The sequence below is a fragment of the Pseudomonas lactucae genome (assembly GCF_036688725.1).
GTDB classification, from domain to species: Bacteria; Pseudomonadota; Gammaproteobacteria; order Pseudomonadales; family Pseudomonadaceae; genus Aquipseudomonas; species Aquipseudomonas lactucae.
Map to the genome: position 1 here is coordinate 1 of NZ_JAQQPT010000025.1, position 56,816 is coordinate 56,816.

At 61.4% G+C, this 56,816-nt stretch carries 52 protein-coding genes and 1 pseudogene (1 of these 53 running past the window's edge); 33 read left to right on the top strand and 20 right to left on the bottom strand.

Going from position 1 to position 56,816, the window contains the following annotated elements; genetic code table 11:
- Positions 1-147 precede the first annotated feature (147 nt).
- The 6 genes from recC to V6M90_RS24950 all read left to right on the top strand — a co-directional run bounded on the left by recC (position 148) and on the right by V6M90_RS24950 (position 11,793).
- Complete coding sequence (recC, locus tag V6M90_RS24925) at positions 148-3,597, top strand: exodeoxyribonuclease V subunit gamma (protein ID WP_141064775.1); 3,450 nt, start codon at positions 148-150, stop codon at positions 3,595-3,597.
- Positions 3,594-7,268, top strand: coding sequence for an exodeoxyribonuclease V subunit beta (recB, locus tag V6M90_RS24930; RefSeq protein WP_332847287.1), 3,675 nt, complete (start codon positions 3,594-3,596; stop codon positions 7,266-7,268). The genes recC and recB overlap by 4 nt, the downstream gene beginning before the upstream one ends.
- Positions 7,265-9,334 (top strand): exodeoxyribonuclease V subunit alpha, encoded by a 2,070-nt coding sequence (gene recD, locus V6M90_RS24935; protein WP_332847288.1) that lies wholly within the window; start codon positions 7,265-7,267, stop codon positions 9,332-9,334. The genes recB and recD overlap by 4 nt, the downstream gene beginning before the upstream one ends.
- A gap of 137 nt (positions 9,335-9,471) precedes the next feature.
- Entirely contained in the window at positions 9,472-10,038 is a 567-nt protein-coding gene (locus V6M90_RS24940) for a YfiR family protein (protein WP_003176091.1), read from the top strand.
- Complete coding sequence (locus V6M90_RS24945; protein WP_141064778.1) at positions 10,035-11,297, top strand: diguanylate cyclase domain-containing protein; 1,263 nt, start codon at positions 10,035-10,037, stop codon at positions 11,295-11,297. Before V6M90_RS24940 ends, V6M90_RS24945 begins: the two co-directional genes overlap by 4 nt.
- 4 nt (positions 11,298-11,301) lie before the next feature.
- Positions 11,302-11,793, top strand: coding sequence for an OmpA family protein (locus V6M90_RS24950; RefSeq protein WP_003176089.1), 492 nt, complete (start codon positions 11,302-11,304; stop codon positions 11,791-11,793).
- A 99-nt stretch (positions 11,794-11,892) separates the two neighbouring features.
- On the opposite strand, the gene V6M90_RS24955 is transcribed toward V6M90_RS24950, so the two are convergent.
- On the bottom strand, positions 11,893-12,840 hold the full coding sequence (locus V6M90_RS24955; protein ID WP_305427796.1) for a LysR family transcriptional regulator: 948 nt from the start codon (positions 12,838-12,840) through the stop codon (positions 11,893-11,895).
- A 124-nt stretch (positions 12,841-12,964) separates the two neighbouring features.
- Between V6M90_RS24955 and V6M90_RS24960 the strand changes: the two genes are divergently transcribed.
- Positions 12,965-14,482 carry a CoA-acylating methylmalonate-semialdehyde dehydrogenase gene (locus V6M90_RS24960; RefSeq protein WP_332847289.1) on the top strand — a complete coding sequence of 506 codons (1,518 nt, stop codon included), beginning with the start codon at positions 12,965-12,967 and terminating at the stop codon, positions 14,480-14,482.
- Positions 14,483-14,497: 15 nt separating this feature from the next.
- Positions 14,498-15,385 (top strand): 3-hydroxyisobutyrate dehydrogenase, encoded by an 888-nt coding sequence (gene mmsB, locus V6M90_RS24965; protein ID WP_003176085.1) that lies wholly within the window; start codon positions 14,498-14,500, stop codon positions 15,383-15,385.
- A gap of 53 nt (positions 15,386-15,438) precedes the next feature.
- Here mmsB and V6M90_RS24970 read toward each other — a convergent pair whose 3' ends face one another.
- Entirely contained in the window at positions 15,439-15,783 is a 345-nt protein-coding gene (locus V6M90_RS24970; protein ID WP_003176084.1) for a cupin domain-containing protein, read from the bottom strand.
- 266 nt (positions 15,784-16,049) lie between these two features.
- Here V6M90_RS24970 and kynB point away from each other — a divergent pair, with 266 nt between their 5' ends.
- A complete protein-coding gene (kynB, locus tag V6M90_RS24975) occupies positions 16,050-16,700 on the top strand; it encodes an arylformamidase (RefSeq protein ID WP_042945284.1) in 651 nt (216 codons plus the stop codon).
- Positions 16,697-17,554, top strand: a complete 858-nt coding sequence (kynA, locus tag V6M90_RS24980; RefSeq protein WP_003176082.1) for a tryptophan 2,3-dioxygenase — start codon at positions 16,697-16,699, stop codon at positions 17,552-17,554. The genes kynB and kynA overlap by 4 nt, the downstream gene beginning before the upstream one ends.
- A 54-nt stretch (positions 17,555-17,608) precedes the next feature.
- Here the strand turns inward: kynA and V6M90_RS24985 are convergent, their stop codons facing one another.
- From V6M90_RS24985 to antA, 4 genes are all read right to left on the bottom strand, one after another.
- A complete protein-coding gene (locus tag V6M90_RS24985) occupies positions 17,609-19,009 on the bottom strand; it encodes an amino acid permease (RefSeq protein WP_141064780.1) in 1,401 nt (466 codons plus the stop codon).
- Between the two features lie 71 nt (positions 19,010-19,080).
- Entirely contained in the window at positions 19,081-20,088 is a 1,008-nt protein-coding gene (gene antC, locus V6M90_RS24990) for an anthranilate 1,2-dioxygenase electron transfer component AntC (protein WP_332847290.1), read from the bottom strand.
- A gap of 153 nt (positions 20,089-20,241) precedes the next feature.
- Positions 20,242-20,733, bottom strand: coding sequence for an anthranilate 1,2-dioxygenase small subunit (gene antB, locus V6M90_RS24995; protein ID WP_332847305.1), 492 nt, complete (start codon positions 20,731-20,733; stop codon positions 20,242-20,244).
- Complete coding sequence (gene antA, locus V6M90_RS25000) at positions 20,733-22,124, bottom strand: anthranilate 1,2-dioxygenase large subunit (RefSeq protein WP_332847291.1); 1,392 nt, start codon at positions 22,122-22,124, stop codon at positions 20,733-20,735. Before antA ends, antB begins: the two co-directional genes overlap by 1 nt.
- A gap of 314 nt (positions 22,125-22,438) precedes the next feature.
- Here antA and V6M90_RS25005 point away from each other — a divergent pair, with 314 nt between their 5' ends.
- Entirely contained in the window at positions 22,439-23,431 is a 993-nt protein-coding gene (locus V6M90_RS25005; protein ID WP_003176077.1) for an AraC family transcriptional regulator, read from the top strand.
- Positions 23,432-23,579: 148 nt separating this feature from the next.
- Here V6M90_RS25005 and V6M90_RS25010 read toward each other — a convergent pair whose 3' ends face one another.
- Positions 23,580-24,455 carry a LysR family transcriptional regulator gene (locus tag V6M90_RS25010; RefSeq protein WP_003176076.1) on the bottom strand — a complete coding sequence of 292 codons (876 nt, stop codon included), beginning with the start codon at positions 24,453-24,455 and terminating at the stop codon, positions 23,580-23,582.
- 114 nt (positions 24,456-24,569) lie between these two features.
- On the opposite strand from V6M90_RS25010, the gene V6M90_RS25015 reads away from it, so the two are divergent.
- From V6M90_RS25015 to catA, 3 genes are read left to right on the top strand one after another with little or no spacing between them, the layout of a single operon-like run.
- Entirely contained in the window at positions 24,570-25,697 is a 1,128-nt protein-coding gene (locus tag V6M90_RS25015) for a muconate cycloisomerase family protein (RefSeq protein ID WP_078826032.1), read from the top strand.
- Positions 25,698-25,709: 12 nt separating this feature from the next.
- The gene (catC, locus tag V6M90_RS25020) at positions 25,710-26,000 is read left to right on the top strand and encodes a muconolactone Delta-isomerase (protein ID WP_003176074.1); all 291 of its coding nucleotides are present in this window, start codon (positions 25,710-25,712) and stop codon (positions 25,998-26,000) included.
- Between the two features lie 41 nt (positions 26,001-26,041).
- Positions 26,042-26,971, top strand: coding sequence for a catechol 1,2-dioxygenase (gene catA / locus V6M90_RS25025; protein WP_003176073.1), 930 nt, complete (start codon positions 26,042-26,044; stop codon positions 26,969-26,971).
- Between the two features lie 62 nt (positions 26,972-27,033).
- Here the strand turns inward: catA and V6M90_RS25030 are convergent, their stop codons facing one another.
- A complete protein-coding gene (locus V6M90_RS25030) occupies positions 27,034-27,507 on the bottom strand; it encodes an Lrp/AsnC family transcriptional regulator (protein WP_003176072.1) in 474 nt (157 codons plus the stop codon).
- Positions 27,508-27,651: 144 nt separating this feature from the next.
- On the opposite strand from V6M90_RS25030, the gene kynU reads away from it, so the two are divergent.
- Together kynU and V6M90_RS25040 are read left to right on the top strand one after the other, a co-directional pair.
- On the top strand, positions 27,652-28,902 hold the full coding sequence (gene kynU, locus V6M90_RS25035; protein WP_003176070.1) for a kynureninase: 1,251 nt from the start codon (positions 27,652-27,654) through the stop codon (positions 28,900-28,902).
- Positions 28,903-28,984: 82 nt separating this feature from the next.
- A complete protein-coding gene (locus tag V6M90_RS25040) occupies positions 28,985-30,391 on the top strand; it encodes an amino acid permease (protein WP_003176068.1) in 1,407 nt (468 codons plus the stop codon).
- On the opposite strand, the gene V6M90_RS25045 is transcribed toward V6M90_RS25040, so the two are convergent.
- Positions 30,337-31,233, bottom strand: coding sequence for a LysR family transcriptional regulator (locus V6M90_RS25045; protein ID WP_332847292.1), 897 nt, complete (start codon positions 31,231-31,233; stop codon positions 30,337-30,339). The genes V6M90_RS25040 and V6M90_RS25045 overlap by 55 nt on opposite strands.
- Before the next feature lie 121 nt (positions 31,234-31,354).
- On the opposite strand from V6M90_RS25045, the gene V6M90_RS25050 reads away from it, so the two are divergent.
- From V6M90_RS25050 to V6M90_RS25065, 4 genes are all read left to right on the top strand, one after another.
- The gene (locus tag V6M90_RS25050; protein WP_332847293.1) at positions 31,355-32,119 is read left to right on the top strand and encodes a sulfite exporter TauE/SafE family protein; all 765 of its coding nucleotides are present in this window, start codon (positions 31,355-31,357) and stop codon (positions 32,117-32,119) included.
- 118 nt (positions 32,120-32,237) lie between these two features.
- Positions 32,238-32,828 carry an NAD(P)H-dependent oxidoreductase gene (locus tag V6M90_RS25055; protein ID WP_003176065.1) on the top strand — a complete coding sequence of 197 codons (591 nt, stop codon included), beginning with the start codon at positions 32,238-32,240 and terminating at the stop codon, positions 32,826-32,828.
- A gap of 30 nt (positions 32,829-32,858) precedes the next feature.
- Positions 32,859-33,755 (top strand): LysR family transcriptional regulator, encoded by an 897-nt coding sequence (locus V6M90_RS25060; protein ID WP_332847294.1) that lies wholly within the window; start codon positions 32,859-32,861, stop codon positions 33,753-33,755.
- Positions 33,756-33,872: 117 nt separating this feature from the next.
- The gene (locus V6M90_RS25065) at positions 33,873-35,318 is read left to right on the top strand and encodes a SulP family inorganic anion transporter (RefSeq protein WP_003176063.1); all 1,446 of its coding nucleotides are present in this window, start codon (positions 33,873-33,875) and stop codon (positions 35,316-35,318) included.
- 4 nt (positions 35,319-35,322) lie between these two features.
- On the opposite strand, the gene V6M90_RS25070 is transcribed toward V6M90_RS25065, so the two are convergent.
- Positions 35,323-35,703 carry a lysozyme inhibitor LprI family protein gene (locus V6M90_RS25070; RefSeq protein ID WP_003176062.1) on the bottom strand — a complete coding sequence of 127 codons (381 nt, stop codon included), beginning with the start codon at positions 35,701-35,703 and terminating at the stop codon, positions 35,323-35,325.
- 249 nt (positions 35,704-35,952) lie between these two features.
- On the opposite strand from V6M90_RS25070, the gene V6M90_RS25075 reads away from it, so the two are divergent.
- The 4 genes from V6M90_RS25075 to V6M90_RS25090 are packed head-to-tail and all read left to right on the top strand — an operon-like array spanning position 35,953 to position 40,038.
- Positions 35,953-37,302 (top strand): GntT/GntP/DsdX family permease, encoded by a 1,350-nt coding sequence (locus tag V6M90_RS25075; protein WP_078734633.1) that lies wholly within the window; start codon positions 35,953-35,955, stop codon positions 37,300-37,302.
- A gap of 12 nt (positions 37,303-37,314) precedes the next feature.
- The gene (locus tag V6M90_RS25080; protein ID WP_003176059.1) at positions 37,315-38,175 is read left to right on the top strand and encodes a MurR/RpiR family transcriptional regulator; all 861 of its coding nucleotides are present in this window, start codon (positions 37,315-37,317) and stop codon (positions 38,173-38,175) included.
- A gap of 1 nt (position 38,176) precedes the next feature.
- Entirely contained in the window at positions 38,177-39,640 is a 1,464-nt protein-coding gene (locus V6M90_RS25085) for an N-acyl-D-amino-acid deacylase family protein (protein ID WP_332847295.1), read from the top strand.
- 29 nt (positions 39,641-39,669) lie between these two features.
- Positions 39,670-40,038, top strand: coding sequence for a glyoxalase superfamily protein (locus V6M90_RS25090; protein ID WP_042945279.1), 369 nt, complete (start codon positions 39,670-39,672; stop codon positions 40,036-40,038).
- Between the two features lie 192 nt (positions 40,039-40,230).
- Here V6M90_RS25090 and V6M90_RS30275 read toward each other — a convergent pair whose 3' ends face one another.
- Both V6M90_RS30275 and V6M90_RS30280 read right to left on the bottom strand, forming a co-directional pair.
- Positions 40,231-41,094 (bottom strand): methyl-accepting chemotaxis protein, encoded by an 864-nt coding sequence (locus tag V6M90_RS30275; protein WP_408637336.1) that lies wholly within the window; start codon positions 41,092-41,094, stop codon positions 40,231-40,233.
- Positions 41,086-42,150: pseudogene (locus V6M90_RS30280) on the bottom strand (methyl-accepting chemotaxis protein); the annotation flags it as partial. The pseudogene V6M90_RS30280 and the gene V6M90_RS30275, both read right to left, overlap by 9 nt.
- Positions 42,151-42,421: 271 nt before the next feature.
- Here V6M90_RS30280 and V6M90_RS25100 point away from each other — a divergent pair.
- On the top strand, positions 42,422-43,039 hold the full coding sequence (locus tag V6M90_RS25100) for an FKBP-type peptidyl-prolyl cis-trans isomerase (protein ID WP_003176055.1): 618 nt from the start codon (positions 42,422-42,424) through the stop codon (positions 43,037-43,039).
- 59 nt (positions 43,040-43,098) lie between these two features.
- Here the strand turns inward: V6M90_RS25100 and V6M90_RS25105 are convergent, their stop codons facing one another.
- The 3 genes from V6M90_RS25105 to V6M90_RS25115 form a co-directional block, all read right to left on the bottom strand.
- The gene (locus tag V6M90_RS25105; protein ID WP_003176054.1) at positions 43,099-43,356 is read right to left on the bottom strand and encodes a PA4570 family protein; all 258 of its coding nucleotides are present in this window, start codon (positions 43,354-43,356) and stop codon (positions 43,099-43,101) included.
- Between the two features lie 159 nt (positions 43,357-43,515).
- Positions 43,516-43,857: a zinc ribbon domain-containing protein YjdM gene (locus tag V6M90_RS25110; protein ID WP_042945274.1), complete on the bottom strand. Its 342-nt coding sequence runs from the start codon at positions 43,855-43,857 to the stop codon at positions 43,516-43,518.
- Between the two features lie 129 nt (positions 43,858-43,986).
- Positions 43,987-44,955, bottom strand: coding sequence for a polyprenyl synthetase family protein (locus tag V6M90_RS25115; RefSeq protein ID WP_003176052.1), 969 nt, complete (start codon positions 44,953-44,955; stop codon positions 43,987-43,989).
- Between the two features lie 239 nt (positions 44,956-45,194).
- Between V6M90_RS25115 and rplU the strand changes: the two genes are divergently transcribed.
- From rplU to V6M90_RS25150, 7 genes are all read left to right on the top strand, one after another.
- Positions 45,195-45,509 (top strand): 50S ribosomal protein L21, encoded by a 315-nt coding sequence (gene rplU / locus V6M90_RS25120; RefSeq protein ID WP_003176051.1) that lies wholly within the window; start codon positions 45,195-45,197, stop codon positions 45,507-45,509.
- Between the two features lie 34 nt (positions 45,510-45,543).
- Positions 45,544-45,801, top strand: a complete 258-nt coding sequence (gene rpmA, locus V6M90_RS25125) for a 50S ribosomal protein L27 (protein WP_003176049.1) — start codon at positions 45,544-45,546, stop codon at positions 45,799-45,801.
- A gap of 193 nt (positions 45,802-45,994) precedes the next feature.
- The gene (gene cgtA, locus V6M90_RS25130; protein ID WP_003176048.1) at positions 45,995-47,218 is read left to right on the top strand and encodes an Obg family GTPase CgtA; all 1,224 of its coding nucleotides are present in this window, start codon (positions 45,995-45,997) and stop codon (positions 47,216-47,218) included.
- Positions 47,219-47,327: 109 nt separating this feature from the next.
- Entirely contained in the window at positions 47,328-48,446 is a 1,119-nt protein-coding gene (proB, locus tag V6M90_RS25135) for a glutamate 5-kinase (protein ID WP_003176047.1), read from the top strand.
- Between the two features lie 16 nt (positions 48,447-48,462).
- Positions 48,463-48,927, top strand: a complete 465-nt coding sequence (locus V6M90_RS25140) for a CreA family protein (protein ID WP_003176046.1) — start codon at positions 48,463-48,465, stop codon at positions 48,925-48,927.
- Between the two features lie 101 nt (positions 48,928-49,028).
- The gene (locus V6M90_RS25145) at positions 49,029-49,511 is read left to right on the top strand and encodes a glutathione peroxidase (RefSeq protein WP_003176045.1); all 483 of its coding nucleotides are present in this window, start codon (positions 49,029-49,031) and stop codon (positions 49,509-49,511) included.
- A 170-nt stretch (positions 49,512-49,681) separates the two neighbouring features.
- A complete protein-coding gene (locus V6M90_RS25150; RefSeq protein ID WP_003176044.1) occupies positions 49,682-50,785 on the top strand; it encodes an NADH:flavin oxidoreductase in 1,104 nt (367 codons plus the stop codon).
- Between the two features lie 42 nt (positions 50,786-50,827).
- Here V6M90_RS25150 and V6M90_RS25155 read toward each other — a convergent pair whose 3' ends face one another.
- Positions 50,828-52,006, bottom strand: a complete 1,179-nt coding sequence (locus V6M90_RS25155; protein ID WP_003176043.1) for a glycosyltransferase family 4 protein — start codon at positions 52,004-52,006, stop codon at positions 50,828-50,830.
- A gap of 54 nt (positions 52,007-52,060) precedes the next feature.
- On the bottom strand, positions 52,061-52,825 hold the full coding sequence (gene cysZ, locus V6M90_RS25160; protein ID WP_003176042.1) for a sulfate transporter CysZ: 765 nt from the start codon (positions 52,823-52,825) through the stop codon (positions 52,061-52,063).
- A gap of 281 nt (positions 52,826-53,106) precedes the next feature.
- On the opposite strand from cysZ, the gene trxB reads away from it, so the two are divergent.
- Positions 53,107-54,069: a thioredoxin-disulfide reductase gene (trxB, locus tag V6M90_RS25165; protein ID WP_332847296.1), complete on the top strand. Its 963-nt coding sequence runs from the start codon at positions 53,107-53,109 to the stop codon at positions 54,067-54,069.
- Positions 54,070-54,234: 165 nt separating this feature from the next.
- Here trxB and V6M90_RS25170 read toward each other — a convergent pair whose 3' ends face one another.
- The 3 genes from V6M90_RS25170 to V6M90_RS25180 all read right to left on the bottom strand — a co-directional run.
- Positions 54,235-54,576 carry a HopJ type III effector protein gene (locus V6M90_RS25170; RefSeq protein WP_332847297.1) on the bottom strand — a complete coding sequence of 114 codons (342 nt, stop codon included), beginning with the start codon at positions 54,574-54,576 and terminating at the stop codon, positions 54,235-54,237.
- A gap of 97 nt (positions 54,577-54,673) precedes the next feature.
- On the bottom strand, positions 54,674-55,924 hold the full coding sequence (locus tag V6M90_RS25175) for a TIGR02270 family protein (RefSeq protein WP_003176039.1): 1,251 nt from the start codon (positions 55,922-55,924) through the stop codon (positions 54,674-54,676).
- A 42-nt stretch (positions 55,925-55,966) separates the two neighbouring features.
- Positions 55,967-56,816, bottom strand: partial view of a beta propeller repeat protein gene (locus V6M90_RS25180; RefSeq protein ID WP_332847298.1) — the 3' portion only. The gene runs 77 nt beyond the window's last position; only the last 850 of its 927 coding nucleotides appear in the window; the start codon falls outside the window, past its right edge; the stop codon is at positions 55,967-55,969.

A 56,816-nucleotide genomic window follows, 5' to 3' on the forward strand; every position in this document is an offset into this window, starting at 1 on the left:
TCATCGTCAAGATTAAATTCCGAAACCCCATTTGCGAAAGCAGGTGGGGTTTTGTTTTGGGCGCTCGGAAAGTGTCGGCACGCTCATCGCAGGCGCCTTCAGTGCTAAAGTCCATGCCTCGATTTTGCTTTTCCCAAGGAAGCCGTTATGCCGGATGCGACGTCTCTCAGTCCTGGATTCATGGTGGTTCACGGCAACCGCCTGGACGAACTGCGCAGCCTGGTGGTGAGCTGGATGCGTCGTTACCCACTGGCGCCCCTGGAAAACGAAATTGCTCTGGTGCAAAGCAATGGCATTGCCCAATGGCTCAAACTGGCGTTGGCCGAAGATCCGCAGGACGACGACATGGGTGGCTGCGGCATCGCCGCAGCCATCGACGTGCAACTTCCCGGCAGCTTCATGTGGCAGCTCTATCGCATGGTCCTGGGCCGTGATGAGATCCCCCCCAAGTCCCTGCTCGACAAAGCCCCGCTCACCTGGCGTCTGATGCGCCTGCTGCCGGAACTCATCAATCAGCCGCACTTCGAGCCGCTGCAACGTTTCCTCACCAGCGACACGGACCTGCGTAAGCGCTATCAACTCGCCGAGCGCCTGGCGGATCTATTCGACCAATACCAAGTCTATCGCGCCGACTGGTTGGAAGATTGGGCGGCCGGGCGGCACCAATTGCGCAGTGGCCGAGGCGAATCCAAGCCCCTGGACCCAGCCAACTGCTGGCAGGCCGAATTGTGGCGTGCGCTCCTGCTGGATGTCGGTGAAGAGGGCATGGCCGAAAGCCGTGCCGGCGTTCACCAACGCTTTATCGAACGCATCAATACCCTTGAGGACGCTCCTCGTGGTCTGCCTTCTCGCGTGATCGTTTTCGGGATTTCGTCGCTACCCGCCCAAGCCCTGGAAGCCCTGGCCGGCCTGGCCCGTTTCAGCCAAGTGCTGCTGTGCGTGCACAACCCTTGTCGCCACCACTGGTCCGACATCGTTGCCGACAAAGACCTGCTGCGTAACGAATATAAACGCCAGGCGCGCAAGGCCGGCATGCCGGTCACCCTCGACCCCCAAACCCTGCACCAGCATGCTCATCCGCTGCTGGCCGCCTGGGGCAAACAAGGTCGTGACTACATCAGCCTGTTGGACAGCTACGATGACCCCAACAGCTATCGCGCCGCCTTTCGCGATGGGCGCATCGACTTGTTCAGTGAAAGCGAACCCACCTCACTGCTCAATCAACTCCAGGACGATATCCTCGAGTTGCGCCCACTCAATGAGACACGTGAACGCTGGCCTGCTGTTGAGCTGGAACATGACACATCAGTGCGCTTCCACATCGCCCACAGCGCCCAACGCGAAGTGGAGATTCTCCACGACCAACTGCTCCAGCGTTTCAGCGCCGACCCTGCGCTACGCCCGCGGGACATCATCGTCATGGTCCCTGATGTGGACAGCTACGCGCCGCACATTCGCGCAGTGTTCGGCCAGTTGGACAGAAGCGATCCGCGCTTCATTCCCTTCACCCTGACCGACCAGGGCCAACGCGGTCGCGATCCCTTGCTGATCGCTGTCGAACACTTGCTCAAACTCCCCGATAGCCGCTTCCCGGTCAGTGAAATTCTTGACCTGCTCGACGTTCCCGCGCTGCGTGAGCGTTTTGCCATCAAGGAGCGCGACCTGCCCACGCTGCACCGCTGGATCGAAGGCGCCGGCATTCGTTGGGGGCTCAACGCCGAACAACGCGCCGGCCTCGGTCTGCCTGGAGACTTGGAGCAAAACAGCTGGCGATTTGGCCTACGCCGCATGCTTCTCGGGTATGCCGTCGGTACCGGCGTCGCCTGCAACGGCATTGAGCCTTACGATGAAATCGGCGGCCTCGACGCGGCGCTGATCGGCCCCCTGGTGGCCTTGCTCGACGCCTTGCATGACGCGCATCAAGCCCTCTCACAACCGGCCGCCCCGCAGGAATGGGGCGAACGTCTGCAACGCCTGATGCAACTGTTCTTTCTGCCCAGCAGCGAACACGACGACTACTTGCTGGGCCAACTCGAACAACTCCGGGAAACCTGGCTGGAAACCTGCGAATCCGTTGGCTTGCAGGACGAGCTACCGCTCACCGTCGTCCGCGAAGCCTGGCTGGCCGGGCTGGACCAGGGCCGTTTGTCTCAACGCTTCCTGGCCGGTGCTGTCAATTTCTGCACGCTGATGCCCATGCGCGCCATCCCCTTCAAGCTCGTTTGCCTGCTCGGCATGAACGACGGCGACTACCCACGCGCGCAACCGCCGCTGGATTTCGACCTGATGGGCAGCGACTACCGCCCCGGTGACCGTTCCCGCCGTGAGGACGACCGCTATCTGCTGCTCGAAGCCCTGTTGTCCGCCCGCGATCAGCTTTATATCAGCTGGGTCGGTCGCAGCATCCGCGATAACAGCGAACGTCCGGCATCGGTACTGATTGGTCAACTGCGCGACCATCTCGCCAGCGGCTGGCATAACGCCCAAGAACAGCCGCTGCTGGAAGCAATGACCCAGGAACACCCGCTCCAACCTTTCAGTGCCCGTTACTTCCACGAAGGCGACGCATTATTCAGTTACGCCCGCGAGTGGCAGCTACTCCACGAGGCGGTGGATGCCGTCCCGACAGAAGATGAATTGCCGCCGCATCAACAGGAAGAGCCCCTGAGCCTGGGCCAGCTACAAGACTTCCTGCGCAACCCGGTCAAACACTTCTTCAGCCAGCGCCTGAAAGTATTTTTCGAGGCGGCCGACGTGCCCCTGGCCGATGAAGAACCTTTCGTTCTCGATGCTCTGCAACGCTATAGCCTGAGCGACAGCCTATTGAGCGCCGCACTGTCCCAGCCGGCTGATCTCGACCAGGCCCTTAACGCCCAAGCCCTGCGTTTGCAAGGCAGTGGCCTGCTGCCGATGGTCGGTTTCGGCGAGTGCCTGCGTCACGAACTGATTGAGCCCTTGCCCGATCTGCTGCAACGTTACCAACAACTGCTGGCCCTTTGGCCAACCCCGCATACGGGTGCCGAACCCATCAGTTTCGAGCATCAAGGCATCGCATTGGAAGGCTGGGTCAGTGGCCTGCATCGACGCGGTGATGGCGCATTGCTAAGCGTCACCACCATTCCCAACAGCATCGGTTCGATCAAGACCCGCAAATGGCACCGCCTGATTCGCCCGTGGGTCAATCATGTGGTGGCCTGCGCCTGCGGCCTGCCGCTGAGCACCGGCCTGGTCGCCAGCGACGACACCTTGCTGTTGGCCCCGCTGGATCAATCCGCCGCCCAGGAAACCCTTGGTAACCTGCTACTGGCCTGGCAACACGGCATGCAAAAACCGCTGCCGGTAGCCGTCAAAACCGCTTTCGCCTGGCTCAGCCAAACCGACCCGGCTAAAGCTCACGCCGCCGCGAGCAAAGCCTACGAAGGCGATGGCCTGACCACCGATGGCGAGCGGCGTGAATCTGCGGCGCTCACCCGCCAATTTCCCGATTACGCAGCCCTGGTCGCCAGCGAAGAATTCGAAGGCTGGTGCGAAACCCTGTATCGCCCACTGATCAACGCCCCTTGGCGATCACTCACAGGCGAGGAGGCCGGCGCATGAGCAGCAAACCCTTGGCCCTGGCGTTCCCGCTAAAAGGTAGCCAGCTGATTGAAGCCAGCGCCGGTACTGGCAAGACCTTTACCATTTCTGCGTTGTACCTGCGCCTGGTGCTTGGCCACGGCGGTGAAGTGTCCGGTTTTGGTCGCGAATTGCTACCTCCGCAAATCCTGGTGGTGACCTTCACAGATGCCGCCACCAAGGAGCTGCGTGAACGTATCCGCATTCGCCTGGCCGAAGCAGCGCGGTTTTTCCGCGACGAAATTGATCAACCGGATGCGCTGATCGCGGATCTGCGCGAGGAATATCCTGCCGAACAATGGCCCGCCTGCGCCAACCGCCTGGACATCGCTGCACAATGGATGGACGAAGCCGCCGTCTCGACCATCCACAGTTGGTGTCAGCGCATGCTGCGCGAGCACGCGTTCGACAGTGGCAGCCTGTTTACCCAGACCCTCGAAACCGACCACAGTGACCTGCTGGGCGAAGTGCTGCGCGACTACTGGCGACTGTTCTGCTACCCGATGCACGACGACGCGCTCAACTGGGTGCGCAATAACTGGGGCGGCCCGGCCACGCTGATGCCGAAGGTGCGCGCATTGTTCGGCAGCGAGCGGCCCACGGATGAAACCCGTGAGCCCGCCGAGCTGATCAACGCCTGCCTGCAAGAGCGTCGCGAAGCGCTGATCAACATCAAGGCGCCCTGGCAGCAATGGGCCGCCGAACTGCGCGACATCTGTCTGCAGGCCGTGGCCGCCAAAGCAGTGGACGGGCGCAAGATGCAAGCTCGTTACTTCGAACCCTGGTTCGAAAAGATCAGCCTCTGGGCCGCGGACGAAACCCTGGAACACCTCGACATCGGCACCGGCTTCAGTCGCCTCACCCCCGACGGCATGGCCGAAGCCTGGAAGGGCGACCCGCCGCAGCACCCCGGCATCGACGCCATGGCCCGCCTTAAAGCCAGTCTCGACGCCCTGCCGACCCCCGATGCCGCCGTGCTGCAACACGCCGCCGGCTGGGTGGGCAAGCGCTTCGAAGAAGAAAAGCGCCGTCGCGCCGAAATGGGCTTCGACGACATGCTGACCCGCCTTAACGCCGCCCTGCAAGCCGACGGCGGCGAGCGTCTGGCCAGCGTGATCCGCGAGCAGTTCCCGGTGGCTCTGATCGATGAATTCCAGGACACCGACCCGGTGCAATACAGCATCTTCGACAGCATCTACCGCATCGACGAAAACCACCTCGACAGCGGCCTGTTCCTGATCGGTGATCCCAAGCAGGCGATCTACGCCTTCCGTGGCGCCGACATCTACACTTACTTGCGCGCTCGTAAATCCACGCTCGGCCGCCACCACACCCTGGGCACCAACTTCCGTTCCAGCCACGCCATGGTCGAGGCGGTAAACCATGTGTTCCAGCGCGCCGAAACCGGCCGCGGTGCGTTCCTCTTCCGCGAACCCAATGGCGATAACCCGGTGCCGTTCCAGCCGGTGCTGTCCCAAGGACGCAAGGAACAACTCCAGGTCGACGGCCAAACGCTGCCGGCGATGAACCTCTGGCACCTGCCCACCGACCAACCTGTGTCCAACGCGGTGTACCGACAACAACTGGCCTCGGCCTGCGCCACGCAGATTGTCGAGTTGCTCAACGGCGGCCAACAGGGCAAGGCCGGTTTCCGGCAACCGGACAACAGCTTCAGAGGCGTACTGCCATCGGACATCGCCATCCTCGTACGCGACGGCAAGGAAGCCCAAGCCGTGCGCGCTGAATTGGCCGCCCGTGGCGTGCGCAGTGTGTACCTGTCCGACAAGGATTCGGTGTTCGCCGCCCAGGAAGCCCACGACCTGCTGGCCTGGCTCAAGGCCTGCGCCGAACCGGATGTCGAACGCCCCCTGCGTGCCGCCCTGGCCTGCGTCACCCTGGATTTGTCAATGCCGGAACTGGAGCGTCTGAACCAGGACGAACTGGCGTGGGAATCGCGCGTGATGCAGTTCCGCGGCTACCGCGTCATCTGGCGGACCCAAGGCGTGCTACCGATGCTGCGTCGCCTGCTTCACGACTTCAAGTTGCCGCAAACCCTGATCGCCCGCAGTGACGGCGAGCGCGTGTTGACCAACCTGTTGCACCTCAGCGAATTGTTGCAACAAGCTGCCTCGGAGCTGGACGGCGAACAGGCGCTGATCCGCCATCTCGCTGAGCACTTGGCGTTGTCGGGCCAGGCCGGCGAAGAACAGATCCTGCGCCTGGAAAGCGATGAGCAACTGGTCAAAGTGGTGACCATCCACAAGTCCAAGGGCCTGGAGTACGACCTGGTCTTCCTGCCGTTCATCTGTTCGGCCAAGCCGGTAGACGGCAGCCGATTGCCGCTGCACTACCACGATGAACACGGCAAATCCCAGGTCAGCCTGCGCCCCACCGCCGAGTTGATCGCCCAGGCGGACGATGAGCGTCTGGCCGAAGACCTGCGTTTGTTCTACGTCGCCCTGACCCGCGCCAAGCACGCCTGCTGGCTTGGAGTTGCCGACCTCAAGCGCGGCAACACCCACAGTTCGGTGTTGCACCTGTCGGCGCTCGGCTATTTGCTCGGTGGTGGAGCATCGCTGGGCGAACCCGCCGGCCTGGCACACTGGCTGCAGGATCTGCAGCAAGGCTGCCCGGCCATCCACTACGCCCACGTACCCGAAGCGCAAGACAGCGTGTTCCATCCGCCGCGTAACCAGGCCACCTTGCTCGCGCCGTTATTGCCCAAGCGCAAGGCCGCCGAGAACTGGTGGATCGCGTCCTACAGCGCCTTGCGCATTGGCGACAGCATGAGCGTCGCCAACCTCGAAGCGCCGGAAAGCCCGCAAGCACAAAAGCTGTTCGATGACGAACGCCTCGACCCCGATGCACCGCGTGAAGTGGCGGCGTCCGGCGGCGATATACATCGTTTCCCACGCGGTCCCAACCCCGGCACCTTCCTCCACGGCCTGTTGGAGTGGGCGGGCGAGGAAGGTTTCAACGCGACGCCGCAGGCCATCGAAAACGCCGTAGGTGCCCGCTGCAATCGTCGCAACTGGGAAGGCTGGATCAACACTCTCAGCGGTTGGCTGGGCCATCTGTTGCAAGCGCCGCTGCCGGTGGATAACGCTCAAGTCGCCCTCAGCAGCCTGCAGCGGTACCAGGTCGAAATGGAATTCTGGTTCGCCAGCCATAAAGTCGACGTGCTCGCCCTCGACAAACTGGTGTGCCAGTACACCCACCACGGAGTCTCCCGTGTGGCCGCCGAGCCGGTGCTGCTCAACGGCATGTTCAAAGGCTTTATCGACCTGACCTTCGAACACGACGGCCGCTATTACGTGGCCGACTACAAATCCAACTGGCTCGGCCCTGACGATTCGGCCTACACGATGGAGGCCATGGAGCAGTCGATCCTTGAGCATCGGTATGACCTGCAATACGTGCTTTACCTGCTGGCCCTGCACCGCCAGCTCAAGGCCCGCCTGCCGGACTACGACTACGACCGTCACATCGGCGGTGCGCTGTACGTGTTCCTGCGTGGCAGCCAATCCGCGAGCCGGGGCGCGTATTTCACCCGGCCGCCACGGGAATTGATCGAAGGCCTCGACCTGTTGTTCCAGGGCAAGCCCATCCCGCCCAAGGTTGAGCCCGCCTGGGAACAAGGAGTGTTGTTATGAGCCTGTCGCCGCTACCGCTTGAGGCGCTGGAACCCCTGAGCCGGGCCACTGATCTGCTGCAGTTGCTGGAGCGCTGGGTGGACCGGGGCTGGCTGCGCGCATTGGACAAAGCCTTTGTCGGCTTCCTGTACGAGCTCGACCCGCAGGCCGATCCGCGCGTGTTATTGGCGGCGGCCCTGACCAGTCACCAACTGGGCCATGGCCATGTGTGCCTCGACCTGTTCGAAACCCTCAAGGCGCCGGACTTTGCCCTGTCCTTGCCGCCTGAAGGCGACCTGCAAACCGGCGCCATGCTGCTGCCCTCGCAACTGCTCGACGGGCTGGACGGCGCCCACTGGTGCCATGCCCTGGTGGCCAGCCCTTTGGTTGCCCTGGCAGTCGACGGCAGCGACGCCGCAAAAAGCCGTCCGCTGGTGCTGTCCGGCAAGCGTCTGTACCTGCGCCGCTACTGGACCTACGAGCGACGCATCGACACCGCCCTGCGCCTGCGCCTGGCTACCCAGGAAACCGTCGCCGCCGACTTGCCCCAACGCTTGAACGGCCTGTTTGACCAAACGACGCCCGAGGGTGTGATCGACTGGCAAAAACTCGCCTGCGCCCTGGCCACCCGAGGTGCCTTCAGCATCGTCACCGGTGGCCCCGGCACCGGCAAGACCACCACCGTGGTGCGCTTGCTGGCGCTGTTGCAGGCGCCCGCCGTAGAGGCCGGTAGCCCGTTGCGCATTCGCCTGGCCGCGCCTACCGGCAAAGCCGCCGCACGCCTCACCGAGTCCATCAGCCAACAAGTGCTGTCGCTCAAAGTGCCGCAAAGCGTGAAGGACAAAATCCCGACCCAGGTCACCACCGTTCACCGCTTGCTGGGCAGCCGCCCAGGCACCCGGCACTTCCGCCATCATTTGGGCAACCCGTTGCCTCTGGACGTATTGGTGGTGGACGAAGCCTCAATGATCGACCTGGAAATGATGGCCAACCTGCTGGACGCGTTGCCGGCCCATGCCCGCTTGGTGTTGCTGGGTGACAAGGACCAGCTCGCCTCGGTGGAGGCCGGTGCCGTACTCGGCGACTTGTGCCGCGACGCCGAAGCCGGGTGGTACAGCGCCCACACCCGCCAGTGGCTGCAAACCGTCAGCGGTGAAGACCTCAGCGCCAGCGGCCTGCACGAAGACATCGACGGCAGCCACCCCCTGGCCCAGCAAGTGGTGATGCTGCGTTACTCGCGGCGTTTCGGCGAAGGCAGCGGCATCGGTCAACTGGCGCGCTGGGTCAACCAGCAGAACGCCGAGGAAGCGCGCAAATTGCTGGCCGCGCGCACCCACAGCGACCTGTTCTGCGTCAGCCTCAAGGGCGAGCACGACCACGCCTTGGAGCGTCTGGTATTGGACGGGCACGGCGAGGGTGCCGAAGGCTATCGCTACTACCTCAATCTGCTGCACAGCGCGCGCCCCGCGCTCGAAACCCCGCGAGAAGACCTTGCCTGGACCCACTGGGCGCAACAATTGTTGCAAGCCTTCGATGCATTCCAGCTGCTCTGCGCCGTGCGCAAAGGCCCCTGGGGCGTGGAAGGGCTGAACCTGCGCATCACGGCAGCCTTGCGCAAGGTGCGACTGATCGAGGGCGACGAGCAATGGTACGAAGGCCGCCCGGTGCTGATGACCCGCAATGATTACGGCCTGGGTCTGATGAACGGCGATATCGGCATCGCCCTCAAATTGCCCGAAAGCGACGGCGGCCCCCAGGTGCTGCGCGTGGCGTTCCCGCGTAACGATGGCCAGGGCGGCGTGCGTTTTGTCTTGCCCAGCCGTCTCAACGATGTGGAAACCGTGTACGCCATGACCGTGCACAAATCCCAGGGTTCGGAGTTCACCCACACTGCGCTGATCCTGCCGGATGCCTTGAACCCGGTGTTGACCAAAGAGCTGATCTACACCGGTATCACCCGCGCCAAGCGTTGGTTCAGCCTGATCGAACCGCGTGGCGGCGTGTTTGAGGAGGCCGTGCGGCGCAAGGTCAAGCGATTGAGTGGGTTGATGCTGGAGCTGGGTCAGGAGCCGGGAATAGCTGATTGAATGGTCATTTAATCTGGTTGAGTTGTGGGCATTTTCTGAAAAAATAGCAGGACCCTTCGAGGTGGCGCCTCACGGGGTTTTCTTGCCGTGTGCTATCGTTGCGGCATCATTCCGATAAGATCGAAGAGAATCGCTGCATGAACGTGGCTGTCTCGCCTGTAGGCCGTAGCTTGAGCTGGAGACGCGTGTTGCGGGTGGCGATTCTCTGCCTGCTGGCACCGTGCGCGTTTGCCGAGGCGCCGAGCGCTGCGGATCAGCGCGCCCAGGCGGTGACCCAGGTGGTGCTCGGCATTCTCAGCTATGCCCGCTGGCCGGTGGAACCCGAACAACTGCACCTGTGCATCGTCGGCCCCACGCAATACACCGACGACCTGATCAAAGGCACCACCCAAGCCACTGGGCGTGCGGTGGTGGTGCGGCGTCTGCTGGCCGACCATCCCGATATCGCCAACGCCTGTGATGCGGTGTACATCGGCAAGCTCAGCAATGACGAGCGCAGCCGCCTGTTTACCTCATTGATCGGCCATCCGGTGCTCAGCATCAGCGAAGGTGGCGACCAGTGCACCGTGGGCAGTTTGTTCTGTTTGCGAGTGGGCGATGAGCAAGTGTCGTTCGAGGTCAACCTCGACTCGGTGGCGCGCAGCGGCGTGCGCATTCATCCCAGTGTGCTGCAGCTGTCACGTCGTCGGGCACCTGTCCCATGATCGCCATCAAAGCGCGACCGACCCTGCGTTCCGTGATCGGCCGAGGGCACCTGATCCTGGCGCTGGTGGCGGTGATCCTGGCCAGTGTGTCCCTGACGCTGCTCGGCGTATTGGCGCTTCGGGTCTACGCCGAACACAACCTGCACCTGATCGCGCGCTCCATTAACTACACCGTGGAAGCGGCGGTGGTGTTCAACGACCGCGCCGCCGCCACCGAAGCCCTCAGCCTGATCGCCTCCACCGAAGAAGTGGCTGAAGCCGAGGTGTTCAATGCCAATGGCCAGTTGCTTGCGAACTGGGAACGCCCGGAAACCGGCATGCTCTCGCGGGTCGAGCTGGCGCTGGCGCATACCCTGCTCGAACAGCCGATCAACCAGCCGATCCTGCACCAGGGCCGCGCCATCGGCAGCATTCACCTGACCGGTCACGGCGGCAGCTTGCTGCGCTTTCTGCTCAGTGGCCTGGCCGGGATTCTGGTCTGTACCGCCCTCAGCGCCTGGGTCGCCCTGCACTTGGCGCGACGCCTGTTACGTGGCATCACCGAGCCGCTGCAAAGCCTTGCCGCCGTGGCCCACGCCGCCCGTAGCGAGCGCGACTTTGACCGTCGAGTACCGCCGGCGCGCATTGCCGAACTCGACAATCTGGGCAGCGACTTCAACGCCTTGCTCGGTGAGATGGGCGTCTGGCAAAACCATCTGCAAAGCGAAAACGAAACCCTGGCCCACCAGGCCAACCACGACAGCCTCACCGGCCTGCCCAACCGGTCGTTCTTCGAAGGCCGCTTGATCCGTGCCTTGCGCAGCGCCGCCAAGGCCAAGGAGCGGCTGGCAGTGCTTTACCTCGACAGTGACCGTTTCAAAGAAATCAATGACAGCTTTGGTCACGCCGCCGGTGATGCCGTCCTCGTCGCCGTCGCCAACCGCGTGCGTGCGCAGTTGCGTGAGGATGACCTGGTGGCGCGCCTGGGCGGTGATGAGTTCGCCATTCTGCTGGCGCCGTTGCACTCGCTCGAAGATGCCCGGCGCATCGCCGACAAGATCATCGCCAGCATGGACGCACCCATCGCTGTGCCCGGCAGCGCCCAGGTATTGACTTCCCTCAGTATCGGCATCGCCCTCTACCCCGATCATGGCGCCACTCCCGGCACCTTGCTCAACGCCGCCGACGCGGCGATGTACCAGGCCAAACGGTTTGCCCAGGGCGGCCAGCAAACGGCGGAATCGGAGCATTCCGCCGTCAATGTTCAACACAGGAGTTGATCCCTTGTTCTCGATTGCGCGCGCTATGTTCTTCACATTATTGATGGCACTGCTGGCCCTTGGCGGCTGCCAGACACCTCCCCCCAAAGGCCTGACGCCCGCGCAAGTTGCCGTCCTCAAACAGCAAGGCTTCGAACTTACCGACGAAGGCTGGGCATTCGGCCTGTCCGGCAAAGTGCTGTTTGGCAGCGACGTTGAAACCCTCAACCCACCCAGCACCGAGATCGTCCAGCGCATCGGCAAGGCCCTGCTGGGCGTGGGCATCGAACGCGTGCGCGTCGACGGCCACACCGACGCCTCGGGCAAGGAAATCTACAATCAGCAACTCTCCCTGCGCCGCGCCAAAAGTGTGGCCACCGTGCTGACCGGGGTGGGCATGAAAGAACAAAACGTCCAACTGCGCGGGTTGGGCAGTGGCGAGCCGGTGGCGTCCAACGACACGGCGGCAGGGCGCACCGAGAATCGGCGGGTGTCGATCGTGGTGATTGCTGACTGACTGGAATCATCCCGCCCCAATCTGAAATGCAATCCAATGTGGGAGGGGCGGTGCGACGATTCGACTTGCTCCCACATTTACACCGCCGGGTGCTGGCCTTTAGTCCGCAAACCGCATCTCCCGCGTCTCCCCCATCAACAACCCCTGGTTCTGCTCCGTCACCTGCCTGATGTAATCCCACAACAACGTAATCCGCTTCAGCTTCCTCAAATCCTCCCGGCAATACATCCAGAACTGCCGCGTAATCGCAATCTGTTCACCCAACACCGGCAACAACCGCGAGTCCTGCGCCGCCAAAAAGCACGGCAATATCGCCATCGACCGTCCTTGCTGCGCCGCCACGTACTGTGCGATCACGCTGGTACTGCGCAGGCTCGCACTGGCGCCGGGCACGACGTTGGCCAGGTAGAGCAACTCCGAGCTGAACGCCAGGTCATCCACATAGCTGATAAACGGATGCTCGGCCAAATCCGCCGGGCGTTGGATCGGTGGGTGTTGGTCGAGGTAGTCCTGGGTAGCGTACAGCTGCAGTTTGTAGTCGCACAGTTTGCAGCACACGTAGGGCCCGTGTTCCGGACGTTCCAGGGCGATGACGATGTCGGCTTCGCGCTTGGACAGGCTGATGAAGTGGGGCAGGGGCAGGATGTCTACCGAGATCGCAGGATAAGTGTCGACGAAGTGGCTCAACTGCGGCGTGACGAAGAAGCTGCCGAAGCCTTCGGTGCAGCCCATGCGCACATGCCCGGACAGCGCCACGCCGGAGCCGGAGACTTGCTCGCAGGCCATGTGCAGGGTGCTTTCGATGGACTCGGCATAGCCCAGCAAACGCTGGCCTTCGGCGGTGAGCACAAAGCCGTTGGTCCGGGATTTTTCGAACAGCAGCGTGCCGAGCGACACTTCCAGTGAGCTGATGCGTCGCGACACGGTGGTGTAGTCCACCGCCAGGCGCTTGGCGGCGACGCTGGCCTTGCGGGTGCGGGCCACTTCAAGGAAAAACTTCAGGTCATCCCAGTTCAGGGAGCCCAGCGATGTGATGTTTTTTTGCATGTTGGACCGGCTTTTATGTGCGTTCTTATTAGAGATTTGCACATCTATACTCCAAAAACCGTCCGAACGCCTCATTCTTCAAGGCGATTCACTCTCTGTATAACAACAAGATTCTGGAGACCCCATGAACGCATCTGCCGACATTTCCGTACAACAGGTCAAATTGCTGATCAACGGCGAGTGGGTCGAGTCCAAGACCACCCAGTGGCAAGACATCGTCAACCCGGCCACCCAGCAAGTACTGGCCAAAGTCCCGTTCGCCACCGCTGATGAAGTCAACGCCGCCATCGACGCCGCCCACCGCGCCTTCCAGACCTGGAAGCTCACGCCGATCGGCGCGCGCATGCGCATCATGCTCAAGCTGCAAGCCTTGATCCGCGAACATTCCAAACGCATCGCCGCAGTCCTCAGCGCCGAGCAGGGCAAGACCATTGCCGACGCCGAGGGCGATATTTTCCGTGGCCTGGAAGTGGTGGAACACGCCTGTTCCATCGGCACCCTGCAAATGGGCGAGTTCGCCGAGAACGTTGCCGGTGGCGTCGACACCTACACCCTGCGCCAGCCCATCGGCGTGTGCGCCGGCATCACGCCGTTCAACTTCCCGGCGATGATTCCGCTGTGGATGTTCCCGATGGCCATCGCCTGCGGTAACACCTTCGTCCTCAAGCCATCCGAGCAGGACCCGCTGTCGACTCTGCTGCTGGTGGAGCTGGCACTGGAGGCCGGTGTTCCGGCGGGTGTGCTCAACGTGGTGCATGGCGGCAAGGACGTGGTGGATGCGCTCTGTACTCACAAAGACGTCAAGGCCGTGTCCTTTGTCGGCTCGACGGCGGTCGGCACTCACGTTTATGACCTGGCCGGCAAACATGGCAAGCGCGTGCAATCGATGATGGGCGCCAAAAACCACGCCGTGGTGCTGCCGGATGCCAATCGCGAACACACCCTAAACGCCCTGGTGGGTGCCGGTTTCGGCGCTGCGGGCCAGCGTTGCATGGCCACCTCGGTGGTGGTGCTGGTGGGCGCGTCCAAGCAATGGTTGCCGGACCTCAAGGCGCTGGCGCAAAAGCTCAAGGTCAACGCGGGCAGCGAAGCCGGTACCGACGTGGGGCCGGTGATTTCCAAGCGCGCCAAGGCACGCATCCTGGAGCTGATCGAAAGCGGCGTGAAAGAAGGCGCCAAGCTGGAGCTGGACGGTCGTGACATTCAAGTGCCGGGCTTCGAGCAGGGCAACTTCGTCGGCCCGACCCTGTTTTCGGGCGTGACCACGGACATGCAGATCTACACCCAGGAAATCTTCGGCCCGGTGCTTGTGGTGCTGGAAGTCGACACCCTTGACGAGGCCATCGCGCTGGTCAACGCCAACCCGTTCGGCAACGGCACCGGCCTGTTCACCCAGAGCGGGGCGGCGGCGCGTAAGTTCCAGAGCGAAATCGATGTGGGCCAGGTCGGCATCAATATCCCGATCCCGGTACCGGTGCCGTTCTTCAGCTTCACCGGTTCGCGTGGCTCCAAGCTGGGGGATCTGGGGCCTTACGGCAAGCAAGTGGTGCAGTTCTATACCCAGACCAAAACCGTCACCAGCCGCTGGTTCGATGACGACACGGTCAACGATGGCGTCAACACCACCATCAACCTGCGCTGAACCCGGGAGACGACCATGAAAATTGCATTTATCGGCCTGGGCAACATGGGTGCGCCCATGGCCCGCAACCTGATCAAGGCCGGCCATGCGCTGAACCTGTTCGACCTGAACCAGACCGTGCTTCAGGAACTCGCCGAACTGGGCGGCAGTATCAGCGATTCCCCGCGTGATGCGGCTCAAGGTGCCGAGCTGGTGATTACCATGCTGCCGGCCGCCGCCCATGTGCGCAGCGTCTGGCTGAATGAGGACGGCGTGCTTGCCGGCATCGGCAAAGGCGTGCCGGCGGTGGATTGCAGTACCATCGACCCGCAAACCGCTCGCGATGTGGCGGCGGCTGCCGCCAAACACGGCGTGGTGATGGCCGATGCACCGGTCTCCGGCGGCACCGGCGGTGCACAGGCCGGCACCCTGACCTTCATGGTCGGCGCCACCCCGGCACTGTTTGCAACCCTGCAACCGGTGCTGGCGCAGATGGGCCGTAACATCGTGCACTGCGGTGAGGTCGGCACCGGGCAGATCGCCAAGATCTGCAACAACCTGCTGCTGGGCATCAGCATGGTTGGCGTCAGCGAAGCCATGGCGCTGGGCGACGCGCTGGGCATCGACACCCAAGTGCTGGCCGGCATCATCAACAGCTCCACCGGGCGCTGCTGGAGTTCCGACACCTACAACCCGTGGCCGGGCGTGATCGAAACCGCGCCGTCATCGCGCGGCTACACCGGCGGGTTCGGTGCGGACCTGATGCTCAAAGACCTGGGGCTGGCCACCGAAGCGGCGCGCCAGGCCAGGCAACCGGTGATTCTTGGCGCGGTGGCCCAGCAGTTGTATCAATCGATGAGCCAGCGTGGGGAAGGGGGCAAGGACTTCTCGGCGATCATCAACAGCTATCGCAAGCCCAAATAACCCGTCGGGGTGGGCGGGCTTGCCGTAGCAAGCCCGCCCACTACACAACAGTTTCAGGCAAATACAAAATACTTACGTACCGTCTCGACCACTTCCCACGTCCCCTTCATCCCCGGTTCCACCACAAAGATATCCCCAGCCCGCAGGTGGATCGGCGCCATCCCTTCAGGGGTAATGATGCAGTAGCCTTCCTGAAAGTGGCAGTATTCCCACTTCACGTAGTCCACGTACCACTTGCCCGGGGTGCAGATCCAGGTGCCCATGATCTTGCTGCCGTCTTCGCTGGTGTAGGCGTTGAGGTTGACGGTGTGCGGGTCGCCTTCGAGCTTTTCCCATTTGCAGGCATCCAGGACCGGCAGGGGATGGGTGTCGCGCAGTACGGTGATGGGTGTGGACATGATGACTCCGAGGCAGTGAATGCAAAGCTGCACCCTAAGGCCTTGGGCGCCGGGCCAGTGGTCTGAACTCGACATCGGGATGCCCAGAAGCGCAGGCGATACCGTTCTACTGGCACATTGATCTTCGATAGCCGAAACTTTTGAGCGTGAATCAGCCATTTCCTCGCAGTAAGTGCGAAAGAAATCACTCTCGCCGCAGGAATTCGCAAGAAAATTCACGTCTGGCCCTCGTATCATTCACCCGCGTAACGAGTGAGAGCCTTGCAATGAACCCAATAAAAACGTGGTGGGATATCAGCCCGCCCTTGAGCACGGCGACCCCGACCTGGCCGGGCGATACGCCGTTCCAAGAGGAGCGTGTGTGGCAGTTCGGTCCCGAGTGCCCGGTGAATGTCGGGCGCATTACCCTGTCGCCGCATACCGGCGCCCATGTGGATGCGCCGCTGCATTACAGCGCCGACGGTGCGCCGATCGGTGAGGTGTCGCTGGATGTGTACATGGGCCCCTGCCGCGTGCTGCATTGCCTGGCCAGCGGCGCGCTGGTGCAGCCGCACCAGCTGCAAGGGCGTGTGGATAACTTGCCGGAGCGTGTGCTGCTGCGCACTTATCCACAAGCGCCGCTGACCGAATGGGACTCGAATTTCACCGCCGTCGCGCCGCAGACCATTGAGCTGCTCGCCAGCCTGGGCGTGCGCTTGATTGGCATCGATACCCCATCCCTGGACCCGCAGCAGTCCAAGACCATGGATTCCCACAACGCCGTAGCCCGCCATGGCATGGCGATTCTCGAAGGCATCGTGCTCGATGACGTAGCGGAAGGTGATTACGAACTGATCGCCCTGCCGCTGCGCTTCGCCAACCTGGATGCCAGCCCGGTCCGCGCAATCCTGCGCCCGCTTTTGGAGCCCACGCGATGAGCCAATGTCCCTTCTCTGCTGACTACCAACCCCCGGAAGAATGGCATAACGCCGAACTGAATTTTTCCGAGTCCATGAGCTACGGCGACTACCTGGACCTGGGCAAAGTGCTCAGCGCCCAGCATCCGCTGTCGCCGGACCACAACGAAATGCTCTTCATCATCCAGCACCAGACCTCCGAGCTGTGGATGAAACTGATGCTCCACGAACTCAAGGCTGCCCGCGAACACGTGCGCCTGGGCGAGTTGCCGCCGGCGTTCAAGATGCTCGCGCGGGTCTCGCGGATCTTCGACCAACTGGTGCACGCCTGGGCGGTGCTGGCGACCATGACGCCGTCGGAATACAAGGCGATCCGCCCGTTCCTGGGGCAGTCGTCGGGGTTCCAGTCGTTCCAGTACCGCGAGATCGAATTTATCCTCGGCAATAAAAGCGCGGCGCTGCTGCGCCCGCATGCCCATCGGCCGGAGCTGTTGAACGAGTTGAAAGTGGCGATTGCCACGCCGTCGCTGTATGACGAGGCGATCAACCTGATGATCAAGGCGGGCCTGGCGATTGATCCGCAGCGTGCCGAACGCGACCCGACGGCGGCCACGGTGCATGATGAGTCGGTGGAAGCGGCATGGCGCGAGGTGTATCGCGATCCGAACCGGTATTGGGATTTGTATCAGTTGGCCGAGAAGTTTATCGACCTGGAGGACTCGTTCCGTCAGTGGCGCTTTCGGCATGTGACCACCGTGGAGCGGATTATCGGGTTCCAGCCGGGTACTGGCGGCACCGAAGGCGTGGGCTACCTGCGCAAGATGCTCGACACGGTGTTGTTCCCCGAGCTGTGGCGAGTGCGCTCTACTCTGTAAACAAAAAGCCCCGGATCACCGGGGCTTTTCATTTGCACTGCAATTACATGTGGGTTATTGCGCGACCGCAACTTTCGCGTTTCGGCTCCGCAACCGGTAGGCCACATAGATAACCCCCACCCAAATCGGCATCGCATACACCGACTCGCGAATCCCCGGAATCGCCAGCATCACGCTGATGATCATCAGCATGAACGCCAGGCACAGGTAGTTGCTGAACGGGAACCAGAAGGTCTTGAACGACGGCGTCACGCCTTGCTCGCCCATGGCCTTGCGGAACTTGATGTGGGTGATGCTGATCAGCGCCCAGTTGATCATCAGCGAGGCAACCACCAGCGCAAACAACAACTCCAGGGCACTTTGCGGCGCGACGTAGTTGACCACCACGCACAGCATCGTCACCAATGCCGAAATCGCCAGCGCCCGCAGCGGCACGCCTTGCTTGTTGAGTTTCATCAGCGCCTTGGGCGCATCGCCTTGCTCGGCCAGGCCGAACAGCATGCGGCTGTTGCAGTACACACCGCTGTTGTACACCGACAGCGCCGCGGTCAGCACCACGAAGTTGAGGATGTGTGCAGCGGTGTCGTTACCGATCAGCGAGAAGATCTGCACAAACGGGCTGCCGCTGTAGGCATCGCCCGAGGCGCCGAGGGTTTGCAGCAGTTGGTCCCAGGGATACAGCGACAGCAGCACGGTCAGGGCGCCGACGTAGAAGATCAGGATGCGGTAGACCACCTGGTTGATCGCCTTGGGGATCACCTTGCGCGGTTCGCTGGCTTCGGCGGCGGTGATGCCCACCAGCTCCAGGCCACCGAACGAGAACATGATGAACGCCATGGACATCAACAGCCCCATGCCGCCATTGGGGAAGAACCCGCCGTGGCTCCACAGGTTGCTGATAGACGCCTGCGGGCCGCCTGTACCGCTGAACAGCAGGTAGCAACCGAGCACGATCATGCCGACAATCGCTACCACCTTGATGATCGCGAACCAGAACTCGGCTTCACCGAAGAACTTCACGTTCAGCGTGTTGATCAGGTTCACCGCGACGAAGAACACCAGCGCGCTGACCCAGGTTGGGATCTCGGGCCACCAGAACTGGATGTACTTGCCCACGGCCGTCAGTTCGGCCATGCCCACCAGCACGTACAGAACCCAGTAGTTCCAACCGGCCAGAAAGCCTGCGTAACCGCCCCAGTATTTGTGCGCGAAGTGGCTGAAGGACCCGGCCACCGGCTCTTCGACGATCATCTCGCCAAGCTGGCGCATGATCAGGAACGCAATGAAACCGGCAATCGCGTAACCGAGGATCATCGACGGCCCCGCCGACTTGAGTACCCCGGCCGAGCCGAGGAACAACCCCGTACCGATCGCCCCTCCCAAGGCGATCAGCTGAATATGCCGGTTCTTCAGGCCACGCTTGAGGCCCACCGGGTTAACCATGTCATCCGCCATAAGGTTCCCTTTTACTTGTTTTTCTTGGGGTTGATTGCACGCCGCACCAGCCCCTCAGAAGTGCTGAGGGGTCAGATATTACTCTGGGTAAACTTTTCGTAATACAGCTGAACGCCATCAAGTGCCTGATCCGCCAGCCATTGTTGGATCGACTCGACCATCGGCGGCGGGCCGCACACGTACATATCCGCCGATCTGTCCCGTAATTCGGCCAGGTCGAAATGTTCGGTGAGGTAACCGCGCTTGCCGGCCCACTCCGGTGAGGCGTCGCTGAGCACCTCGGTGTAGCGAAACCCCGGAATTTTTGCGGCATAGGCGGCGATGCGCGCCGCCTCGCATAAGTCCTCGGCACCGCGCACGCCGTAATACAGGTGCACAGGTTGCTCGCAGCCCGTGGCGACCAGTTCGTCGAGCATGGCCAGCAATGCCGACAGGCCGGTGCCGCCCGCCACCAGCACCAACGGCCGAGCGACGTGGCGCAGGTAGAACGCGCCCAGCGGCGCCTCCATCAGCAGCGCATCGCCGACCTGGCAGCGTTCACGCATATAGTTGCTCATCACCCCGTCCGGCAACAGGCGGATCAGGAATTGCAATTGATTGCCCGGCTGATTGGCGAAGGAGTATGAGCGCCAACTGGAGGTGCCCGGCACCGCCAGCCGCGCATATTGGCCCGGCAGAAAATCCAGCAGTGCGTCCAAACGCACCTGCAGGATCGCGGTACTGGCCGACACCACCTGCACTGCGCTGACCGTGCCGCACACTTGCACCGGCCCTGGCGCATTGCACAGGCTCGAATCGAAGTCGAAGTAGAACGTGGCGTCGGACTTCACCCGCGTCTGGCAACTGAGCATCTTGCGCTGTTGCAGGTCGAGGCTTGAGAGCGCTTCGTCGTCCACATAATCCTGGCTGTAATCGCCCGACTCGCAGCGGCCCTGACAGGTGCCGCACACACCTTCGCGGCAGTCCAGGGGGATCTTGATGCCGTTGCGCAGGGCGGCATCGAGCAGGATTTCATTGGCACCCACCGGAAAAAACAGAGTCTTGCCGTCGGCAAAACTGAAGGCCACTTTGTGATTCATTGGTTGAACTCCGTACAGTCTGATGGGCAACACAAAACCCCTGTAGTGAGCGGGCTTGCCCCGCGCTGGAGTGCGCAGCGCTCCCATTTTAGGGGCCGCTACGCAGCCCAGCGCGGGGCAAGCCCGCTCACTACAAAAGCGCAACAGCTGCGGTTAGAGGTGATAGAAATCCAGCACCGAGTTGATGGTGTCGTTCAGCAGCAGCGCATGTTTGCGCGTGATCAGCCAGCTGCCGCCGTCGGGCTTCAGGGTGTAAGTCGCGTGCCCATAAAACTGCTCCGAAGTCGCCAGCCGATAGAACAACGTGTGCCAGTTCAGCTTCACTTCCAGCGTGCCATCCGCCTGCTCGGCAATGCGCACGTTATTGATCAGGTGCAGCGTGCGCGGCATCGGCGTGGCCGACGCGGCCTTGCCGGTGCGTAAACGGAATACGCGGTCTTCCAGGCCAGAACGGTTGGCGTAGTAGATCAACGACATTTCGCGCTTGGGGTCGCGGGTGTACACGTGTTCCGAGTCCCATTGCGGCAGGTGGAATTCGCTCAGCGGGTCGAACAACTGCACATAGGTGTCCCAGTCCTGGGCGTCGCACAGCTCGGATTTACGGTAGAAAAACTGCTCGATCCGGTACTGCAACTCGGCATTCATCATTCCACCTCCCGCAGTGTCAGTGCTTGTCGGTCCAGGCCCTTGAGCAGGAACTGCTGCCAGTTGCGGTGCTGGTTCACATACAACCCTTCGTGGGTGAATTCGGTGCCGGTCATGGCCGGTTGAATGCCGATGGCTTCGCTGTTCGGCGTCGGCCCGGTCTCCCAGCGATGGCTGCCGCGGGAGATGTCGCTCCAGCGCTCCAGGCGGCCCTGGAAACCGCGCTGGGCTTCACGGAACTCCACCAGATCATCCGGCGTGCCCATGCCCGACACGTTAAAGAAATCCTCGAACTGGCGAATGCGGTTTTCGCGGTCGGCGTCGGACTCGTTCTTCACCCCCAGGCACTGGCTGATGATCTCGGTCTTGTTCCACGCCACCGGGCGGATAATGCGCAGTTGCGAGCTGATCTGGTCGAGGAAGAACAGGCTCGGGTAGATGTTCAGGTTGCGCAGGCGGTGCATCATCCATTCGGCTTTTGGCTGGCCGTGCTCTTCCACCAGGCGCGGCATGATGGTGGCGTAGCCGGAGCGCACGCTGGGGTTGGGCATGTCGCTGAACAGCAGGCTGTGGCCATTGTTGAAGGCGAACCAGCCGTCGTCGGTATCCGCATCGCCCGCGCCGAGTTTGCTGTAGTCCAACGTGCTGCTTGAGCCCGTGCCGTTTTCGGTATTCACCTGTTGGCGATGCTGCACCGTGGCCACGTAGTTGTAGTGCACCGTGCTGACGTGATAACCGTCCAGGCCGTTTTCATTCTGCAGCTTCCAGTTGCCGTCGTAGGTGTAGGCGGACTTGCCCGGCAGCACTTCCAGTTCACCGGTGGCGGACTGCGCGACCATCATGTCGAAGAACACTTTGGCATCGCCGAGGAAGTCTTCCAGGCTGTCGGTGCCGTTCACGTCCAGGCTGATAAACACAAAGCCCTTGTAGCTTTCGATGCGCGCCTTTTTCAGGCCGCGCGTGGCTTTGTCGAAGCCTTCCGGGTATTCCCCCGGCGCCTTGACCTTCACCAGCCGGCCATCGCTTTTGTAGCACCAGGCGTGGAAGGGACACGTGAACGTGGACTGGTTGCCCTTGCCAACGCGGGTGAGGGTGGTGCCGCGATGCTGGCAGGCGTTGATCAACGCGTTAAGGCGGCCCTCGCCGTCGCGGGTGATGATCATCGGCTGGCGGCCTGCGCGCATCGTCACGAAGTCGTGGTTATTGGCCAGCTCACTTTCGTGGCAGGCGTAGATCCAGTTCTTCTCGAAGATCAGTTCCATCTCCAGGTCGAACAGTTGCGGCTCGGTGAACATGTCGCGGGCGATGCGGAACACTTCATCGGCCGGGCGAAAATCCAGGCAACTTTCGATAAAGCTTTTCCACTGCTCGACGCTTCTTGCACCACTCATGGGAGGCACCTTTTTTTGATGGGGCTGATCGGTGGTTCATTAAAGGCAGCCGGGCGGGGCGCGGGCTATCCGCTTAATGGGGGAAGATGGGCCGCAAAGTTGGGCAGCAAATACTCACAACGGTGCAGCGCGGTGACGCCATGCGCTACCCTCCTGCGGGATGATTGTGGGAAACGTCTGGGTTTTATCCACATAGTCGACCGTTGCTATCCACCCGGTTGCAATAGCGCCGGCGTGGCGTGGAACTTGCTGTCCAACACCGATAGACGCGCCGCCAGAGCGCGCAAACGCCTAACCGCCGTGGGTGCACCCTGATGAGTAGCCAGACACGCGATATCCGTATTCAACGCTTCGACCTTGAAGGCGCCCGCAGCTGGATGTCCGGCATCTGCGGGCCGCATCGCCTGGCGACGAGCACGCCGGAACGCCTGCGCTTTCATCACAGCGCCAACGTGTTCAAGTCCCGCGCCACCACGTTGGGGGTGATCGAATACGGCACCGACGTGACCATCGACATCGAAGACGCCGAGCACTTCAGCAGCTACAGCCTGAGCCTGCCGCTGGTGGGCGAGCAGGAGCTGTGCAAGAACGGAGAGCGCCTGAGTTCCAACCGTGACCAGGGTGTGATCATTTCGCCCCATGAACACCAGGTGCTGGCGATTTCCGGGGACTGTCGCAAGCTGCAAGTGGTGATCACGCGGGCGGCGATGAGTGAGTCCCTGGAAGGTCTGCTGCAACGGCCAATCGATGCGCCGCTGCGCTTTGAACCGGTGATGGATGCGGTGGACGGCGCGCCGGCCTCGTGGTGGCGCATGGCGCGCTACTTTATCGCCGAGCTGGAACGCAGCAGCGAATTATATGAGCAGGCCGCGTTCACCCGCGACCTGGAAAGCTCGCTGATCAAGGGGCTGATCCTGGCCCAGCCGAACAATTATTCTGAAGAACTGCGCGATGTACTCGGGGTGAAACTGCCGCACTATTTGATTCGTGCGCGCCAGTACATTCACGACAATGCACGCGAGGCGGTGCACCTGGAAGACCTGGAAGCGGCTGCGGGCGTGTCGCGTTTCAAGTTGTTCGATGCGTTCCGCAAGTACTTCGCGCTGTCGCCAATGGCCTATTTGAAGAAATACCGACTGGGTGGTGTGCGCCAGGACATTCTCGAACAGGGTTCCACGAGTACCATCTCCGAGATCGCCCTGGGCTGGGGGTTTACGCACCTGGGGCGGTTTTCGGCGGAGTACAGAAAGCTGTTCGATGAATCCCCCAGCCAGACTTTGCAGCGCAAGCGCCTGCGCAGTCTTTGAAAGCAATGAAGATCAAAAGGTGGGAGAGGCGGTGCGACGATTCGACTTGCTCCCGATAGCGGTGGAACAGCCAACTTATGCATCGACTGACACACTGCTATCGGGAGCAAGCCCCATCCCGCAGGGTATTTGTGGTGTTTGGACGACCTTAGATCAGTTCTTCAACCAACTGCAAACAATGCCTCAATCCCGGCGACTGATCATTCACCCGTCGACTCAAAATAATCGGCGAAGTCGCCGTGGCCTCCACCACCGGCGTGTAGCCGATATCCGCCCGATGCAGCACCTGCACCGACGCCGGTACCAGCGTCACGCCCATGCCTGCACCGACCAGGCCGATCGCGGTCTGCAGTTCGTTGGTCCATTGCGCGACCTTGAGGCTCAAACCGTGGGCATCGAACAGTGCGATCACATGGTCGGCATAACTGGGGCGCGGGTTGCCGGGGTACAGCACAAACGGCTCGGCGGCCAATTGGGCGAGGGTGGCGGGCGCGGCGAGCAACGGATGACCGGCTGGCAGCACCGCCACCAGACGATCCTCCACCAGCACGCGCTGGACGATGGCCGGGTCGTCGATGCGAATTCGTCCGAAACCCACATCGATACGCCCGGCCTTGAGCGCTTCGACCTGCTGCAGCGTGGTCATCTCCGACAGCCCCAATTCCAGCTCCAGCGCCTCATGGGTACGCAGCCGTCGAATCAGCTCCGGCAACACGCCATACAGGGTCGACGGCGCAAAACCGATGCCCAGCCAGGTTTTTTCACCTTGGCCGATGCGTCGCGTGCTGTCGCAGACCTTGTTCAACTGTTCGAGCAACACATTGGCGTGTTCGTAGAAAAACCGTCCGGCCTCGGTCAGCCGCAACGGCCTGCCGCGCTCCAGCAGGATCACCCCCAGTTCCTCTTCCAATTGCTGGATCTGCCGGCTCAGTGGCGGCTGGGCGATGTGCAGGCGTTCGGCGGCGCGGGTGAAGTTGAGGGTTTCGCCCAGCACTTGGAAGTAGCGCAGGTGACGCAGTTCCATGACGGCTCCTTCTATACCTTTAGGGTATTGCTCAAGACTAATTCTATATTGGAAGCCCGCAAAGATGCAGCACAGAATCAGCCAAGACCTATAAAGAACCCAGCGGGTATTGCCATGCCGATTTGCGCCATCGAGTCGATCGAGACGATTATCGTCGACCTCCCCACCATCCGCCCGCACAAGCTGGCGATGCATACCCTGCAAAACCAGACCCTGGTGATCATCCGCGTGCGCTGCGCCGACGGTATCGAAGGCATCGGCGAGTCCACCACCATTGGCGGTCTGAGCTACGGCAACGAAAGCCCCGACAGCATCAAGATCAACATCGACCGCCACTTCGCGCCGCTGTTGATCGGCCAGGACGCCAGCAATATCAACGCCGCCATGCTGCGCCTGGAGCGCAGTATCCGCGGCAATACCTTTGCCAAGTCCGGCGTGGAAAGCGCCTTGCTCGATGCGTTGGGCAAACGCCTGAATCTTCCCGTGAGCGAACTGCTCGGCGGCCGTGTGCGTGACGCCTTGCCGGTGGCCTGGACCCTGGCCAGCGGCAACACCGAGCAAGACATCGCCGAAGCCGAGAAGATGCTCGACCTGCGCCGCCATCGCATCTTCAAGTTGAAGATCGGTGCCGGTGAAGTGAGCCGCGACCTGGCCCACGTGATTGCGATCAAAAAGGCCCTGGGTGAGCGTGCCAGTGTGCGCGTCGACGTCAACCAGGCCTGGGACGAAGCCGTGGCGCTGCGGGCCTGCAAGGTCTTGGGCGATAACGGTATCGACCTGATCGAGCAGCCGATCTCGCGTAACAACCGTGGCGGCATGGCGCGGCTGAACCTGTCGAGCCCGGTGCCGATCATGGCCGATGAATCCATCGAGTGTGTCGAAGATGCCTTCAACCTGGCCCGTGAAGGTGCTGCGTCGGTGTTTGCGCTCAAGATCGCCAAGAACGGTGGCCCGCGTGCGGTGTTGCGCACGGCGGCGATTGCCGAGGCGGCCGGTATCGGTTTGTACGGTGGCACCATGCTCGAAGGCGGCATCGGCACCCTGGCCTCGGCTCACGCCTTCCTGACCCTGAACAAACTGGCCTGGGACACCGAGCTGTTCGGCCCGCTGCTGCTCACCGAAGACATCCTCAGCGAGCCGCTGGTGTATCGCGACTTCCAGCTGCATGTCTCCACCGCGCCAGGCCTGGGCCTGGCCATCGATGAAGAGCGCCTGGCGTTCTTCCGTCGTGATAAACACTAAGAGGCGCCCGCCATGTTGTTCCACGTAAAAATGACCGTGAACCTGCCCGTCGACATGAACCCCGAGCGCGCCGCCCGCCTCAAGGCCGACGAAAAAGCCCTTGCGCAGCAGTTGCAACAAGCGGGCAAATGGCGCCACCTGTGGCGTATCGCCGGGCTCTACGCCAACTACAGCGTGTTCGATGTCGACAGCGTGCAAGAGCTGCACGACCTGCTGATGCAACTGCCGCTCTACCCCTACATGGCCATCGAAGTGAACGCCCTGTGCCGGCACCCTTCGTCGATCCATGAGGACGACCGTTAAGCCTGTCCTACACCTGATAATTACAAGATGAGGAGTGCACCATGTCCATCCGACTGTCCCAGACTGCCCACGCCCAACAGTTTCTCGAAGAAGCCAGCGGCAACCTGAATGACGGCGGTAACCCGCGCACCAAAGCGCTGGTCTACCGCATTCTGCGCGACACCGTGAACATCATCGAAGACTTGGACGTGACCCCGGAAGAGTTCTGGAAGGCGGTCAACTACCTCAACGAACTGGGCAAGAACCAGGAGGCCGGGCTGCTGGCCGCCGGGCTGGGTCTGGAGCACTACCTGGACATGTTGATGGATGCCGCCGACGAAGAAGCCGGTAAATCCGGCGGTACTCCGCGCACCATCGAAGGCCCGTTGTATGTGGCCGGTGCGCCGCTCTCCCACTACGAAGCGCGCCTGGATGACGGGACGGATGCAGCGGTGCCGCTGTTCATGCGCGGCCAGGTGCGCGACACCGATGGTAAACCGCTGGCCGGGGCGATTGTGGATGTGTGGCAGGCCAACACCGGCGGTACGTATTCCTGGTTTGACAGCAGCCAATCGGAGTTCAATCTGCGCCGCCGCATCGAGACCGATGCCCAGGGCAACTACCGGTTTCGCAGCATCGTGCCGTCGGGCTACGGCTGCCCGCCGACCGGTCCGACCCAACAGTTGCTCGATCAACTGGGGCGCCATGGGCAACGGCCGGCGCATATCCACTTCTTCATCTCGGCACCGGGATATCGTCACCTGACCACCCAGATCAACCTGTCCGACGACCCGTACCTGCATGATGATTTTGCGTACGCGACACGTGACGAATTGATCGCCGAAATCCGCTTCAGTGACGATCAACAGCTGGCGCGGGAATTTGGGGTGCAAGGGCGCTTTGCGCAGATAGATTTTGACTTTGAGTTGCAGGTGGCTGACGCTCCGCTGGAACAGAAACGCATGCAGCGAGTGCGTGCCCTGGAGGACTGATCAACGCAGTCAAAATGTGGGAGGGGCATGCCCCCTCCCACATTTGATCTTTGTTGTAGTCGCTATTTGCGAACGACCAGATCCAGCACCTCATCCCGATCCTTGATCTTCTGCAACACAATCTCCGACCGTATATCCATCACCCCCGCCGTGCGGTTCAGGTGGTTCACGATAAAGTCCGAAAAGTGCTTGAGGTTCCTCGCCTGCACCCGCAGCACATAGTTGCTGGCACCGGTGATCACGTAGGCGCTGGCCACCTCCGGCCAGCCCTGGACCTTCTTGATGAACGTCTCATGCCAATCCTCGACATCCTGGCGCAACGACAGGTGCACGATGGCCTCCAGCTCGATGCCCAGTTGCTCGGCGTTCAATACCGCGCGGTAGCCGCTGATGATTCCCTCGCTCTCCAGCAGGCGCAAACGGCGCAGGCAGGCGGACGGGGACAGTGCGACTTTTTCCGCCAGTTCCTGGTTGCTGATACGGCCATCCTGTTGCAGGAAATGCAGGAGGCGCAGGTCGGTGGCGTCGAGAATCATGATTAGAATAAATCCGCGTGTTCTGAAGGTAAATTCGAATTTCCTACAGCTTAATTAGCCTGTTACCCACCACTTTGCACGAAAATTCTGTAAATCTTCGTTCATTATTTGGTCCATCTTCACTGATAAACACCAGGACCCGCCATGACCTTCCGAAGCCATTGCCAAACCCTCGATGCCCAGGACCCGCTGGCGCCTCTGCGCGATCAGTTCGCGCTGCCTGTGGGCGTGATCTACCTCGACGGTAACTCCCTCGGCGCGCGGCCCGTGGCATCGTTGGCGCGGGCGCAACAGGTGATTGCCGAGGAATGGGGCAATGGCTTGATTCGCAGTTGGAACAGCGCCGGCTGGGCGGATTTGTCGCTGCGCCTGGGCGATCGCCTGGCACCGCTGATCGGCGCAGGCGAAGGCGAAGTGGCGATCACCGATACCACCTCTATCAACTTGTTCAAAGTGCTCAGTGCCGCATTGACCGTGCAGCACCAACGCGAACCCGCGCGCAAGATAATCGTCAGCGAAGCGAGCAACTTTCCTACCGACCTGTACATCGCCGAAGGCCTGGCCGACTTGCTGCAGCAGGGCTATTCCCTGCGCCTGGTGAACAGTCCGGACGAACTGCCCCAGGCTATCGACGACGACGTGGCGGTGGTGATGCTCACCCACGTCAACTACAAGTCTGGCTATATGTACGACATGCAGGCGCTCACCGCCCTGAGCCACGAGTGCGGCGCGCTGAGCATCTGGGACCTGGCGCACTCGGCCGGCGCGGTGCCCATCGACCTGCACGCCGCCGGGGCGGATTACGCGATTGGCTGTACCTACAAATACCTCAACGGCGGGCCCGGTTCCCAGGCGTTCGTGTGGGTTAACCCGGCGCTGGTGGACGTGGTCCGCCAGCCGCTGTCGGGCTGGTTCGGGCACACCCGGCAGTTCGCCATGGAGTCCAACTATGCACCGAGCGCCGGCATCGCCCGCTACCTGTGCGGCACCCAACCGATCACCTCGCTGGCCATGGTGGAAAGCGGCCTGGAAATTTTTGAACAGACCGACATGGGCAGCTTGCGCAGCAAATCTCTGGCGCTGACGGATATGTTTATCGAGCGGGTTGAAGCCCGCTGCGCCGCCCACGGTTTGAAACTGATTACCCCGCGTGAACACGCTCGGCGCGGCAGTCATGTGAGCTTTGAGCATCCTGAAGGTTACGCGGTGATCCAGGCGTTGATCGCCCGAGGCGTGATCGGCGATTACCGTGAGCCGCGCATCATGCGGTTCGGTTTTACGCCGTTGTACACGAGCTTCACCGAAGTGTGGGACGCGGTGGAAATCCTCGGTGAAATCCTCGATGAGAACACCTGGGACCAGCCGCAGTTCAAGGTCCGCCACAGCGTCACCTGAATAAAACACCGATCAAAATGTGGGAGGGGATCTGCGACAACAGCAAAAACAGTGCAATCACAATAATAAGGGGCACACCAACGTGACTACGCCAGACCAAGGCTTTGCAGAAATCACCCACCGCGAACTGGGCCTGCGGCGCCAGCTCACCTCCGGCCAGATGAGCATGATCGCCATCGGTGGCGCCATTGGCACCGGGCTGTTCATGGGCAGCGCCTATGCCATCGGTTATGCCGGGCCCAGTGTACTGGTGAGCTATGCCATCGGCGCGTTGATCACCTTGCTGCTGATGGGCTGCCTGGCGGAGATGACGGTGGCGCATTCCACCTCGGGGTCGTTTGGCGCCTACGCCGAGTACTACATCAGCCCGCTGGCCGGGTTTCTGGTGCGTTATGCGTATTGGGCGGCGATTGTGCTGGCGGTCGGCGCCGAGGTCACGGCGGTGGCGATGTACATGAAGTACTGGTTCGCCAACGTGCCGGAGTGGGTATGGATCGTGTCGTTTTCCAGTGTGCTGATTGTGCTCAACGCCATCAGCGTGAAGACCTTCGGCAACTTCGAATACTGGTTTTCCACGATCAAGATCAGTGCCATCGTCGGCTTCATCATCCTGGCGGTGTATGTGGTGTTCGGTTCCGGCAATCCGGAATACGGCGTGCATAACTACACGGCCCACGACGGCTTTTTCCCACACGGGTTGAGCGGCATGTGGATCGCGGTGATCGTGTCGATCTTCAGTTACCTGAGCGTGGAAATGATCGCCGTGGCCGCCGGTGAGGCCGCCGACCCGGAGCAGGCGGTGAAAAAAGCCTTTCGCGCGACCATCGTGCGCCTGGTGGTGTTTTACCTGCTGACCCTGGCGCTGATGCTGGCCATCGTGCCGTGGAACCAGGCCGGGCAGACCCAGAGCCCGTTCGTCACGGTGATGCAGACCATCGGCATCCCGGGCGCTACCGGGGTGATGAACTTCGTGATCCTGATCGCCGCGTTGTCGGCGATGAACAGTCAGCTCTACATCACCACGCGCATGATGTTCAGCCTGTCCCGCGCGGGCTTTGCGCCCAAGTCCATGGGCGCCCTGAGCAAGAGCGGCATCCCGCTGAACGCGTTGCTGTTGTCCAGCTCGGGCATCGCGCTGGCGACCTTGCTCAACGTGGTGTACCCGGAAAGTTCGTTCACCCTGATGATGGCGATCTCGATGTTCGGCGCGATCTTCACCTGGTTCATGATCTTTCTGACGCACTTGTTTTTCCGCCGTTATCGCAAGCGCCATGGCGGGCCGAAATTGTCGTTCCAACTGCGCTTGTTTCCCTACAGCACGCTGCTGGGCCTGGTGCTGATGGGCGCGGTGATGATCACCACCTACTTCACCGAGGCGTTCAAGATGACATTGGTCTTCGGCGTGCCGTTCCTGCTGTTTCTGAGCGCGGTGTACTACGGGTTTTTCCGCAAGGGCAGGGCCAAGGCGTCGAACAAGGCTTTGGCGTAACCCGGCAACTGCTCGAACGAACGCGCGCACAGTAACAACTGGCGGCAGGCCCAGTCTTCTCGCAGAGGCTGGGCCTTGAAGTGGCGCGGCAACGGCCAGCGCTCCAGCGCCGCCTGGGGCACGATGCCCAGGCCGGCCCCTCGGGCGACCATGCGAATCACACCATCAAAGCTGTCGGCGCGGATGCGCGTCTGCAAGCGAAAGCCTGCGTGTAATGCCTGCTCCTCAAGGTATACCGCCAGCGCGCTATGAGCCGTCAGGCCGACGTAATCGTGTTGCAGACTGTCGATAAAACTTACCGTTTCATTCGCCAGCGGATGCTCCAGCGGCAGGATCAGCACCAGCGGGTCGTCGCGAAAGGGCAGGGTCTGCAAGCCGTGGGTGTCGACGGCGCCGGAAATAATCCCCAGGTCTGCCGTGCCCTGGCGCAACGCCTGGGTGATGCGCAGGCTGGGCCACTCCTGCAGATCGATCTCAAGGTTGGGTTGTTCGCGCAGAAAATCCGCCAATGGTTCTGGCAGATATTCACTCAGCGCCGTGCTGTTGCACAGCAGGCGCACCTGGCCTTTGATGCCCTTGGCGTACTCGGCCAGGTCCTGTTGCAGATGGTCGGCCTGTTGCAGCAGCAGGCGGGCGTGGCGAGCCAGTGCCTTGCCGGCGGGGGTTGGGGTGACGCCACGGCGGCCGCGCTCAAGCAGCTCGATGCCCAGCGAGGCTTCCATGGCACGAATGCGCGCACTGGCCGCGGCCAGGGATAAATGGCTGCGGCCGGCGCCGGCGGTGATGTTGCCGGTGTCGAGGGTGTGCAGGTAGAGGCGCAGGTCGATCAGGTCAAAGTGCATGGCTGGAGTTCTCGAGTGGCTTCACTGGCGCCCGATTAGGCCCTCAGCCTCACACAAAACAAGAGGCTGCCTCAGTATATGGTGAATTTCCAGCTTCGCTCCAAGCCCGCACAATCACCCAATGAATACCTTCCTAACCTTCTACCAAAACCTCGGCCCGACCCTGACCCTGCTGGTGATCGCCACCTTCCTGCTGGCCGGCGCCGTCAAGGGTGTGATCGGCATGGGCTTGCCTACTGTGGCGATGGGCCTGCTCGGCCTGGCTATGTTGCCGGCGCAGGCTGCGGCGTTGCTGATCATTCCTTCAACGGTGACGAACCTGTGGCAATTGGCGTTCGGCGGCCACCTGAGTGCCTTGCTCAAGCGCCTGTGGCCGATGTTGTTGCTGATTTTCCTCGGCACCGGGCTTGGCACGGTGTGGCTGGGCATGGATGGCGGGCGTTGGGTGGTGCGCGCCTTGGGCGGCGCGTTGCTGGTGTACGCGTTGAGTGGATTGTTCATGCCCACCTTCAAGGTAAAAACCTCCACTGAACGCTGGTTTGGACCGGTGTGTGGGCTGATCACCGGCCTGATCACCTCGGCCACTGGCGTGTTCGTGATTCCTGCGGTGCCGTACCTGCAAGCGCTGGGTTTGAATCGCGATCAACTGGTACAGGCGCTGGGGTTGTCGTTCACGGTGTCGACGCTCGCCTTGGCCACCGGATTGGCCTGGCGGGGTACGTTGGGCGGTGGTGAAGTCACTGCTTCATTGCTGGCGCTGGTGCCGGCGTTGCTGGGTATGTGGCTCGGCCAGGCGCTGCGCCAGCGCATCAGTGCCGTGCTGTTCAAGCGGATATTTTTCATCGGCATGGCGCTGTTGGGCGTGCATCTGCTGATCAGTGGTTAACAATGTGCTCGGTATTCGTGCTTTTTGCTCAAAGGTATTTTGCTGCGCGGATGCTTATTTCGAGGGGCTGAGGTCGATAGTCTGCATCCAGACATTTCAACCTTCTGGATGCCCTCTTATGAAAAAAGTACTCCTGCTCAACGGCGGTAAAAAATTCGCCCACTCCGATGGCCGCTACAACAACACCCTGCATGACACCGCTTTGGCCGTGCTGGACCGTGGCGGCATCGACGTCAAGGTCACGCATATCGACCAGGGCTACGACGTGGCCGAAGAGGTCGCCAAATTCCTCTGGGCCGACGTGATCATCTACCAGATGCCCGGCTGGTGGATGGGCGCGCCGTGGATCGTCAAGAAGTACATCGACGAAGTCTTCACCGAAGGTCATGGCAGCCTGTACGCCAGCGACGGTCGTACCCGCTCCGATGCCTCGCAGAAATATGGCAGCGGCGGCCTGATCCAGGGCAAGCAGTACATGCTGTCGCTGACCTGGAACGCGCCACGGCAAGCCTTCGACGACCCGAGCGATTTCTTCGAGGCCAAGGGGGTGGACGCGGTGTACTTTCCGTTCCACAAGGCCAATCAGTTCCTCGGCATGACCGGCCTGCCGACCTTCCTCTGTGTGGACGTGATGAAAAGCCCGGCGATCGAGGCTGACGTGGCGCGTTACGAGCAACATCTGGCGCAGGTCTTCAACCTCTCGGTGTAAGCTGCGCGGAACCGATTGCGAGGACCGCCTGTGAAAGCCCGATCCGATGAGTTACAGATCTTCGTCAGCGTCATCGAGTGCGGCTCGATTTCGGCCGCGGCGGATCAGGTCGGGCAGACGCCGTCGGCGGTCAGCCGCACCTTGTCGCGCCTGGAGGCCAAGCTCGACACCACGCTGATCAACCGCACCACGCGGCGCATGGACCTGACCGAGGAGGGCAAGTACTTCTTCGAGCAGGCCAAGCTGATCCTGGCGCAGATGGATGAGCTGGAAGAGCGCTTGTCATCGCGCCAGAAGAACCCCGCCGGGCGGTTGCGCATCAACGCTGCGGTGCCGTTCATGCTGCATGGGATCGTGCCGTACATCGCGGAGTTTCGCAGCCTCTATCCGGATATCCAGTTGGAGCTCAATAGCGATGACCTGATCATCGACTTGCTGGAGCAGAGCACCGACATCGCGATCCGTATCGGCGCCCTGGCGGATTCCACCCTGCACGCGCGTTCACTGGGCTGCACCCCGCTGCATATCCTCGCCAGCCCCGATTACCTCAAGCAGTACGGCGCGCCGCAGACCGTCGCCGACCTGGCGAAGCACACCTTGCTTGGCTTCACCCAGACCGAAACCCTCAACCACTGGCCGCTGCGCCATGTGGAGGGCGACCGTTGGCTGATCGAGCCGGGTATTGCCGCGTCCAGCGGCGAAACCCTGCGCCAGTTGGCACTGCAAGGGCAGGGTATTTGTTGCCTGTCGAACTTCATGACCAGCGCCGATATCGACGCCGGGCGCCTGGTGCCGGTGCTGGAAACGTTCAACAGTGGTTATCGCCAGCCGATCCATGCGGTGTTCTATCGCAATTCGCAGTTGGCGTTGCGCATCCAGTGTTTCCTGGATTTTATCCAGGCCAAGCTGGCGCGGTATGCGTGCTGAATGGGTGGGGCTCGCGAAGAGGGCGATCCGGTTTAACTGTCGTTACACATTACTGGCCCCACCGAGCGCAATTTCGTACCATTCCCCGCCTAATCCCCCGCAATGCCCTGGTACCTCATGAATCTCTCCCGTCTGCGCGCCGATGCCCTGGCCGGCCTCACCACGTCTTTCGCGCTGCTGCCCGAGTGCATCGCCTTTGCCTTGGTCGCCCATCTCAACCCGCTGATGGGCCTGTATGGCGCCTTTATCATCTGCACCCTCACTGCGTTGTTCGGTGGTCGTCCGGGCATGGTCTCGGGGGCGGCGGGATCGATGGCGGTGGTGATCGTCGCGCTGGTGGTGCAGCACGGCGTGGAGTACCTGCTGGCAACGGTGTTGTTGGGCGGGCTGATCATGATGACGTTCGGCCTGTTGCGCCTTGGCAAGCTGGTGCGCATGGTGCCGCACCCGGTGATGCTGGGGTTCGTCAACGGCCTGGCGATCATCATCGCGTTGGCGCAGCTGGAGCATTTCAAGAACGCTGAACAGTGGCTCAGCGGCGCGCCGTTGTATGTGATGAGCGGGTTGGTCGCGGCGACCATGGCCATCGTCTACCTGCTGCCGCGCATCACCCGCGCGGTGCCACCGGCCCTGGTGGCGATCCTCGGCGTGGGCCTGGCGGTGTACCTGCTAGGCTTGCCCACCCGCACCCTCGGCGACATGGCGCACATTGCCGGCGGCCTGCCGAGCTTCGCGTTGCCGCAGATCCCCTGGACCCTGGAAACCCTGGGCATCATTGCGCCTTATGCGTTCCTGATGGCGATGGTCGGCCTGCTGGAAACCCTGCTGACCCTCAACCTCACCGACGAAATCACCGAGACCCGTGGCTACCCCGACCGCGAAAGCGTGGCCCTGGGCGCGGCGAATATGGTCTCGGGCCTGTTCGGCGGCATGGGCGGTTGCGCGATGATCGGGCAAACCGTGATCAACCTCAGTTCCGGCGGGCGCGGGCGTTTCTCCGGGGTGTTTGCCGGGGTGATGATCCTGCTGTTCATCCTGTTTCTATCGCCGCTGATCGAGCGTATTCCGCTGGCGGCGCTGGTGGGGGTGATGTTCGTGGTGTCCCAGCAGACCTTCGCTTGGGCTTCATTGCGGGTGATCAACAAGGTGCCGGTCAATGACGTGCTGGTGATTATCGCGGTGACGGTGATCACGGTGTTCACTGACCTGGCCACCGCGGTACTGTGCGGGATCGTGATCGCAGCGCTGAATTTTGCCTGGCAGCAGGCCCGTGAGTTGTATGCCGATGAACACCTGGAGGCCGATGGCAGCAAGCTCTATCGCCTGCACGGCACCTTGTTCTTTGCCTCGACCACGCCGTTTTTGAACCAGTTCGACCCGGCCAATGACCCGGCCGAGGTGACGCTGGATTGCCGCCATCTGAGCTTCGTCGACTACTCGGCCATTGCCGCGCTGATGACCCTGCGCGAGCGTTACACCAAGGCCGGCAAGCACCTGCGCGTGCTGCATTTGTCGGAGCGCTGCCGGAAGCTGCTCAAGCGCGCTCGTGTGCATCACGAATAAGTGATCAAGGCCCGACCAGGTCTTCCAGTTCCTGGGCTCGCGCCTGGGTCATATCGAGTACGCAGCCGGTGCCATTGACTTGGTCGATGGTGCCGCCGGTGGCCGAGCCGATAAATTGGCAATTGGCATCGCGGTACTTTATCCACAGGCGCTGCACGTCTTGCAGCTGCTGCTTGCGATTGCCTTCCTGAGCCGCGAGGGCCGTCTGGTAGGCCTTGTTCAGGCGCGTGTCCTGCACCTTGGTTTCCTTGATGTTGCAAGTGACCATGTCGGCGGTGGTGTCGGCGCCATCCATGCACTTTTTCAACGCCGGGTTCTCGGCGGCGGCAGCGGTGCCGCACAGGGCGAGCAGCAAGACGCTGACGGCGAATGTCGTACGAATCATGTCCGTTTTTCCTGGGCAATCAAGGGATGTGAATTTTAAGACTCAAGCGCGTCCGTTGAGTTTCCGACCTTTCTGATCTTCATGTAAGAACCCCCCTCGAATTTTCATACACAGGTGTTGGGCATATCCCGACGCGACAACCCTTATCCGTGGGCGAAAATTACTTTCATAAAAATTGAAAACGCTCCTTGGTAATGATTTATGAGTTTCACAACCAATTCGACGTGACCCTTTTCCGAGGAGTACCGCATGGCCGCATCACCGGGCTTCGGGCTATTGGCATACGCTGCCATCGCCATCATTGCTTTGATCGTGCTGATCGCACGTTACCGGCTCAACCCGTTTATCGTCATCACCCTGGTGTCCATCGGCCTGGCGCTGATGGCCGGGATGCCGGCGGACACCATCATGGGGTCCTATGAAGCCGGCGTCGGCAAGACCCTGGGGCATATCGCACTGGTGGTGGCGCTGGGCACCATGCTCGGCAAGATGATGGCCGAGTCCGGCGGGGCCGAGCAGGTGGCGCGCACGTTGATCAACCGGTTTGGCGAGCGCAATGCCCACTGGGCCATGGTGTGCATCGCGTTCCTGGTGGGGCTGCCGCTGTTTTTCGAAGTAGGATTTGTGTTGCTGGTGCCGATCGCCTTTACCGTGGCACGGCGTGTGGGGGTGTCGATCCTGATGGTCGGCTTGCCGATGGTCGCAGGCTTGTCGGTGGTGCATGCGCTGGTGCCGCCGCACCCGGCGGCGATGATGGCGGTGCTGGCGTATAACGCGTCAGTGGGGCAGACGGTGCTCTATGCGATCCTCATCGGTATCCCGACGGCGATCATCGCCGGCCCGGTGTACGCCAAATTCATTGTGCCGCGTATTCACCTGCCGGCGGAAAACCCGCTGGAACGCCAGTTCATCGAGCGCGAACCCCGTGAGCGTTTGCCGAGCTTTGCACTGACCATGGGCACCATCCTGTTGCCGGTGGTGCTGATGATGATCGGCGGTTGGGCCAACGTGATTTCCACTCCGGGTACGGGCTTCAACCAGTTCCTGCTGTTTATCGGCAACTCGGTGATCGCGCTGCTGGTGGCGACCCTGGTGAGTTTCTGGACCCTGGGCCTGGCGCAGGGCTTCAACCGCGAGTCGATCCTCAGGTTCACCAATGAATGCCTGGCGCCGACCGCGAGCATCACCTTGCTGGTGGGCGCGGGTGGCGGGTTGAACCGGATATTGGTGGACGCTGGCGTTACCAATGAAATTCTCGGCCTAGCCCATGCCTTCCACTTGTCGCCGCTGGTGATGGGCTGGCTGTTCGCGGCGTTGATGCGGATTGCGACGGGCTCAGCCACGGTAGCCATGACTACGGCTTCGGGCGTGGTAGCCCCGGTCGCCCTGGGCCTGGGTTATCCACATCCGGAATTGCTGGTGTTGGCCACCGGCGCGGGCTCGGTGATTTTTTCCCACGTCAATGACGGCGGCTTCTGGCTGATCAAGGAATACTTCAATATGACGGTGATCCAGACCTTCAAGACCTGGACCGTATTGGAGACCCTGATTTCGGTGGTGGCCTTCGCTCTGACCTACGGTCTGTCCTGCCTTCTGTAACCCGGAGCCCCCATGGACATCCTCTACCAGATCCGCGCCCGCCAGGCGTCCTTCAGCGCCGGCGAAGGGCGCATCGCCCAGCTTATGCTCGATGATGTGGGCTTTGCCGCATCGGCCAGCCTGGAGGAATTGTCCCAACGGGCCGAAGTCAGCACGGCGACCTTGTCGCGCTTTGCCCGCAGCGTCGGTTGCCGCGACCTGCGTGATTTGCGCCTGCAACTGGCCCAGGCCAGTGGTGTCGGCAGCCGCTTCCTCGACCCTGCCGGGCTACCCGAACAATCGGCCTTTCACCGGCAGATTCTCGGTGATATCGAGGCGACGTTGCGTCAGCATTTGTCGGGATTCAGCCAGGCAAGTTTTGTCGATGCGGTCAGCCTGTTGGGCAAGGCGCGGATGATCCATGCCTTCGGCATGGGCGGCCCATCGAGCCTGTGCAGCGATGAATTGCAGGTGCGCCTGGTGCGCCTGGGCTACCCGATTGCCGCCTGCCATGACCCGGTGATGATGCGCGTCACCGCCGCCACTTTGGGCCCGGACCACGCGTTGATCGTATGCTCGCTCACCGGCCTCACCCCGGAGTTGCTGGCGGTGACGGAGCTGGCGCGCAACTACGACACGCGCATCATCGCCATCACCCTGACCGATTCGCCTCTGGCGCAATTGGCCGATGTGCTGCTGCCGCTGCAGCCGGCCGAAACCAGTTTTATCTACAAGCCCACGGCGGCGCGCTACGGCATGCTGCTGGCCATTGACCTGCTCGCCACCGAGCTGGCGTTGGCCCTGCCGGACGACAACCAGGAACGCCTGCGCCGGATCAAGCTGGCCCTGGACGATTATCGCGGCGGCCCCGATAGCCTGCCGCTTGGAGACTGATATGAAGTACGACACGCTGATTCGTCAGGCGCTGGTGATTGATGGCAGCAACACGCCGGGGTACGTCGCCGATGTGGGACTGCGCGAGGGCCGTATCGAGGCGATTGGCGACTTGTCCACAGCCGTGGCCGAGCAGGTCATCGACGCCCGGGGCCGCGTGTTGGCGCCGGGCTTTATCGACGTGCACACCCACGACGATACTGTGGTGATCCGTTATCCGCAGATGCTGCCCAAGCTCAGTCAGGGTGTGACTACGGTAATCGTCGGCAATTGCGGCATCAGCGCGTCGCCGGTCAGCCTGCGCAACGATCCGCCGGACCCGATGAACCTGCTGGGCACGCGCGAGGCGTTTATATATCCGCGTTTCAGCGATTACCGCATCGCCGTCGAACACGCCCTCCCGGCCGTCAATGTCGCGGCGCTGATCGGCCACACGGCGCTGCGCAGCAACCAGATGGACGACCTGCATCGTACGGCCACCCCGAATGAAATCGCCGCCATGCGTGTGCAGTTGCAAGAGAGCCTTGAAGCCGGCGCGCTCGGTTTATCCACAGGCCTGGCTTATGCCAGTGCGTTTAATGCCGAGACCGATGAAGTGCTGCAACTCAGTGAGGCGCTGACCGCATACGGCGCGGTGTACACCACCCATCTGCGCAGCGAATTCGAACCGGTGCTGGAGGCAATGGACGAGGCGTTTCTGATCGGCCGGCATGCCAGGGCGCCGGTGATTATTTCCCACCTCAAGTGTGCCGGTGCGGGGAACTGGGGACGTAGTCCGCAGCTGCTGGCGGCGCTGGAAAATGCCGCGAAAACCCATCCTGTGGGCTGCGATTGTTATCCCTATGCGGCCAGCTCATCGACTCTGGACCTCAAGCAAGTGACCGATGCGTTTCGCATCACCATCACCTGGTCCACACCGCACCCTGACATGGGCGGGCGTGATCTGCAGGATATCGCTGCCGAGTGGGATGTTTCGCTGATGGACGCCGCGCGTCGCCTGCAACCGGCGGGCGCGGTGTATTACGGCATGGACGAGGCGGATGTGCGACGCATCCTGGCGCATCCATTGTCGATGGTGGGCTCCGATGGCTTACCGGAAGATCCGTTTCCGCACCCACGGTTGTGGGGCGCGTTTCCACGAGTGTTGGGGCATTTCAGCCGGGATGTCGGGTTGTTCCCGCTGCACACGGCAGTGCACAAGATGACCGGCTTGTCGGCGGCGCGTTTCGGTCTGTCGCAACGCGGAGAAATTCGTGAAGGGCATTGGGCGGACCTGGTGTTGTTCGATCCTTTGCGGGTGCGGGACGTGGCGGATTTCAAAACGCCGCAACGCGCGGCAGAAGGCATCGATGGGGTATGGGTCAATGGCGTGTTGAGCTACAGCGACGGGCAGGCGAATGGCGAGCGGGCGGGGCGGTTTCTGCAACGCAGTGGGGATTTGCGGGGTGGATTTTCGCCTTTATAGTGGGCGATCTCATACACGGAGCGGTCGCCATGCACTTAGGAAAAGTCACCCCCATCCTGCGAATATTCGACGAGGCCAAGGCGCTGGAATTCTACGTCGACTTCCTCGGGTTCAAGGTCGATTGGCAGCATCGATTCGAAGCGAATTTCCCGCTGTATCTGCAAGTGTCGTTGGGCGAGTGCGTGCTGCATTTGTCCGAACACCATGGCGATGCCTCACCCGGCGCGGCGGTGCGGATTCAAGCGCAGGGCGTGGACGCGTACCAGCGGCAATTGCAGGGCAAGGATTACCGTTACGCCAAGCCTGAGGTTGAGCAAACGCCTTGGGGCTCGCGGGAGATGAGCATCAAGGACCCGTTTGGGAACCGGGTGGTGTTTGTCGAGGAAGGCGAGGGCTGAGAGGTAAATCGCAGGCAATAAAAAACCGCCTTGGCAGATAATACCAGGCGGTTAAGGGCGAGCACTGTACCTGTGGCGAGGGAGCTTGCTCCCGTTGGGCCGCGAAGCGGCCCCGCTCTTTGTTTTATAAAGAAGGGACTGCTGCGCAGTCCAACGGGAGCAAGCTCCCTCGCCACGGTGATTTTGCCGGTTTTAAACGCGGAAATGACTAACCATCTGCTGCAACTGGCTACCCAAACGCGCCAGTTCCACACTCGACTTGGCCGTCTCTTCACTGGCGGTGGCGGTCTGCTCCGACACATCACGCACATTCACAATGCTGCGGCTGATCTCTTCAGCCACCGCGCTTTGCTGTTCGGCTGCAGCGGCGATCTGCTGGTTCATCGACTGGATGTTCGACACCGTACGGGTGATGTTTTCCAGGGATACGCCGGCCTTGCGTGTCAGCTCGACGCTGCTGTCGGTGAGGCTGCGGCTGTTGTTCATCACGTTGGCCACTTGCTGGGTGCCGTTCTGCAAGCCGGCGACCAGGCCTTCGATTTCTTCGGTGGATTTCTGCGTGCGCTGGGCCAGGCCACGCACTTCGTCGGCCACCACGGCAAACCCGCGGCCGGCTTCACCGGCACGTGCCGCTTCAATCGCCGCGTTGAGCGCCAGCAGGTTGGTCTGTTCGGCCACGGCCTTGATCACGTCCATCACGCTGCCGATCTTGTTGCTCTCTTGTTGCAGATGGCTCATGGCGTCGGTGGAACGCGCCACTTCAGCGGCCAGGCGTTCGATCTGGGCGATGGCCTCAGCCACCACTTTGTCGCCTGCGCGGGCCTGGCCATCGGCATCCGCCGCCGCCAGCGAAGCCTGTTCGGCGTTGCGCGCCACTTCCTGGACGGTGGCGGTCATTTCGTGCATCGCGGTGGCGACTTGATCGGTCTCGATCTTCTGGCTGTTCACCCCGGCGCTGGTTTGCTCGGTTACGGCCGACAGTTCTTCGGCGGCGCTGGCGATCTGGGTCACGCCGTCACGAATCCCACTGATCAGTTCGCGCAAGGTGCTGCCCATGCGCTGGATGCCTTGTTGCAGCACGCCCAGTTCATCACGGCGGGTGACCTGGATGTTGTGGCTCAGGTCGCCCGAGGCAATACGCTCGACCACGGCCAGGGTGTCTTGCAATGGACGGGTGATCTGGCGAGTGATCACCAGCGCGGCGATGATGCCGACCAGCAGTGCCAGCAGGGTGCTGATCAATTGCAGGCTACGGGCCTGGGCGCTTTCGGCGTCGCGGCGGTTGAGCTGGATCTCGTAGAGCTTGTCGCTGATGGTGACGATATCCGCGCCCTGGGTGGTCATTTCCGCACGAGCGGCGACGATGTTGGCGTTGGCCACCTTGTAGTTCTGCACGGCGGTGCGGTACGCGCTCAGGGCGGTTTCCAGCGCGCTCAACGCGCTTTGCTGGCTGGCGCCGAAGGCGGCACTGAGGTCTTTCAAGCCACTGATGGTTTTTTCAATTTGCGCGGCGGCGCGGGCTTCGGTGTCCGGGTTGACGTTACCGGTGTAGCCGCGCACTTCGTAGCGGGCCGACAGAAACTCGAACTTGGCATTGGTCACGGCCTGGAACTGAGCGAAGCGCTCGGGGCTCTCGGGCATCCGTTGCACCGTCGCATCCAGCGCGTTGATCTGCGCGTTGGCGATGTCGGCCTTGTCGCCCATCACCTGGCGCGAGGCGTTGCCGTTACGGTAAGCCTCGCGCATTTTGTTCAGTGATTGCTGGTAAGCGGTGATGACCGCTTTCTGCTCGTTGAGCAGCTTGACGTTTTCCGGGCTCTTGAAACTGTCGAGCAGTTTCTGTTGTTGGGCCGCGAAGGCGTCCAGGCTGCTCTGTACGTTCTGCGCCACGGCTTCATCGCCGTTGGCCAGCATGTACTGCAGGCGCACGATCCGCAGTTTGGTCAGCGAGGCGTTGAGCTGGGTGATGTCGCTCATCCAGTTGCTGCGGTCGATCAGGCTGCCCAGGCTGGTCCAGCCGGTGAGAGCCAGGATCGAGGTGAGGACAAGTACCAGGCCAAAGCCCAGGCCCAGTTTGAGGTTGACGCTGATGTTACCGAACCAGCTGTTCATCTAATGCTCCACAAGAATGATGTCTGTTTGCTGGGCGGTATTGTTTTTTGAGCCAGCCAAGGTGTAGGCCGTTATCGGCGGCCGGGTGTGAATCTGAAGGGCTTAATTTGGGGGGGCGACAAAGGGTCATCATCGCGGTGCGGCGATGGCGACCCGGATGGATTACAGCGTTGCAGGGGCTCATCACGACCCGGTCTTGTGTGCTAGTCTGCGGGCCCTTTTAGTTTTGGACGGCGCGGTTAATCGCGTTGTCCTGCAGCGGAGCCTCTTCATGTCCGAAGTTAATCTGTCCACCGACGAAACCCGCGTCAGCTACGGTATCGGCCGTCAGTTGGGCGACCAACTGCGCGACAACCCACCACCGGGCGTGAGCCTGGACGCGATCCTGGCCGGCCTGACCGACGCATTCGCAGGCAAGCCAAGCCGTGTTGACCAAGAGCAAATGGCCGCCAGTTTCAAGGTCATCCGCGAAATCATGCAAGCCGAAGCGGCTGCCAAGGCTGAAGCGGCCGCAGGCGCCGGCCTGGCGTTCCTGGCTGAAAACGCCAAGCGTGATGGCATCACCACCCTGGCTTCCGGCCTGCAGTTTGAAGTGCTGACCGCCGGTGACGGCGCCAAGCCGACCCGTGAAGACCAGGTGCGCACCCACTACCACGGCACTCTGATTGACGGCACTGTGTTCGACAGTTCCTACGAGCGTGGCCAGCCTGCAGAATTCCCGGTGGGCGGCGTGATCGCCGGCTGGACCGAAGCCCTGCAACTGATGAATGCCGGCAGCAAATGGCGCCTGTACGTGCCGAGCGAATTGGCCTACGGCGCTCAAGGCGTTGGCAGCATCCCGCCGCACAGCGTTCTGGTATTCGACGTCGAACTGCTCGACGTTCTGTAAGACCTGCTGTTACCTGTAGGAACGAGCTTGCTCGTTCCTACAGTGTTTTGCCGGTGTACTCATGGATGGAACTTGCCATTGAGCTCCGTCGCCGGGCGCAACGCCCGGGCATAGCAGAACAGGAACAGATTACGCACCACTTCCTTCAGCACACCGGGTTCGCTTGAACTCAGGCCATTGACGTCCAGGTCGCCTTGGTCCTGTAGTTCAGTCAGCGCTTCTTCTTCCAGCACCGCACAGACTTCACCGGTTTCCCGATGCAGGATTCGTAGGTAAGGATGGGGGCGGTCCAGCCAGGCATCGATCAAATAAGTCATGGTCGTTCTCCTTGATGAGTTTCAATGAGAATAATTCTTATTCGTGGAATAGCAAGTGCCTATTGGCGGTTTCTGGTTTTTTCTGTGTGGGTATTGAGAAAGGTCAACGGGGAGGGCAAAGCGCCATCCCGCGGCGGGCGCGGGATGGAAACAGCAGGTTCAGACTTTGCGCACGAATTCGGACTTGAGCTTCATCGGGCCGATACCGTCGATTTTGCAATCGATGTCATGGTCACCGTCGCACAGGCGGATGTTCTTGACCTTGGTGCCGACTTTTACCACCAGGGAAGTGCCCTTGACCTTGAGGTCCTTGATCACGGTGATGGTATCGCCGTCCTGCAGGACGTTGCCCACAGAGTCTTTCTTCACGGTTTCATCGCCGGCCACTTCGGCCTCGCCACTGGCGGACCACTCATGGGCGCATTCCGGGCAGATCAGTTGGGCGCCGTCTTCGTAGGTGAATTCGGAATTGCATTTCGGGCAGGGTGGCAACGTGCTCACTAAAGCTCCTCGGGAGTCAGGGATGGCTAAAAGTCGCACATTATATAAGGTTTTTGGCTCGGGGGCGCCCTGGAATTGGCAATACAACCTAAATGTGGAGGGGCGGCGCCCCTCCCACATGCAAGTATTTTAGTGCGTACGCGCGACCGCGAACTCACTCAGCTCAACCAGGGCGTCCCGGTATTCGCTGGCCGGCAGGGCTTCCAGGCATTTGATTGCACGGGCCACATAGTCACGCGCCAGTTGCGCGGTGTAGTCCAGCGAACCCGAAGCTTCCACGGCAGCGCGGATGCTTTCCAGGTCCTCGATGCCGCCTTTCTGGATCGCCTTGCGCACCAGGGCGGCCTGTTCCGGCGTACCTTCGCGCATGGTGTAGATCAGCGGCAAGGTCGGTTTGCCCTCGGCCAGGTCGTCACCGACGTTCTTGCCCAGGGTTTCGGCGTCGCCGCGGTAGTCCAGCAGGTCGTCCACCAGCTGGAACGCCACGCCCAGGTGATCACCAAAGGTGCGCAGCGCTTCGGCCTGTTCGGCGCTGGCGCCACACAACGCGGCGGCGCTATGGGTCGAGGCTTCGAAGAGCATCGCGGTCTTGCCGCGAATCACTTCCATATAGGTTTCTTCGGTAGTGCTGGCGTCACGCACCTTCGACAGTTGCAACACTTCGCCTTCGGCGATGATGCGCGTGGCCTGTGAAAGGATCTTCATCACCGGCATCGAGCCCAGCTCGACCATCATTTCGAACGAGCGCGAATACAGGAAGTCGCCCACCAGCACGCTCGGGGCGTTGCCCCACATGGCATTGGCGGTTTCACGGCCACGGCGCATGCCGGACATGTCGACCACGTCGTCATGCAGCAGGGTGGCGGTGTGCAGGAACTCGATGGTAGCGGCGAGCAGGCGCAGGTCATCGCCTTCGCGGCCCAGGGCCTTGCCACACAGCAACACTAATAAAGGACGCAGGCGCTTACCGCCCGCCGACGTAATGTAGTCGCCAATTTTGGAGACCAGCGGCACTTTAGACGTCAGCTGCTGCTTGATGATGCCGTCGACGGCGCTAAAATCGTCCGCGACCGCGCGGTAGAAAGCTTGGGGTTGCATCAGCGACAGTCGCTCCAGAAGGGTTGCGCGGCATGCTAGGACCCTGACCCCGCAGTGTCAAGGCGCGATAGACGGCCCCTTGCAAGCCTTCCACAGCTTGCGTACAATCGCGCACCCTGAACTTCCTGGGCAGCACCTGCCTTACGCAATTGCATTCGGGACGTCCATCCCATGCAGCCATGCCAGCCAATACCTCTTCTTATAAAGCGCTGGGTGAGCAGGATTATCGGAGAAATACCATGTCGTACGCAGTAATTGTTACTGGTGGCAAGCAATACAAGGTCGCCCCAGGTGAATACCTGAAGATCGAAAAACTGGAAATCGCTACCGGCGAATCCGTTACTTTTGATCGCGTTCTGTTGGTCGCCAATGGCGATGACGTGAACATCGGCGCTCCAGTTGTTGCTGGCGCTACCGTTGTGGCTGAAGTGATCTCCCAAGGTCGTCACGATAAAGTCCGCATCATCAAGTTCCGTCGTCGTAAGCACCACATGAAGCGTATGGGCCACCGCCAGTGGTACACCGAGATCAAAATCACCGGTATTCAGGCTTAATTTCAGCCTAATTCCTCACTAGGAGAATTGACTCATGGCACACAAAAAAGCTGGTGGTAGTACCCGTAACGGTCGCGACTCAGAAGCCAAACGCCTTGGCGTTAAGATGTATGGCGGCCAGAAAATCATTCCGGGCAACATCATCGTGCGTCAGCGCGGCACCCAATTCCACGCCGGTTACGGTGTTGGCATGGGTAAAGATCACACCCTCTTCGCGAAAATCGAAGGCGTGATCAAGTTTGAAGTAAAAGGCGCGTTCAACCGCCGTTACGTGAGCGTTGTCGCAGCTTAATTGCGAGATCGCTGGAAAAGCCCTGTCTTGCGACGGGGCTTTTTCGTTTGTGGAGTGAGTCTCTTGCAAAGCTGTTTGTAATGAGCTCAGGCGCTGGATAGGCGGTCGCTGTTTGAGGTCGCTGCGCTCATTTTTGCAAGAGTCTTATGTCTTGGTTTTTTAAGCTCGTCCGTGCGGCGAGAGGCGTTTTGTTATGAAGTTCGTTGATGAAGTTTCCATCCGAGTAAAAGCAGGCGACGGCGGTAACGGTTGCATGAGTTTCCGTCGCGAAAAATTCATCGAAAACGGTGGCCCCAACGGCGGTGACGGCGGTGACGGCGGTTCCATCTACATGATGGCCGACGAAAACCTCAACACCCTGGTCGACTACCGTTACACCCGCCACTTCGATGCCGAGCGTGGCTCCAACGGCGGCAGCACCGACTGCACCGGTAAAAAAGGCGAAGACCTGGTACTGCGTGTACCGGTCGGCACCACGATCATCGACTCCGCCACCCAGGAAGTGATCGGCGACCTGACCAAGGCCGGCCAGAAGCTGATGGTGGTGCAGGGCGGCTGGCACGGTCTGGGTAACACCCGATTCAAGTCCAGTACCAACCGTGCGCCACGCCAGACCACGCCGGGCAAGCCGGGCGAGCAGCGTGACCTCAAGCTGGAAATGAAAGTACTGGCGGACGTCGGCCTGTTGGGCCTGCCGAACGCCGGCAAAAGTACCTTTATTCGCTCGGTCTCGGCCGCCAAGCCGAAAGTCGCCGACTACCCGTTCACCACCCTGGTACCCAACCTGGGCGTGGTCAGCGTCGATCGCTGGAAAAGCTTTGTCATCGCCGACATTCCCGGCCTGATCGAAGGTGCTTCCGACGGCGCAGGCCTGGGGATTCGCTTCCTCAAGCACTTGTCGCGTACCCGTTTGTTGCTGCACCTCGTCGACATGGCGCCGCTGGATGAAACCAGCGCAGCGGATGCCGCCGAAGTGATCGTCAGCGAGCTGACCAAATTCAGCCCGGCCCTGGCCGAGCGTGATCGTTGGTTGGTGCTGAACAAATGCGACCAGATCCTCGAAGAAGAGCACGAGGAACGCGTCAAGGAAATCGTCGACCGCCTGGAGTGGACCGGCCCGGTCTACGTGATCTCGGCCATCGCCAAAGAGGGCACCGAGCGCCTGACCCGCGACATCATGCGCTACCTCGAAGACCGCGCCGACCGCCTGGCGGCCGACCCGGTGTACAAGGCCGAACTCGCCGAGCTTGACCAGCAGATCGAAGACGAAGCCCGTGCTCAGTTGCAGGCCCTGGACGACCAGCGTGCCCTGCGCCGCAGCGGCGTGAAGTCGGTGCACGACATCGGCGACGACGATTGGGACGAAGAAGACGTAGATGATGAAGACGGTCCGGAAATCATTTACGTGCGCGACTGATCCGTTGCGATAAACTTGAACGCCGCTCCCTGGAGCGGCGTTTTGGTATCCGGGTATAACGTTATGGGCGGCGCTGGGTCGCGCGGCCCTCACTCTAAGGTTGAAGATGATGCGGAGCAAAGTGACAGGTGCGCAGCGCTGGGTCGTAAAGATCGGCAGTGCGTTGTTGACGGCGGATGGCAAGGGGCTCGATCGCGCAGCCATGAGCGTCTGGGTCGAACAGATGGTGGCCCTGCATGAAGCGGGCGTGGAGTTGGTACTGGTGTCGTCCGGGGCGGTTGCCGCCGGGATGAGCCGCCTTGGCTGGACCGCGCGACCCAGCGCGATGCACGAACTGCAAGCCGCCGCCGCCATCGGCCAGATGGGCCTGGTGCAAGCCTGGGAATCGAGCTTTGCCGAGCACGGCCGCCACACCGCGCAGATCCTGCTCACCCACGACGACCTGTCCGACCGCAAGCGCTACCTCAATGCCCGCAGCACTTTGCGTGCCCTGGTCGAGCTCAAGGTGATCCCGGTGATCAACGAGAACGACACAGTGGTCACCGACGAAATCCGCTTCGGCGACAACGACACCCTGGCCGCCCTGGTGGCCAACCTGGTGGAAGCCGACCTGTTGGTGATCCTCACCGACCGCGACGGCATGTTCGACGCCGACCCGCGCAACAACCCCGATGCCCAGTTGATCTATGAGGCGCGTGCCGATGACCCGGCACTGGACGCCGTGGCCGGCAGCGTGGGCGGCGCGCTGGGCCGTGGCGGCATGCAGACCAAGCTGCGCGCTGCGCGCCTGGCCGCGCGTTCCGGTGCCCACACCATCATCGTTGGCGGGCGCATTGAGCGCGTGCTGGATCGTCTCAAGGCCGGTGAGCGCATCGGCACGTTGCTGTCGCCGGAGCGCGGCATGCTGGCGGCGCGCAAGCAGTGGCTGGCCGGGCACCTGCAGACCCGTGGCACTCTGGTACTCGATGATGGTGCCGTGTCGGCCTTGTCCCAGGGCAACAAGAGTTTGTTGCCGGTGGGCGTCAAGTTGGTACAGGGCAGCTTCCGTCGTGGCGAGATGGTGGTGTGTGTCGCGCCCGACGGTCGCGAGATCGCCCGTGGCCTGGCCAACTACAGCGCCCTGGAAGCGCAGAAGATTATTGGACAATCGTCGGATGCGATTGTCGGACTCTTGGGTTATATGGCCGAACCGGAACTGGTTCACCGCGACAACCTGATCCTGGTTTAACCATAGGAAGTACACGATGCGCGTGATGAAGGGATTGCTCGGCCTGCTGCTGGCCATGCCGCTGCTGGCTTCGGCCGAGGAAATCGGCCAGGTGTCGACGGTGTTCAAGTTTGTCGGCCCCAACGACCGGATCGTTGTTGAAGCGTTCGATGACCCCAAGGTCGACGGTGTGACCTGCTACCTGTCGCGTGCCAAGACCGGCGGCGTCAAAGGCGGCCTGGGCCTGGCCGAAGACCGTGCTGAAGCATCGATTGCCTGCCGCCAGGTCGGGCCGATTCGCTTCAAGGGTGAACTCAAGGACGGCGACGAAGTGTTCAAGGAGCGCACCTCACTGGTGTTCAAGACCATGCAGGTGGTGCGTTTCCTCGACAAGCAGCGCAACACTCTGGTCTACCTGGTCTACAGCGACCGCCTGATCGAAGGCAGCCCGCAGAACGCGGTGACCGCCATCCCGATTTTGCCGTGGCCGACCGCTCAGTAACCCGCAGGCGAGTTTTGTCATCGGCGTCTATGATTGCAGGCTTGCGGGTTGTAATCTCCAAGCATCGTAATGCAAAGAACATGGAATATCTGGAGTTCGTCATGAGTGCTTTCCACGACCTGAAACTCAAAGCGTTGGACGGACAAGAGCTGCCGCTGGCCCCCTTCAAGGGGCAAGTCGTGCTGGTGGTCAATGTGGCGTCCAAGTGTGGCTTGACCCCGCAATACGCGGCGTTGGAAAACCTCTATCAGCAATACAAAGGCCAGGGATTTACCGTGCTTGGCCTGCCGTGCAATCAATTTGCGGGCCAGGAGCCGGGTACCGAGCAAGAGATTCAGGAATTCTGCAGCCTGAACTACGGCGTGACCTTCCCCCTGGGCAGCAAGCTTGAGGTCAACGGCCCTGACCGTCATCAGCTGTACCGCTTGCTGGCGGGCGAGGGTGCCGAGTTTCCTGGGGACATCACCTGGAATTTCGAGAAGTTCCTGCTGGGCAAGGATGGGCGGGTGCTCGCACGCTTTTCCCCGCGTACTGCGCCGGATGATCCGACGATCGTCCAGGCCATCGAAAAAGCCCTGGCCTGAAGACCTCCAGGAGGCTTTTGTGGTGAGCGGGCAAGCCCGCTCACTACAGGTCAGCGGCAACCGGGTTGTGCCACTTTTACCCCTTAATCACCCAGATCAATAGTGCTACCCAGCACCTTGCGCTCCCCATATTATCCACGTCATAAACCCCGTCTTTCGTGGAGTGCCCCATGCCCGTCCAAGCCTTGTTCAAACCCTTCCAGCTCGGTGCGTTGCAACTGTCGACCCGCGTCGTCATGGCACCGATGACCCGCTCGTTCTCGCCGGGTGGCGTTCCCAACTCCAAAGTCATCGAGTACTACCGTCGCCGTGCCGCTGCCGGCGTAGGCCTGATCATCACCGAAGGCACCGTGGTCGGTCATCAAGCCTCGAATGGCTACCCCAATGTGCCGCACTTCTACGGTGAAGCCGCCCTGACGGGCTGGAAGAAAGTCGTCGATGCGGTACACGCCGAAGGCGGCAAGATCGTCCCGCAGTTGTGGCACGTGGGCAGCGTGCGCCGCATCGGCACCGAGCCCGACGCCAGCGTGCCGGCCTATGGCCCGATGGAAAAACTCAAGGATGGCACTGTGGTGGTGCATGGCATGACGCATCAAGACATCAAGGAGGTGATCAACGCCTTCGCCCAAGCCGCCAAGGATGCCCAGAGCATCGGCATGGACGGCGTTGAGATCCACGGCGCCCATGGTTATCTGGTCGACCAGTTCTTCTGGGAAGGCAGCAACCAGCGTACCGACGAGTACGGTGGCAGCTTGGCCAACCGGTCGCGTTTCGCCATTGAGTTGATTCAGGCCACCCGCGCTGCCGTCGGTCCGGACTTCCCGATCATCTTCCGGTTCTCCCAGTGGAAGCAGCAGGATTACACCGCGCGCCTGGTGCAAACCCCCGAGGCGCTGGGCGAGTTCCTCAAGCCGTTGTCCGACGCCGGCGTGGATATTTTCCACTGCTCCACTCGCCGTTTCTGGGAGCCGGAATTCGAAGGCTCCGACCTCAACCTGGCCGGCTGGACACGCCAGCTCACCGGCAAACCGACCATCACCGTCGGCAGCGTCGGCCTGGATGGCGAGTTCCTGCAGTTCATGGTCAACACCGACAAAGTCGCGCAGCCGGCCAGCCTGGAGAAACTGCTGGAGCGCCTGAACAACGATGAATTCGATCTGGTCGCCGTGGGCCGCGCGCTGCTGGTTGACCCGGATTGGGCGGTGAAGGTGCGTGAAGGTCGTGAGGGCGACATCCTGCCGTTCAGTCGTGAAGCGTTGACGACCCTGGTCTAAGCGGCGCTTGCCCGCGCTTGATCCGACGGCCCATCAAGCCCGTCAGATCAAGCGCGACGCCCCTGCAATCGCAGGCTGCTCGCCGCACGCCCCACGGAGTTGATGTTCGAACTGCTCGATAATCGCCGGCCAGCCCTGGCGGCTGGCATGTTGGCGGGCATTCAAGCGCGCCCTGCGCAACGTCTCCCGTTCTTCCAGCAGCCAAATGGCCGCATCGCAAAACGCGTTTTCATCCCCCGGCATCGCCAATACGCCGTTGTAGCCATGGCGGATATGCTGGGTGGCCGCCGCCTGGTCATAAGCCACTACGCCCAATCCTGAAGCCATCGCTTCCAACACCACGTTGCCAAAGGTTTCGGTCAGGCTGGGAAACAGGAACAGATCCCCCGAGGCGTAATGCCGTGCCAGCTCCTCGCCGCGCTGAGTGCCGCAGAACACCGCATCGGGCAGGTCGCGTTCCAGCAGCGGGCGTTGCGGACCATCGCCGACGATGATCAGCTTCATCCGGCGTTGTGGGTACGTTGCCTGCAGGGCATCGAAGCAGCGTTTGAGCAGCGCGAGGTTTTTCTCCTGGGCCAGGCGCCCAACGTGCAGCACGCCAATATCATCGTTTGCCAAGCCCCAGCTATCACGCAGGGTGTTGTCGCGCTTGGCCGGGTGGAACAGCTGGCTGTCGACCCCGCGTGACAACATCCCCAGACGTTCGAAATGCCGCCGCTCCAGTTCCAGGCGCTGGCTGGCGCTGGGCACCAAGGTCAACGTGGAACGGTTATGAAACCAGCGCAGGTAATGCGTGACCAGGCGGCTTAACAGGCTCAAACCGTACTGGTTGGAGTACTGCTGGAAATTGGTATGAAAACCGCTGACCACGCTGATCCCCAAGCGCCGCGCCGCACGCAGTGCCGACAGCCCCAGCGGCCCCTCGGTGGCGATATACAGCACGTCCGGGCGCTGCCGTGTCCAGCGCCGCAGCAGCTTGTGCATAGACGACTGGCCCCATTGCAGGCCCGGGTAACCGGGCAATGGCCAGCCACGGCACAGCAGCAATTCGTCGTCGCTGGGGCGGCTCTGGTCGGCGCCCTGGCGTGGGCGTACCAGTTCGACTTGATGGCCACGCGCACGTAATCCTTCGCACAAGCGGCCAAGGGTATTGGCCACCCCGTTGATCTCTGGCGGGAAGGTTTCGGTGATGAGGGTGATGTGAAGCAAAGCGGTCGTCATGACCCACAGTGTCGCTGTGGGCCATGTCGCCATTGTGTCATGCAGATGATGGATTTATGACCGGGTCACTTTCGGCACGGCCATCGCCTCGGCGCCTTGCTCACGCACCCAGAACAACGTGGCCCCGGCCACCGCCGCCGGCATCATCAGCAGGTTGACCACCGGCACCAGCAGCACCAGGTAGACGACGCCGCCGAAGCTCATGCTCTGCCAGCGCTTCTGGCGCAGCCAGGCGAGCATTTCGTTCCAGCCCAACTTGTGGTTGTCGGCCGGGTAGTCGATGTATTGGATTGCCATCATCCACACCCCGAACAGCAGCCACAACGGCGCCGCGATCAGGTTGACCACCGGGATGAACGACAGGATAAACAGGCCGATGGCTCGCGGCAGGAAGTAGCCCAGTTTGCGCAATTCACGGGCCAGCGTGCGCGGCACCATGGCGATCAACTCGCCCCAGCTGAAGGCCGGGAAGTCATCGGTGCCGCGTACCACCACTTCAACCTTCTCCGAGAGAAAGCCATTGAACGGCGCCGCGATGATATTGGCGAGCATCGTGAAGGTGAAAAACACCATCAGCACCACCAGCACCACAAATAAAGGCCAAAGCAGGTAATTCAGAAAACTCAGCCAATTGGGCAGAGTCGGCATCAAATGGTCGACCCACAGGCTGAATTGATGGCCGGCAAAATAGATCAAACCGACGAACAGCACGAGATTGATCATCAGCGGCAGCAGCACAAACAGGCGCAGGCCAGGGCTCAACACCAGTTTGAGGCCTTCACGCAGGTACTGCGGGCCGGAAAGAGCGGGGGCGGGCATGGAGAACTCCGAGCAAAGGGGCGAACGCGCCGACCTTACCGGCTTTGTATCCCAGGCGAAAGCGGCGACATCAGCGGTAACAAACCCATCGATTGAACGGGGTGACTGCATAGAGACCACCTATGAGCTGGATTGTTATTCCGTATTTCCTTAATCTTGCCCCCCTCTATACGCTGCACCCATTATTTTCAGGATCCGCGAGTTCAAGCCTTCCCCAAGTGCTTCGCGGTCCTTTTTTATTCCAGCCGTCTTGTAGTCCGGGCGGTCGATAGGAGCGAGTCATGTCTGATACCCGTCATTCGCGAGTGATTATTCTCGGTTCCGGCCCTGCCGGTTACAGCGCTGCCGTCTACGCTGCCCGGGCCAACCTCAAGCCGCTGCTGATCACCGGCATGCAGGCGGGCGGTCAGTTGACCACCACCACCGAAGTCGACAACTGGCCTGGCGACGTCCACGGCCTGACCGGCCCGGTGCTGATGGAGCGCATGAAAGAACACGCCGAGCGCTTTGAAACCGAGATCGTGTTTGATCACATCAACAAAGTCGACTTTTCCAAGAAGCCTTACAGCCTGACCGGCGACAGCGGCGTCTACACCTGCGACGCACTGATCATCGCTACCGGTGCCAGCGCCCGCTACCTGGGCCTGCCGTCCGAAGAAGCGTTTATGGGCAAGGGCGTTTCGGCCTGCGCGACCTGCGACGGGTTCTTCTACCGCAATAAGCCGGTCGCTGTTGTCGGCGGCGGCAACACCGCCGTGGAAGAGGCGCTGTACCTGGCCAACATCGCCAGCACCGTGACCCTGGTTCACCGTCGTGAGACGTTCCGCGCCGAGAAGATCCTGATCGACAAGCTGCACGCCCGTGTGGCTGAAGGCAAGATCATCCTCAAGCTCAACGCCACCCTGGACGAAGTCCTGGGCGACAACATGGGCGTGACCGGTGCCCGCCTGAAGAACAACGACGGCAGCTTCGACGAGCTGAAAGTCGACGGCGTGTTCATCGCCATCGGCCACACCCCGAACACCTCGTTGTTCGAAGGTGTGCTGGAAGCCAAGGACGGTTACCTGGTGGTGCAGGGCGGCCGCGAAGGCAATGCGACTGCCACCAACATCAAAGGCATCTTCGCCGCCGGTGACGTGGCTGACCACGTGTATCGCCAGGCCATTACCTCCGCCGGTGCCGGTTGCATGGCGGCCCTGGATGCCGAGCGGTACCTGGACGGTCTGCAGAACGCTTCGTTCTGAACCCGTTGAATTAAAAAAAACCGGCTGCGAGGCCGGTTTTTTTATGAGTGCAATTTAAAGGTGGAAGGGGGCTTGCCCCGGTGGCAATGTACCAGTTGATGAATAGTTGGCTGACCCACCGCTATCGGGGGCAAGCCTCCTCCCACATTTTGATTTGCATTTGACTCAGGATTTTCGGGTCAGGGGTTGTGCCGCAAATTTCACACCTGCCAGCCCGTGGGCAATCAACGCGCGAATATTGCCGTGGTCACTGCCCTGCGGCGTGGCCACCACCGAACGGTAATGTTCACCAAACGCCCGCAGCGCTTGCTGGTCGCTCAAGCCTTCCAGCAGCGCCAACCCCAAGGTCTTGCACGAACCTTCGTTTTGCCCGGCAGCGTTTTCCACGCCGCCGTTGGTGAAGCCTTGAGGCTGGTAGTCGTAGCCGGCAGCAACAAAGGCCAGGGTATCGGCAAACGCGTGTTCACCGCTGTTGAGGCTGGTGAGCAGGGAGTTCAAGTCAGTCATGATTTCTGCAGCCTTACTACTGTTATGTGAGTTTTATCGTTCATAAATCAATCGTTTACCGGATGCAATTTTTTTGCGATTTTTAACTACCGAAGGATTAATCGCCCCGGACGTTCCAGCACTTCTTTTGTCGCCTGACCGGTGCGCTGGTCGGGAAAAGCACGTCGCTCGGCCGAAAGCGGGCGATACCACAGGCGGCGGCAATGCGCTGGCGTTGCAGGCCCCCGGCAAGCGCTTGCTTGAAACTGCTTTCGCTTTGAGGCAACCCCAGTATGTAGCCGACGCCTGTCTGGAAATCGCCTTCATGAGCCTGCCACCAGACGGCGATTGACTGCGGGTCGGGCCAGGGCAGGTTCTCATCGGGGTCCATGACGACATTGGAGTCCTCGGCGTCGTCGTTCGGGCCAGCATCGAAATCCGGCAACTGCTGCAGTTCCAGATTGAGCAGCGCAAGGTCTACGCCGGTCATCAGGCTGAAGGCTTCGCCGGCGACGCGGGCATAAGGCAGGTCGCTCATCTGCTGGATCAGCCACGGCACGCCGACGGGATTACCCAGCAGCCCAATGGCCTGAATGCCGATGCGGCGCTGCTCAGGGTTCTGTATCAACTGGTGTATCCAGGCGATGCTGTGCTCAGGATGTTGCCAGGCCAACAGGACGCAGAGCGCGCGGTACTGGAACTCGCCCGGTTGCTCGGCGAAGGGGCGCAGTGGCTCCAGGGCGTACTCATCGCCCATTTGTGCGGTGGCCCAATTGACCCAGAAGCGCGTCGCTGCATCTTGATGTAGACGGTGGGCACGAATGGTCGGCATCAGGTCATGCCGACGCAGCTCGCCGGCCGTGCGGGCGGCACGTGCCAGTACGCTGGGGTCGGCTTGCGAAAGCTCCGTAAGCAGCGCAGCGCCGGGATTGTGGCGATGCATACCGCAAGCGGCAAGGCCGAGGCGGCGGAACAGGGGCTTGGGGGAGGCGAGCATGCGGTCGATCCAGGGCGCTACCCACTCCCAATCGAGCCACCCCAAGGCCATCAGGTAACCTCGCTCCGTTTCCACAGCCTCTCTCACGTGCTCGCTGAGCTGCGCCAACCCGTTCGTATTGTGTGTCTCGAAGGCCAGGACCACGCCAGCGAACACCTCGCCAACCGTATGTGGGCCGAGTTGGGCCAGCAAGGTTTCCAGGCCGGCGGGGCCGGCGATACGCAGGCCATCGAGATGAGCGTCGATACGGTCTTCCAGTTTGCCGAGATCGTCCAAGTCGTAATGTGGCGCGCGTAATGCGTAGTCACGCAGGACAGCGAGGAAGCTGGCTTCTTCAGCATGCAGGTCAAGGACGACGGGAAGTGTGTTCATCAGTCGTCGCTCCTGATGCAAGGGCAGGGCAGGAGCGTTGGGTTAGTCAATTCGCAGGCACCGCGTCCAGGTCGAACCATCGAACTGCATGACATCCTTGGGCCCGATGGACCACATGATCCCGTCGGCCGCGCTCAGGTGATAACAGGTCAGTGGAACGTCGTCACCGAAGTCGACGGGCTTGAGTTTGCCGTCCTCGAGCCGGTAGACGAAATGCGTGGAAGACACATAAAGCTGTCCATCGAAAACTTCCATGCCCCAGAGGTCCTCCTCCGTGCTTTCATGTTCGATCATTTCCCACTGATCATTGCGTCCGCGAAGCAAGGTCCCGAGCTGGCCGCAGGCGTAGACGAAGCCGTCCGGCGCGCAGCGAACCTTGTAGAGCGCCAGGTTGGTCGGGCTGTTCTGCTGGGTGAAGCGGGCGCCGTCGTATTGCCAGATTTCCCCTTCCCAACCGACGGTATAGATTTCCTGTTCGCTGAAGCCATCGATGGATTCGAAGCTGGTGTCGGTGATCGGGGTGTCACCGACCTGGGCGCTCTGGTCGATGCATCGCCACTGGTCTTCGTCTTCGCGAACATAGGCTTGCCGACAGGTGCCTACGGCATAGGCTCGACCTTTGGCGATGCCACGGATTTCACGCAGAGGGCCGCGTTTTTTGGGGTCTACGCCGCAGTTGGCGATGGGGGCTTCTTCCTTTACCTCGCCACCGCCACTGGCTTCTATAGATCCATCAATGCCCAATGCCAGGAAGCGCTCAGCCGGGATATGACAGACCGTTCCTGAACAGGCAAGCCATGGCACTGTCCCTGCGTACCAGTCTCCACAGTCCAGGTTGAACATTATCGAACCGGTGTAGCCTTCGCTGATAGAAAGGTCGTTCGTAGTAATC

Coding starts and splice junctions, on each gene's coding strand:
- recC (WP_141064775.1), top strand. CDS start 148: ATGCCGGATGCGACGTCTCTCAGTCCTGGATTCATGGTGGTTCACGGC.
- recB (WP_332847287.1), top strand. CDS start 3,594: ATGAGCAGCAAACCCTTGGCCCTGGCGTTCCCGCTAAAAGGTAGCCAG.
- recD (WP_332847288.1), top strand. CDS start 7,265: ATGAGCCTGTCGCCGCTACCGCTTGAGGCGCTGGAACCCCTGAGCCGG.
- V6M90_RS24940 (WP_003176091.1), top strand. CDS start 9,472: ATGAACGTGGCTGTCTCGCCTGTAGGCCGTAGCTTGAGCTGGAGACGC.
- V6M90_RS24945 (WP_141064778.1), top strand. CDS start 10,035: ATGATCGCCATCAAAGCGCGACCGACCCTGCGTTCCGTGATCGGCCGA.
- V6M90_RS24955 (WP_305427796.1), bottom strand. CDS start 12,840: ATGCAAAAAAACATCACATCGCTGGGCTCCCTGAACTGGGATGACCTG.
- V6M90_RS24960 (WP_332847289.1), top strand. CDS start 12,965: ATGAACGCATCTGCCGACATTTCCGTACAACAGGTCAAATTGCTGATC.
- mmsB (WP_003176085.1), top strand. CDS start 14,498: ATGAAAATTGCATTTATCGGCCTGGGCAACATGGGTGCGCCCATGGCC.
- V6M90_RS24970 (WP_003176084.1), bottom strand. CDS start 15,783: ATGTCCACACCCATCACCGTACTGCGCGACACCCATCCCCTGCCGGTC.
- kynB (WP_042945284.1), top strand. CDS start 16,050: ATGAACCCAATAAAAACGTGGTGGGATATCAGCCCGCCCTTGAGCACG.
- kynA (WP_003176082.1), top strand. CDS start 16,697: ATGAGCCAATGTCCCTTCTCTGCTGACTACCAACCCCCGGAAGAATGG.
- V6M90_RS24985 (WP_141064780.1), bottom strand. CDS start 19,009: ATGGCGGATGACATGGTTAACCCGGTGGGCCTCAAGCGTGGCCTGAAG.
- antC (WP_332847290.1), bottom strand. CDS start 20,088: ATGAATCACAAAGTGGCCTTCAGTTTTGCCGACGGCAAGACTCTGTTT.
- antB (WP_332847305.1), bottom strand. CDS start 20,733: ATGAATGCCGAGTTGCAGTACCGGATCGAGCAGTTTTTCTACCGTAAA.
- antA (WP_332847291.1), bottom strand. CDS start 22,124: ATGAGTGGTGCAAGAAGCGTCGAGCAGTGGAAAAGCTTTATCGAAAGT.
- V6M90_RS25005 (WP_003176077.1), top strand. CDS start 22,439: ATGAGTAGCCAGACACGCGATATCCGTATTCAACGCTTCGACCTTGAA.
- V6M90_RS25010 (WP_003176076.1), bottom strand. CDS start 24,455: ATGGAACTGCGTCACCTGCGCTACTTCCAAGTGCTGGGCGAAACCCTC.
- V6M90_RS25015 (WP_078826032.1), top strand. CDS start 24,570: ATGCCGATTTGCGCCATCGAGTCGATCGAGACGATTATCGTCGACCTC.
- catC (WP_003176074.1), top strand. CDS start 25,710: ATGTTGTTCCACGTAAAAATGACCGTGAACCTGCCCGTCGACATGAAC.
- catA (WP_003176073.1), top strand. CDS start 26,042: ATGTCCATCCGACTGTCCCAGACTGCCCACGCCCAACAGTTTCTCGAA.
- V6M90_RS25030 (WP_003176072.1), bottom strand. CDS start 27,507: ATGATTCTCGACGCCACCGACCTGCGCCTCCTGCATTTCCTGCAACAG.
- kynU (WP_003176070.1), top strand. CDS start 27,652: ATGACCTTCCGAAGCCATTGCCAAACCCTCGATGCCCAGGACCCGCTG.
- V6M90_RS25045 (WP_332847292.1), bottom strand. CDS start 31,233: ATGCACTTTGACCTGATCGACCTGCGCCTCTACCTGCACACCCTCGAC.
- V6M90_RS25050 (WP_332847293.1), top strand. CDS start 31,355: ATGAATACCTTCCTAACCTTCTACCAAAACCTCGGCCCGACCCTGACC.
- V6M90_RS25055 (WP_003176065.1), top strand. CDS start 32,238: ATGAAAAAAGTACTCCTGCTCAACGGCGGTAAAAAATTCGCCCACTCC.
- V6M90_RS25065 (WP_003176063.1), top strand. CDS start 33,873: ATGAATCTCTCCCGTCTGCGCGCCGATGCCCTGGCCGGCCTCACCACG.
- V6M90_RS25070 (WP_003176062.1), bottom strand. CDS start 35,703: ATGATTCGTACGACATTCGCCGTCAGCGTCTTGCTGCTCGCCCTGTGC.
- V6M90_RS25075 (WP_078734633.1), top strand. CDS start 35,953: ATGGCCGCATCACCGGGCTTCGGGCTATTGGCATACGCTGCCATCGCC.
- V6M90_RS25080 (WP_003176059.1), top strand. CDS start 37,315: ATGGACATCCTCTACCAGATCCGCGCCCGCCAGGCGTCCTTCAGCGCC.
- V6M90_RS25085 (WP_332847295.1), top strand. CDS start 38,177: ATGAAGTACGACACGCTGATTCGTCAGGCGCTGGTGATTGATGGCAGC.
- V6M90_RS25090 (WP_042945279.1), top strand. CDS start 39,670: ATGCACTTAGGAAAAGTCACCCCCATCCTGCGAATATTCGACGAGGCC.
- V6M90_RS30275 (WP_408637336.1), bottom strand. CDS start 41,094: ATGGGCAGCACCTTGCGCGAACTGATCAGTGGGATTCGTGACGGCGTG.
- V6M90_RS25100 (WP_003176055.1), top strand. CDS start 42,422: ATGTCCGAAGTTAATCTGTCCACCGACGAAACCCGCGTCAGCTACGGT.
- V6M90_RS25105 (WP_003176054.1), bottom strand. CDS start 43,356: ATGACTTATTTGATCGATGCCTGGCTGGACCGCCCCCATCCTTACCTA.
- V6M90_RS25115 (WP_003176052.1), bottom strand. CDS start 44,955: ATGCAACCCCAAGCTTTCTACCGCGCGGTCGCGGACGATTTTAGCGCC.
- rplU (WP_003176051.1), top strand. CDS start 45,195: ATGTCGTACGCAGTAATTGTTACTGGTGGCAAGCAATACAAGGTCGCC.
- rpmA (WP_003176049.1), top strand. CDS start 45,544: ATGGCACACAAAAAAGCTGGTGGTAGTACCCGTAACGGTCGCGACTCA.
- cgtA (WP_003176048.1), top strand. CDS start 45,995: ATGAAGTTCGTTGATGAAGTTTCCATCCGAGTAAAAGCAGGCGACGGC.
- proB (WP_003176047.1), top strand. CDS start 47,328: ATGCGGAGCAAAGTGACAGGTGCGCAGCGCTGGGTCGTAAAGATCGGC.
- V6M90_RS25140 (WP_003176046.1), top strand. CDS start 48,463: ATGCGCGTGATGAAGGGATTGCTCGGCCTGCTGCTGGCCATGCCGCTG.
- V6M90_RS25145 (WP_003176045.1), top strand. CDS start 49,029: ATGAGTGCTTTCCACGACCTGAAACTCAAAGCGTTGGACGGACAAGAG.
- V6M90_RS25150 (WP_003176044.1), top strand. CDS start 49,682: ATGCCCGTCCAAGCCTTGTTCAAACCCTTCCAGCTCGGTGCGTTGCAA.
- V6M90_RS25155 (WP_003176043.1), bottom strand. CDS start 52,006: ATGACGACCGCTTTGCTTCACATCACCCTCATCACCGAAACCTTCCCG.
- cysZ (WP_003176042.1), bottom strand. CDS start 52,825: ATGCCCGCCCCCGCTCTTTCCGGCCCGCAGTACCTGCGTGAAGGCCTC.
- trxB (WP_332847296.1), top strand. CDS start 53,107: ATGTCTGATACCCGTCATTCGCGAGTGATTATTCTCGGTTCCGGCCCT.
- V6M90_RS25170 (WP_332847297.1), bottom strand. CDS start 54,576: ATGACTGACTTGAACTCCCTGCTCACCAGCCTCAACAGCGGTGAACAC.
- V6M90_RS25175 (WP_003176039.1), bottom strand. CDS start 55,924: ATGAACACACTTCCCGTCGTCCTTGACCTGCATGCTGAAGAAGCCAGC.